Consider the following 57671-nt stretch of genomic DNA (forward strand, 5'->3'; position numbering starts at 1 on the left):
GTAACGTCTGTGATTTCAAAGTTTTCCTCCGAAAGAATGCGGATAAGGTCATCACGTGAACGGATAATGCCCTGCCCCACCAGGTTTCTTAGCGCTCTTTTTAAAATTGCGCAGGCTTCTTCGTTTTCTTTCTGACTGTCTCGGTTGTCTTCTGACATGCTCTTTCCTTATCTGACCGGACCGTTGTGCCCCCGGGCGACACGGTCCCTGGCCTGTGTCATGCGGCCGGCTGGCCGCGCCTGATGATTACGGTTTCGGATTACCCGCGGCGGTATTAATTGCCCTCTGCAGGGTATCTGCGCGGGTAAGTCCGGGGATGACGGTCACCCTGCCGGCACGGGCCCCGGCAGAAGGAAGTACCACCAGGGCAGGCGTCCCGCTGAAGCCCAGTTGCTGCGCCAGCGTCTGAATTCCGTCCAGCGTGCCCTGTACATCAGCCGCCTGCCCGGCGTCGAAATTCACGGCGGTTGCCGCCGCACGGATATCGTCATCCGTCAGCCGGCCCTCGTTATGGCCGGTGGCATACAGTGTGTTGTGATAGTGAAGCCAGGCCTCAGCCCCTTTCTGCAACCATAGCTGCAGCCCGGTTTTCGCTGCACGCCCGGATTCCGGCCAGCGCGTCTCAAATATCGGGAGTGCCTTGAACACAAAACGCACGTCCGGGTTGGCCGCCATGACTTTCTGGAGCACCGGAGCCAGTCGGGCACAGTAGATACACTGGTAATCGAAGAATTCGACGACCGTCACCTGCGCATCAGCGGGACCATACGACGGGGTGCCTTTATCATCCAGCAGTGCCCCCTGATGCTCAGCGACAGCCGCCGTCATGGCCTGCATCTGCCTTTCCTGCTGCTGTTCCTGCAGTTTCTGGCTGACGTTAACCAGTACCTCCGGATGGGCGACGAGGTAGTCTGCGGCCACTTCGCCAATTCTGGCCTCCTGCGCCGGTGTGAACACCGGCTGAGGGGTTGCTGCGCGTGCTGTCGGACCAGAAATGATGAATGTTGTAACTATTAGTGAGGCTAAAACTGTTCTGCTTGTGCTTTTCATTTGCATATGCCTGATTTCATTGTGGTAGAGGCTGGATTAACGTTCTTTCTGGATGGTACGGCTGAGGGTCTGTTCTTCGTATTCCGGCATCCGGCCACGTTCCTGCGTGTCTGTCTGCCGTGCTATATCCCGCTCATTACGGGCAAGTTCAGTCACCTGACGGGAGACACCGGAAACCTCAGCAACGCGTCCCGCATCGTGCTCCTTATCGGTACGTCGTATTCTTGCGAAATCACTGTCAGAGTTTCCCTCTCCGCCCGCAATCCTTCTGAGTGTATTCTGGTCCGGTTCAGGCTCACCCTGTTGCCCCTGCATATCGTTAAAAGAGGCTCTGACATTCAATTCCTCTTCGGCGGGGAAAACAATCCTGCCAGGTATCTGTTCCGCTGTTTCGCTGCCTGCTTTTGCTGCGCTGATGGCCAGATTTTCTTCTGCGTGACGACGCTCTGCTTCCTGTTCTTTTACCGTACTGATGTCCACCGGGGGGCTCTCTTCATTCCGTAAATTGTCCGTCCCGGGCAGGGCAATTTCGCTGTCTCTCTGGCTGATGATTTGCACTCTGCTTTCTTCGACCTCCCGACGCTCGCCACCACTGATTTTGAGCAACTGAGCCGCCACGGATTCATCCCCGGTCTGCCACACCACACCGTCCTGCGGATGAGTACGGACAGCGTCGAGCGCGGCGGCCAGTTCACCGACCACACGGGTGTGACCCGACCGGCTTCGCTGCAGCAGCGCCCCGCGCCCCCGCTCACTCATCACCATCCGGGTGTCACCCTGCGTCAGTCTCCCCTCCGGGCTGGCAACCAGTGAGACCAGTGCCAGACCGGCACCTTTACCGTTGTTGTCGTAAACAGGCAGGGCCAGTGCGGGCTCCGGGAAGCGTCGCGTCGCCGGGATAATTTTCGCCGTCAGCGACGTCTCCTGCATTCCCTGATGCCGCAGCCAGGCCCGCCCGATGGCGGTCTTACTGACGGGCTGCCCCATTGACCAGATGGCTTTCGCCTGTTTACGCTGCGTCTCCGGGGCCAGCGCATCATGGGCCGTTTTGATATCACGTTCCGGGGTTTTCACCGCCCGGACCCAGTCCGCTTTCCCGTCGGTATAAATCTGCACATGCTCCTTCACACGCGATGCGGAAATATAGAAGGCCCGACGAGTGGCCAGCATCTTACGCCCGGCGTCCGTACCCTCCAGTGAAATAACGTAATCCGTGCTCGCCCCCTGTGCGCCGTAGCCCGTCACCGCCCAGCCATAGTCGATATGCTGCTGAGCACGGACCGCCTTCGGGTTAATGATGATGCGGCCTTTTTCTGACGTCAGGCGGATATCCCCTGATTCGCTGACAGACTCCACGGTATAACGCTGGTTACCGGTCTGTCCCTGCTCGCGGTCCGTGAGCGTAAATTTCAGCAGGTCACCGGCCCGGACTTCCCTCTCCTCGCGCTGAAACAACTGTACATCGCCGGTGATAAGCTCCTTCGGTGAATACAGCCCGATATTGCCCTCTTCATCACGGACGGTGACCGTGCTGCCGTGCCGATCTACAGCCAGCACATCCTGATAGCGGTCGCCACGTTTCACCACCATTCCCGCCTGCCAGGCCTGCGTCTGGTTGAATTCATGGCGGGTGTAGGTGATTTTCTCCAGCACCGGCACCCTGACCGCCAGCCCCCCCAGCTCGCCCCGCGCGGTCAGCGTGTCATGAATGCCGGCATTCACCGCCCGGCGGTCAGCGTTCAGCTGCGTGATGATAAGGGTCCGCGCCCGCGCATCCACGGTCCGGCCTGTCCAGTCCGCCACAATATCGCCCACCGGCGTGGCCGTTTCCTGAAATGCACTGGCCGGGACCGGCACGCCAGCCTCACGTGCCACACGGTCAGCGGGCTGCGCTTCTATACGATTCAGGGCCGCATCGATACGGTTATCGATAATGTCATGCACCGCCCCCCGCAGGTGAACATCCTTCTGACGCACGATTTGCTTCATGATGGCCACATCCATCGGGCTGCGCTCCTGCATCAGCTTAAACGGTGCCCCGGAATCGACTGACTCAAACTGGTCAATATCCCCCATCGAGACTGCGCGGCCCTCCCCGGCAGCAATGGCCTGAAACAGGGCGGCCGTGTCCTGGTTACCCACCATCGAGGACTCATCGATGAGAAACACCTGGCCCCGGTAGTCAGGTTTTTCACCGCCTGCAAAAAGTTTCTGACGGCGTGCATTTCACCCCTTGGATGACGACCCGACGGTGCTACGACCAGCCCTGCGCGGGAGGACGCACAGGGTGATGGCCTCACCGGGGGAACAGGATGCACGCACCCGACACGTCGGAACGGCGTGGCGGCATTAAAGCGACGGCATCAGCCGGCGCGGTGGAGGCGACGCGACCGGCACGGTCGCTGTGAGCCGGGGGGTTGACCTTCGCCATCAGACCCTAGCGAAGCACGAACCCCGAAGGGATTCGGCGGAGACCGGCCGGTGCGCAGCAGCGGCCCTGGCGGAGTGGGGCTCGACGACTGGACCGCGCAGCGGGTCAGGAGCCGAAGGGGGCCATGTGTCCTGCCTGTTCGGTTACATCCCTCCATGAGCAGCTGCAGCGCGTCGCTGTGATCCGCACAACAACACGGCGCTTTGTATTTTGAATAAAGCAAATGTTAATGCTAACGTATGCATCCATTAGCATTTATTAAGGGACTAACTGATGAGAGATGCATCCACGACCGAACGCGCCCGATCCATTTTTTCCCGTAAATACACGTATACCAGAGAAGATCTGGCCTCTGATTACCAGGCTGAGCTTCTCAATTACAGCAATGAAAAATGGGAGTACCCCCAACGCGCTGCACGCCTTAGTGCTGCCGTAAAGCGCTACAAGTCCTTCAGAATGCTGTGTTTCATCTTTGAGATAGCCGATGAAACTGAACTTGATTTCACCCCCCTGATCGTAAAACGCCTGTGCAACCGTCTTTTCGGCAGATCCGGCAGCCAGGATATGATCGTGGATATCTTTGGACAAAAAGGTCGCCAGCACCGCAGTCGTGACAATTTGCCCTCAGTTATTGATGAAGTGGTTACCCGTTACCGCCTCGCAGCACATTCCTGCCAGTCTTCCATGCTGCATGACATTGAACAGGTCAAGAAGGACTACCAGGCCGGTATTAAAAAAGCCCGCCTGCAAACAGAATAACGCTTTCCTCTTTAATGCTAATGTACGCATCCATTAGCTTTACTTTATTTTTTAGTCCTACCGAAAAGGAAGAGAGCGACAAGCGCCGGAGGCGCTGCCGCCCTGCCCCGTTCCCCGGAGGGTAACTTTTCCTTTCGGGTTGTTCATGCGAGCGGTCGCCACCGGAAGGAAAAAGGGGCTACCGGCGAACCGGCAACCCCTTCATAAAGGCGCTTGTGGCTTGTCTAAACAATACCAGAATCCCTGAAAAGGCGGGGTTTCCCCCGCCTCCAGGTTGCTACTTACCGTTGGATTCGTAAGCCAGCACTGCAGCGACCTCCCTGTTTCCGTCCTTTAGCCGGAATTCGCATAAGCGATCCCGTGTAAGGCATGTGAATATTAAGAGCGTTAAACACACGATTAATACGCACCAGATAAGGGCGTTTCGCGGCAGTTTCATGGTTTACTCCTCCTTGCATTGAGCACGGTAAGAGGCCATACTGATGTGGTCTAGGCATACAGTGGGCCTCGTGGTTTGGTTAATGAAAATTAACTTTACTACGGGGCTTTCTTCTTTCTGCCACACAACATCCTTACTGCTAAAACATCATGAGGCAAAAAGCCTCAAGCGCCATCGCCATTATACCCCGGTGCCTGTTATCTGCCCAGGAATAACAGCCTGAAAACTGTATAAATCCTCACCTCTTTTCCGTGTCATTTTTCGACCGGCAGACCCGGCGCCTCCCTTATTTAAGCAGCCCGTTTTTCGCTAACGGCCGTCACTCCGGCGTTATACACCAGGCTAATCATGTTCTGTAACTGCTCCTGGTCATCCCGGGCCAGTCCTGCGTCCAGCCGGTACAGGATCTTCCCCATGGCGGCATGCCGGAACACGGTACCGCCTTGCTGCAAACTCCTGTCTGTCTTCCACACTGCATGACAATGAACTATTTAAGAAGGGCTATCAGGCCGGTAGCAAGATAGCCCGCAAGCAGACAGAATAATACTTAGGAATTCAATGCTATTGTACGCATCCATTAGCATTATTTTATATGATACTTGATTGCATGACCTGAAATGAAGAAAGTGGCAGGCACCGGAAGCACGGCCGACCTGCCCCATTCCCCGGAGGGGAACTTTTCCTTTCGGATTGTTCATGCGAGCGGTCATGACTGTAATGAAATAAGGGCTACCGGCGACCCCTTTATAAAAGAGCTTCAGGCATGTCACACCAATTCAGCTCCTGAAAAGGCAGAGTTTCGCCCTTCTCCAAATTACTACTTACTGAATTCGTAGGGAAGGACGGCAGCAACCCCCCGTTGTCCCTCCTTCAACCGGATCTCGCAGAACGATTTCCAGGTCAGGTTTGTGAATATCAATTGTATGAGTCACATTATCAGGACGCACCAAATAACGGTAATTCGCGTCTGTTTCATACCCTTCTTCAAGGGTACGTTTACGCTTGAGCATAGGACTCTCCAAGTGTGAGAATCCAACTTAATGGGTGCAATACAGTACTCTGAACGTTACATATCACCTATCTTATGCGCGATCTCGCGAAGCTGCTGAGCTAACACCTGCAGGTTTTTCCCCTTTTCCCCTTTGGGCCCGGTGGACTGACGCATCACCAATCGGGCGGGCAAAATCGACGACATGCGTAGGGCATTGTCTTCACCGCTGTTAAGAATACGGCGCACCGCCTCTTTGCCTTGCAGATCCAGATCGAGCGACACCGTGGTTAGCGCCGGGTAGAAAAACGAGCTTTCATAAGTGTCATCATAGCCAATTACCGACTTCTCGCCGGGGATAGAAATTTGATGCTGATGGAACGCGCTCAGTACGCCAAGTGCCATCTGGTCATTAGCTACCAGCACGGCAGAAAATTGAGCTGTTTCACGCAACATCTGCAGAGCACCGGCGTACCCGCTTTGCGCATCCCAGTTACCGCGAATGACTGAAGCTGGTTCCAGTCCATATCCCTTCAAGGTTTCGATCCAGCTTTTAAGCCTCAGCTGTGCCGACACGGAAGACTCAGGGCCCGCCAGCAGAGCAATATCCCGGTGTCCCAATTTGTAAAGATAATTGACGCTGGCGCGGGTGCCGTCCGCCGGGTTAAACGAAACGTTAAACACAGCACTATATGGGTCTACATCTAAGAACAGGCAGACAATATCATCGTTGTCTGTAGCGATTTTCTGCGCCAGTTCGGCCTCCAGCGGCACGTTAATGATCACTTTGCTGACCAGTTGTGATTTCAGTTCGTTGATGGAATCCTGAATACTATGATTGACGTTCTCATCAATCATTGAGATTAGCACCTGATATCCTTCCAGATTCGCGTAGCGTTTTACCGCCGCGGCAACCTGAGAGGGGGCGTGCAGGGCGAGCGAAATTGTCACCAGCCCCACGGTATGGCTCTGCTTTCCGACCAGTTGCTGAGCCAGCCGGTTTGGAACATACCGCAATAACTCTATGGATTTCTCCACCTTGTGGCGTGTGGCTTCGGATACATTGGCAGATTTATTCAGTACCCTGGACACGGTCTGATAGGAGACGCCCGCATGGCGTGCCACATCCTCTAACGTCGCGCTTTTCGACTTCATGGTCCGGTTCCTTATGTTGTTATGCGCTGATTGTAACAGGGGCGATGTAAAAAAACGCACACTGCGACCTTATCATGCGCTTAACACCGCAAAAAAGTATTACGATCACAATAGAAAACTTCGTGGCGCATATCATTAATCGTAACAAAATTGTCTATTTTATTTGTACTTAATCACACATTCACGATCATGCAATTGCCAGCCAACAGGTTTAGGCATTTTATTACCCCATATTTGTGAACGTATTACAAAACAATAAGAGGGTAACAATGAACACGACGATCCGCTCTGTATCTGTTGCGTTGGCTGCCGCGTTGGCGTCTCCTTCGCTGTTTGCAGCGTCTTCAGTACCGATTGATTTTCATGGATATCTTCGCTCCGGCGTGGGCGTCTCACGGGATGGAGGGATGGAGGAGTGGCAAAAAAATAAAATTGGCCGCTTGGGCAACGAAGCCGATACCTACGGCGAGCTCGAGCTGGGCTCCGAGGTGTACAAAAAGAACGACGTTAGCTTCTACCTCGACAGCATGGTGAGCATGGTCTCTGACGGTTCAAACGATAACGAAACCACGTTAGATGACGACGCTCAGTTTGGTCTGCGCCAGCTAAACCTGCAGATCAAAGGCCTGATCCCTGGCGATCCGAATGCGGTGATTTGGGGCGGGAAGCGTTACTACCAGCGCCATGACCTGCACATCATCGACACCAAATACTGGAACATTTCCGGCTCTGGTGCCGGTATTGAGAACTATACGCTCGGCCCGGGCGCCGTCTCCGTGGCCTGGATCCGAGGCGATGCCAACGATGTAGACTACCGCGTAGATGGCGATAGTGACGTGAATATCAACTATATCGACCTTCGCTATGCAGGCTGGAAACCGTGGGCGGGCGCATGGACAGAAGTGGGTATTGATTACGCCATGCCAAACCCCACCAATAAGCAGAAAGATTACGGCGGGCTGTATGAGGCCGACAACGGCGTGATGGTCACCGGCGAGATCAGCCAAGATATGTTTGGCGGCTATAACAAGCTGGTCCTGCAGTACGCTAACAAAGGTCTGGCACAGAACATGGTGTCACAGGGTGGCGGCTGGTATGACATGTGGAACTACGTGAACGATGCCACAGGCTACCGCGTGATCAATACCGGCCTGATTCCCATCACCGACAAGTTTTCCTTCAACCACGTGTTGACTTGGGGCTCTGCCGATGACACCACGCAGTACACCGACAAATCGCGACTCGTCTCGCTGGTCGGCCGCGCCCAGTATCAATTTACGGAATATGTTCGCCTGATTGGCGAAGTGGGCGGCTTCTACCAGGAAGATACCTATACCGACGGGTCGAAATACAAGCAGAGCGGCGAGAAGTACACCATTGCTCTGGGCCTGGCGGATGGCCCTGACTTTATGTCGCGTCCTGAGCTGCGCGTGTTTGCTTCTTACCTGAATGATTCTGAAAAAGGGCAATCCTTCGAAGATGGTACCGCCAATAACACTTGGAACTTTGGCGTGCAGGTCGAAGCCTGGTGGTAAGCTTTAGTTTTTAATATGCGTTAATCATTATTGTATCTCCAGCTATTTGCAGCATATATCTCTGCTCAGGGATAGCCATTATTTTGGCTATCCTTTTTTTATGCTTAATGATTAAAATGCTTTTCTAATAGCTGACGCAAGGTATCAGACTGCCTGCCAAATATCGCATGAACCTGCTGACCGATTATAATTACCCCTAGCGCCCCATCCTCCTGTAACGCCTGTGAATTAACCTTATTTAAATCTTTTACCGTGACGCGCAGACGGGTAATACAGGCTTCTACGTGCTCGATATTATCGTCCCCACCAAACGCGGGTATTAAACGCTGAGTAATATGACTGTCCATAATACGCCTCTCTGTTATGCAGATAAAAAAAACGCCTGCTCCAGGAGCAGGCTTTTTGCCATTTTACCGGGTGACGCTGCGCTTACGCTTTACGCTTGAGCACCCGACAGTCCCACGCCAGCAGCACGGTATCGCCCTCAGCGGCGGCATCCGTCATGCAGTCGGTATACCCCTGCGGCAGTGTGATAACCTGCTGCTGTGCGGTAAAGTTCTGCACAAACACCCAGGTGGTTTTACCGTCCGTGCGCGCTGCTGCAACAACACCCGGCGGGAAATCGCCTTCGATTGCCCGCGGAAGCGCCAGCTCGTCAATAATCCCGGCGAAGAAATCACGCTGGAAGGGCAGATCGTTGCGAGACGCTACGTGCCACGCTTTACCTTGTCCAAAGCGGTTCACCGTGACGGCGGGCCGACCAGCGTAAAAGTCGTCACGGTAGGTCGCCAGCACCTGAGCGGACTCGGCGTGGATCAGCTCGCACAGGTGACGAACCTGATACGGACCCTGCAGCCCTGACGCATTGCCCGCCAGCCCCTGGATCAGGTTACGTTCGCCGTCGTCCAGGCAGTCAATCTCCTCCGCCCATACTCCCACCAGCTTACGCAGCGGGCCCGGGAAACCGCCCAGATGGCAGAGGTCAGTTTCATTCACCACCCCGCTCCAGTAGGTTGTCACCAGATGCCCGCCCGCGGCCACAAAGGCTTCGGCACGTTCGGCAAAACCTTCGCGCACCATGTAGAGCATCGGCGCAATGACCAGCGCGTACTGGCTAAGATCGCCGTCGGCGTCAATGATATCCACCGCGATGCCCCGCTCCCAGAACGGACGATAGTGCTCGTTAACGGTTTTTTCGTACTCCATTCCCTTGTTGCGCGGCCCTTCGGCATCGTCCAGTGCCCAGCGGTTTTGCTGGTCGAAGATGATCGCCACGCGGGCTTCGGTGCGGCAGCCCGCGACATCCGGCAAACGCGCCAGCATCTCACCGAGACGCGTCACTTCGCGTCCGACGCGGGTATTAAGGTGCCCCACGTGATCGATAATCGCCCCGTGGAATTTCTCCACCGACCCGCGACTCTTGCGCCACTGGAAGTACTGCACCGCGTCCGCCCCGTGCGCCACCGCCTGCATCGAGGAGAGAATATGCATCCCCGGTTTTTTCAGCTTGCTGGTCGGCTGCCAGTTAGTGGTGCTCGGCGTGGACTCCATCAGTACAAAGGGTTTGCCGCCCTTCAGGCTGCGCATCATGTCGTGATACATGGCGGTATAGCAGGCAAGTTGCGTTTCGTCTTTCTCCTTATGCCACATCGGGTAGCTGTCCCAGGAGATAAAGTCGATCGCTTCGGCAAGCTGCCAGTAGTCGTAATCATAGAAATACTCCATGAAGTTGGTCGTCACCGGCAGTTCCGCATTTGCGACTTTCAGCGGGGCCACTTCATGCCGGCAGAAATCAGTAACCTGTGCAGTATTAAAGCGTCGCCAGTCCAAGTTCAGGCCGTGGATCGACACTTCACCCTGCGGTGACGGAGATTCAATCTGCGACCAATCTGTGTAGGTGTGACTCCAGAAGGTGCTCCACCATGCATGGTTCAGGGCATCTAGGGTTTTATAGCGCGCTTTCAGCCAGTCGCGGAAACGTTCCTGACACAGGTTACAGTGGCATTCCCCGCCGTACTCATTCGAAATATGCCAGCCCAGCACCGCCGGATGATGCGCATAACGCTCCGCCAGCATGCGGTTGATTTTTAATGTTTTCTCGTGGTAAACCGGAGACGACATGCAGTGATTATGACGCCCTCCATGCAGCGCTGACACGCGGTTGCGCCCCACGCGAAGCACTTCAGGGTATTTTTGCGACATCCATGCCGGGCGCGCACCACTTGGTGTAGCGAGAAATATATGGATCCCCGCCGCAAAGAGTTTTTCAATAATGCTGTCCAGCCAGGCGAAATCATATTCCCCTTCGCGTGGTTCAAGTTTGGCCCAGCTAAATATACCGACCGACATGACATTACATTTCGCCTGTTTCATCATGACGATATCATTTTCAATAATACCGGGGTAATTCTCCCATTGCTCCGGGTTATAGTCGGCACCATGCAATAACGCAGCGACCTTTGGGCTTAAAGGTGCAAATTTATTCATCATAAAAATCCTAAATGAAGATTAAAAACTATTTAAATACCGTTATTGACGGCAGCACTTTTCCTTTACAATCAAATAACGCCTGATTCTCGCGGGCATTCCCCTCTTTCCATTCATCATGGATATATTTCATTCCGGTTTTGGTCGCCCAAGTGGTACCCGGAACGGCAATCCAGGTAGGTTCCCAATAGAAGATGCCTTTACCGCGATGGTCAGGCACGTCGATAACGGACTGCATTAAATCGTGAATATAATCGTACTGGCCCTGAACGGTACCCGGATAGCCGCCTTCCTTCTCTTCTTTGGCCTGGAAACTATTTTCCGCGTTATCGCAATTCTCCAGCGTATAGCCATAGGCCGCTTCCACCACGATCACGTCTTTGTTATAGCGCTTGCTGATGTCATCCATATTGGCCTTAAGCGCACTAAGCGGGCCGTTCCAGTAGGTGTACATCGAAAGACCGATGATATCGAACGGGACGTCGCGTTTGGCGATTTCATCGAACCACCAGCGGAAGGTATCATTTTTGGTACCTTCCGCCAGGTGCAGCATGATTTTCACCTGTTCGCCGCTGGTCAGGTTCTCTTTCATCCCGCCAATCGCGGCATTGAGTAGCCCGGCTAAGCGATCAAACTCGCCGCCGCCCTGCCCCCAGCTTTTCCCTTCTGGCCAAAGCATGCCGCCGTTGATCTCGTTACCGATCTGCACCATGTCCGGCACCACGCCCTCTTTCTTAAAGTGGGCAATGGTGTCGCGAGTGTAGTCATGGATCGCCGTTTTGAGCTGCGTATAATCCATTTTCTCCCAGGCTTTCGGTTTGAATTGTTTACCCGGATCGGTCCAGAAATCGCTGTAATGGAAATCGAGCAGCAGCTTCATGCCCTGAGCTTTCACGCGCTTCGCCAGCGAAATCGTGTTTTCCAGGTCGTTATTGCCGCCGCCGTAGGTCTTACCTTCGGCATCCTGCGGATCAACCCACAAACGCAGGCGCACATAGTTCACGCCGTTCTCTTTCAGGATTTCAATCGCATCCTGCTGCTGACCGTTCTGGTTATAAAACTTAGCGCCATGTTGTTCTACCTCCAGCAGGGTCGAAATATCCGCCCCCTTAATAAAATCCGCAGGCATGGCGTTGAACGGACGCGTTTTCACCGCGTCCGCAGCAAAAGCACTTGCGGTAAGGCCACATGATAGGCAAACAGCAAGCAAAGCGGGTTTGAGTCTTTTCATGATTATCCTTTGGTACTCCCTGAGGTAAGACCGGAGACGAAGTATTTTTGCAACGCTAGGTAGAGGATCGCTACCGGCACGGCAATCAGCACCGCGCCTGCCGCATAGGTGGTGTAACTGGCACCCATTTTTTGTGCAACCAAGTTATAAAGCCCGATGGGTAAGGTGTATTTGTCCGGGGTGCGCAAAATAGTGCTGGAAAGGATGAAATCACCCAGTGGCCCGGTGAAAGAAAACAGCGCGACCACGGCCACAATCGGTTTGGAAAGCGGCATAATGATCTCGATGAAGATACGGAAGTTGCTGGCACCATCCATGCGCGCGGATTCATCCAGATCTTTTGGAATGGCGTCGAGATAGCCTTTCATCAGATAGGTATTCATCGGGATCATGCCGCCGACGTAGATCAGGACCAGCGCCAGATGGCTATTGATTAACCCCAGAAGCTGCGACAGTACGAAGATGGCAATCAGCGCCGAGAACTGCGGGATCATCTGCAGCAGCAGGAACAGCATCAGGCCGTTCTGACGCCCCTTAAAGCGAAAGCGCGAAAAGGCATAGGCGGTGAAGCTGACGCTGATTAAGGTTAGCACCATGGTCAGAAAGCTGATTTTCATCGAGTTCCAGTACCAGGTCATGTAGTTCACTTGGCCATTGAACAGATCGGCGTAATGCTGGACCGAAAAATTCTCCGGAATAATCGACGAGCTGAGCAGACTGTTACCGGCATTGAATGACGCCCCGACCGTCCACACCAGCGGGTAAATGATTATTGTCGACACCAGCACGATAACCAGCCATGAGAGCGAGAGGCGTACCCACTTCTCACGTTTAATACTTTGTGATTGAGCCATTTTTACGTCCCTTACGCCATATCGTCATTTTTGAAAGATTTGGTGGCGCGGAACTGCCACAGCGCCAGGCCGACGACAAAAATCGACAGCAGGATAGTGATGGTTGCCGCTATCGCGTATTGCGAAGAGGACATCGTGAGTTTGTAGATCCACGACACCAGAATGTCGGTCCCGCCCGCATTTGACCCGACAACCGCCGGCCCGCCGTTGTTAAACAGATAGATAATGTTGAAGTTATTGAAATTAAAGGTGTACTGGGTGATCAGAATCGGCGCAATCGAGTACAGCACCAGTGGCAGTGTAATGGTCCGCAGCTTGGTCGCGCTACTGGCACCGTCCATGGTAGCTGCTTCATACAGATCCTCCGGAATCGCCTGCAGCACGCCGGTCGTCATGGCGAACACAAACGGGAAGCCGAGCCATGTTTGCATCATAATCAGCGCCGTTTTGGTCCAGAAAGGGTCGGTCATCCAGGCTTTTGGCGCAATGCCGAAGAAGGCCAGAATCGCATTGTTTATCACCCCGAAAGAGTCGTTGAACATCCCGGCAAACACCAGAATGGTGACAAAACCCGGTACCGCCCATGGCAGAATAAAGATGATGCGGATCAGCTGCTTAAAGCGCAGATCTTTCTGGTTCACCAGGATTGCCAGTAGCACGCCCACGGAGCATTGCAGCGTGGTAGCGAGCAGAGTCCAGACCACCGTCCACTGCAGCACATCGAAGAAGGTGGAGCGCCAGATAGAGAGTGTGAAGATATTGATAAAGTTCTTAAAGCCAACCCAGTCCACCAGCTTAGCCGGCGGCGTGTGGTAGAGGTTATAGTTGGTAAAGGCAATGGCAAAGCCGAACAGGATCGGGAAAACCACCACAAACACCAGCAGGATAAAACCCGGGGTGATCATCAGATACGGGAAGCCGTCGCTCAGCAACATTTGGTACTGTTTGCGCACGCTATTAAGCGGCACGCCTTCATCGCGTTTACGGCCGTTAACCCACGCATCACGCATCGACAGATACCAGACCATTACGCCAAACGCAGCGATTAAGACGCTGATGATCCCTTCGGCCAGCAGGAAGATGGAGTTGTCACGCGGTACTTCTTCGCCCAGCGTCACCAGCCCCCATAGCCCTTCACGTAGAAAATCAGCAAATACGCCGATAAAGCTGGCAAGCAGTACCAGGAAGATAACCCCTTTCAGCCACTGGCGATGATAGAACTGACCGAAGCCGGGTACAACAGCCATCAGCAGGCCGGTCCAGGCGTGACGCCTGGCAGCACGCGGTTTGGCAAAATTTTCCGGGATGATACTCACAGACAACTCCTTTCAAAAAAACGGGAGCGTGTGCTCCCGTTCTGCGACGACAGAAAATTACTGGTTGCTGGCCTGCATGGCTTCGATCTGCATCTGAACCTGTTTTGCTGCGCTATCCAGCGCGGCTTTTGGATCTTGTTTACCGGTTAGGCTCAGCTCCAGCGCGGCGTTTGCCGGCCCCCAGACTTCACCCATTTCAGGAATACCCGGCATGGCTGTGGCGCGTGCGGCCTGCACCGCTACAGCACTGGCTTTCTCGTCATTCTTGATAACCGGATCGTCAATCATTGCCGTCAGCGGTGGGATCTCGCGCGTCGCGATATAGCGCGTTTTCACGTACTGAGGCTGATTGATAAATTCGATAAATTTCTGCGCCATCGCTTTGTCTTTGCTCCAGGTGGAGACAACATAGCCTTTAACCCCGAGGAAGGAGCTCATTGGCTTACCGTCCGGCAGCGTTGGCAACGGCGCAACGCCGTAGTTGATCCCTGCCGCTTCATACGGCTGGAACGCCCACGGGCCGTTGATTACGGCCGCTGCTTTTTTCTCGGTGAACAGGGAGTCGATGGCATTCAGGCCGTTGTCGCCGATGATCCCCGCCGGGAAGACACCGTCGGCATAGAATTTTTTCAGGTACGTGACGGCTTCGACTGCGCCCGGTTTGTTCAGACCCACGTCGCTGGCGTTATAGCCGCCTTTGTCGTTTTTACCAAAGATGTAGCCGCCCATCGGGGAGATCGCCCCCCAGCTGTAATAAATCTGGTCAAATTTGGCGAGCAGCCCGTACTGGTTTTTGCCGCGCTGCTGTTTGGAAAAGTCATACCAGTCCTGAAGCGAGCTCAGCGGCTTATCAACCAAATCCTTGTTGTAGATAAGCACCAACGTTTCGACCGCCTTTGGAACACCGTACAGGACATTATCCATTTTGAAGGCGTTGATTGAGGCCGGTGTGTACTGTTCTGCCTGTTTAGCCTCAATATTCAGGGGGGTCAGTAGCCCTTGCACGACCGCGCCGCCCAGTTGATCATTGGGGATAACCAACACATCAGGGCCAATCCCTGCTGGGCCGTCCAGACGCAGTTTTTCCAGTTGCTGTGCGTAAGGTGTCTCCTGCATGTTGACCTTAACGTCGTACTGTTTTTCAAAATCGGCGACCGCATCTTTAATACCGGACGACTTCCTTATGTCTTCCCAGACGTTAAGCTGCGTGGTGGCTTGGACATGCACCGCGAGCGTAAAGAGGATCAGAGCAGCGAGTACGTTCTTTTTCATTATCAACCTCATGTGAAGGTATAACAATATTAGGATTATTATTGCACCTGAAGAGCATCCATTTTTATCAGACAAGCTGTTGAAACTGACTCTGAACATCAGAAATAAAATGCCTTTGGTTTGTTATACGCTACCCTTCACATCATGATAACTCTACAAAAAACTATAGGTAGTGTGATCATCATAACATTAATGGAACATCTGTGTAGGGTGCATGAATACTGGAAGTTATAGTCAATGCAGACAAATTGCACCGTCCGGCCATGTTGAACAAAGTTGTTATACGTAAAACATAATTGGCGGTTTACTCGGGGAATACTAATGTCGAGCATACAATTGAGGAATGTCACCAAACGTTTTGGCGACACTGTAACCTTGCACAACGTGAGTCTTGAAATTGAAGACGGTGAGTTTGCCGTCTTTGTCGGCCCTTCCGGCTGCGGTAAATCGACCATGCTGCGCATGATTGCCGGTCTGGAGGAGATTAGCGACGGTGAAGTATTGATTGGTAATGAGGTGATGAATGACGTTGCCCCCTCACATCGCGGCGTGGCGATGGTCTTTCAGTCCTATGCCCTATATCCACACATGACCGTGGCAGAAAACATGGGCTACGGTTTAAAAGTAAACAAGGTACCGAAGGATCAAACCCGCCATCAGGTAGAGATGGTAGCCAAAACACTGCAGCTTTCCCATCTGTTAGACCGCAAGCCAAAGCAGCTTTCTGGCGGTCAGCGCCAGCGCGTGGCGATTGGCCGCGCTATCGTGCGCAACCCACGAGTCTTTATGTTCGATGAACCGCTCTCTAACCTGGATGCCGAGCTGCGCGTTGAGATGCGTCTGCACCTGGCCCGCCTGCACCAAGAACTGCAAACCACTATGGTGTATGTCACTCACGATCAGATTGAAGCGATGACCCTGGCCGATAAAATAGTGGTGATGAACTATGGTAAGGTGGAGCAGATGGGTGCCCCGATGGATCTCTACTACAAGCCGGTGAACAAGTTCGTGGCCGGGTTTATCGGCTCACCGAAAATGAACTTCCTGCCCGCCACGGTTGAAGCCTGGCAGCCAGGCGAACTGATCGTCAGACTGTCGCAGCAGAAAATCCTCACACTTGCTCTGACAACCACGCCGCTTGTCGTTGGCAGTCAAGTGACGCTGGGCATTCGCCCGGAACATTTAACCACCGACATCCGACATGGTACGCGGCTGGAGTTTAACTGTGAAGTGGTCGAGCGGCTGGGGAACAACACTTACCTGTTCGGCCAGTGCTACGGCCACGATAATGTGAAAATCTTGTTGCCTGGTGACGTGAAGTTCGCACCGTGGCAGAAAATCGATGTGGCTTTCGATGACCGCCGTTGCATGGTATTTGACGCTCAGGATGAGCGCGTTAGCGAGGATATTGAGGACGCGGTGCGGTCCGTGGCTTAGCGCTAGTAAAGAATATAAGAAAACGTATCCGTCAGCATTTATTTCCTGGCGGATGCCCCATCCCCCTCCTGATTTGAAAATAAATATAACGGGATCTTCACCAATAGGCTGCAACCCAGAACCTCATCTAGGTTCTGGGAATATTAAAACGGGCTGAAGTCAACGGATGGCATTCATCACTAGCAAAATAGCGCACTGCGGCTCGCCGCTCAGGCTCAGCCATTTCAGTTCCTTCCGAGACATGAATCGGGTCTGTCAGCGCCAGATAAGGAAAAAGGGGCTACCGGCGAACCGGCACCCCCTTCATAAAGGCGCTTGTAGTCTTTCCAGACGACACCAGAATCCCTGAAAAGGCGGGGTTTCCCCCGCCTCCAGGTTGCTACTTACTGGATTCGTAGGCAAGCACAGCAGCGACCTCCCGCTGCCCGTCCTTCAACCGGATTTCGCAGAGCGATTTCCGTGTCAGGTATGTGAATATCAACAGTGTGAGACACACTATGAGTACGCACCAGATAACGGTACTTCGCGGCTGTTTCATAGCCTTCTTCTCCTTGCGCAGAGCGCAGTAAGAGGCTATTCTGGATGTGTCTAGCATCAGGATGCCTCGTTGGTTAATTGAAAAATTACCTTCGGGGCTTTCTTCTTTCTGCCTCACAACAACCGTAACAAACCCACCGAACGTCATGAAGCAAAAAGCCTCAAGCGCCGTCGCCATTATACCCCGATGTCGATTATCTGCCCAGGAATAACAGGCTGAAAACTGTATAAATCCTCAACAATTTTCGGCGTCATTTTCCCACCGCAAGACCCAGCGCCTCCCTTATTTCAGCAGCCCGTTTTTCGCTACCGGCCGTCACTCCGGCGTTATACACCAGGCTAATCATGTCCTGTAACTGCTCCCAGTCATCCCGGCCCAGCCTTGCATCCAGCCGGTACAGGATCTTCCCGCTGGCAGCATGCCGGAACACGGTACCCGTTTCTTTTTTGTCGAACGTCCTGCTGATAATGCTCAATATCCCTCCCGGTTATCCCTGCCCTCAGACCATTCGCGGATCTGGTCTTCCAGCGCTTCCAGATGCTTATCCACGCTATCAACCAGCTGCTCACTTTCGGTCTCCAGCCAGCCGCTGAGTCCGTCCCATTCACAGGACATTTCTTTCAGCTTTTCTGACATGGTGCGTAACTTTTTGAGCTGGCTGCGGGCCACCTTCAGCTCAGTTTTACAGGGATTATTTCTCATGCCTCCCCCCGATGATGTCTGAGCTTGTTGGGTACCAGCCAGCGCTCGGCAGCACGGATATGCTCAGGCGTTTCCCGGACAATAAACGGGATTTCATACATCACTGAATACAGCGGCTCGCCGCTCAGGCGCAGCCACGCCAGTTCCTTCAGCGATGCGAACCGCGTATGCCAGCGCCAGAAAGCGCCCGCCAGCTCCCCCGCGTCAAACTCGTCGCTCCAGCGGGCATACCAGGTGCAGACGGTTTCCGGCGACTGAAAATTGAGGTCAGCCTCAGCCTGCGCGAGCAGGTTCTGGCGAAGCTGCCAGCGCTGCTCGTATTCGCGGGACTCACGGCGGATCTGGCGCGTGCTCCGGATGTTTGCCCTGTGCAGCCGTCTTCCCGCACGGGTATGCATAACTTCCGGGAATAACTCAGCCTGAACATCCAGCGTGAGCGGCAGCGGGCAGGACTCACCGCCCGTGGCGATCATGATTTCCAGCGCTTCCTCAACCTGTTTCAGGTTCGAATGGCGGTTCTTTGGCACCCAGTTCAGCCCCGGGATCTGGCGTGCCACCGTGGCATTCAGGCGACCGCTGCCCGTCAGCACGCGAAGGAAAGTGCGTACATACGGCATGGCAGGCAACCGGGTACCGCGTTCGCGGGATGACTCGACCAGACTGATGGCCTGAATCGCTGCCTGTCGGGCAGGTTTCAGGGAAACGAGCGCGTGCGAGGACGGGATCATGCTGTCACCTCCCCGCTCATCAGGTTCACCACGGTGCTGGCGGTGCAGTTGAAGCGGCGCAGACCTGCCATCTGTGCAATCAGCTGACTCACCCGGTCGGGCTGGAGCGTTTTGTTCTGGTAAAGCGTACGCACAACTTCACCGCCGGAAGAGAGCAGTACCAGAAGCCAGTACGGCGACACTTCGCCAGGACTGCATACACAGAGGTGCCAGTCATCACTGTTATCTGCACTGAAACGGCACTGTACCGGGAAAAAGCCGCCAAACTCGCTGCGGTATTCAGCGCAGACGCGCCAGCCCTGTGGGACTGCCAGCAGACCGGTCACGGCATCGCTGAGCGCACGGCGCGCGTCCTCGCCCTGCTGGCGGATATACTCCAGGTCGGAATCGGTCAGGTTATTAAGTCGGGTCAGATCATAATGCATTGTCATGTGTTTTCCCGCCGCCCGAAAGCGGCGGTCTCCGGTATCAGGCTGCGTGGTCAGTGGTTTCAGTAACGGTATCAGTGGCTTCATCGGCCTGTTCAGCTGGCGCGGAACGCACCATCCAGTCAGGCACCCAGCCCACGGCATTGAGATCTTTCGCTGCTGCCTGCGCCGCATCGCGGCGCCTGAGTTTCACAACCTCGCCAGCCCGGTCTGCCATCCCGGCATCTTCGTATGCCCTGCCAATCTGGGTGATTTTCAGCTTGCCGAAGTAGTTTTCTGCATCGGGTTGCCACCAGTTACGCAGGTCGAAGTCCAGCGCAGCCTCCAGTCCATCAAGCTCACTTTTTTCTGTACGGTTGTAGAGTCGTTCCTGAAGGCCATTGATCCCGTGCGCGGCGCAGAAGCCCAGCAGGGCGTTAACCTTTTCAGCGGACCATGTCAGCAGCCAGGCGAAATCCTGATCCCAGTTTTCCGGCAGTGTCGCCTGAAACGCTTCATGCTGTGCTTTCAGTGACATCAGGGCTTTACCTTCATCCCCGGTCGGAGCCAGAGTGGAAAGAAAATGCTGACTGGTGGTGACCGAAGCCTTAAGCGGCTGCTGACGGGGGCCGTAGCTGGAGCGCCGGAACATGTTCATGCACAGCGTCCATGTCAGCAGTGCCACCGACACATCCGGTCGTCCGGCAAGCTCGGCCTGAACCGCGAGCGTACGCTCGGCAGACATGGCCTTAACCAGCGTGGCGGGATAAGCGTCAGCGGGGATCTCCGGCATGGTGTATGTCACCACATTATTTTGCTTTTCCTGGCGGGTTTGTTCTTCCTGCTGGCGATCCTCCTCAGTCAGCCTGTGGATCCCCGGCTGAACCTGAAAGTTGCTGCCATCCCATGACACCCAGATACCGTGCGCGGCGCGAAACTCCGGCGTGGCCTCGCGGTACGTTGCTTCACAGTAAATATCATCAATTTTCTGCTGAATGGCGTACTCGTCATCGTAACTTTCAGTGGCGTCCATTTCTGCTTCCAGCGTACTGACCCGCTGTTCTTCTTCGTCGGTCAGTACAGGTGCTGGCATGGCGAAGCGGTACTGCTCCTTGTCTTCACCGTGACCACGCAGCTCCGTCATGCGGAACTCTGCCCAGCCCCAGCCCTGTTCCTGTTTTAAACGGGCTGCAAGTACGGTCAGTTTGCCATCAAGAAGCGATCTGACCAGCGTGGCATCGGCAAAGGTGCTGTCCTTATCGCTGAACAGATCGGCAGTCAGTTCACCGCCTGCGGCGGTGTAGGCATCCTCACCGACAAAAACGAACATCGGGTGGCTGAGGGGCATTTTGTCGTCCGTCGCCATTTTGCGCAGGGTCTGGGCGAGCGGGGTGCGCCCGTTCCACTGCGCCTTAGCATCCGCCCAGATCTGCATCTGTCGTTCATGGGAATCGGCAAGTGTCAGCGCCTCGCACTGTTCAAGCTCCAGGTCATCACGTGCCAGCGCATCCAGCAGGGTTGGGGCAAGGTTCGCCAGCTTCAGGCACCGCTGGACGTGGCGCGGGTGAAAGCCCATCAGCGCGCCGATCTGCGAAGGCGTTTTGCCTTCCTGCTGAAGCGTACGAAAACCGATAATCTGCTCGGCAGGATGCATGTTTTTGCGTCTGCCGTTCTCGATCATCGAGGCCGCCACTGCCAGCTCCACAGGCAGGACTTTTACCGGAACAAAGGGCGTGTCTGCATCAACCACACCGCGTAACACCAGAACGCCAGTTCCCCGGCGGCGACCTTCCCCGCCCACGATACCGATCGTGCCGTCAGGCTGATCCACACCGATAAGATTCTGGAGAATACCCACAGCTTCAATACTGTCGGCCATCTCTTCCACTTCCCTGTCGGTGTGCGCAATGATGCGCGTATTCAGGTCTGAGCGCGTCAGACGGGAGAAAGGGAAGATTTGCACAGGCGTGTCTGCGAGCAGTTGCACGAGCTTCTGCTCCGTGGTCTGCGCGGTTTTTGCAGCCGATTTTTTGCTGCGCGGTGTTTTTGCCGTAGAATTGGTGGCGACCATTATTTTTACCTCTTCGTTTAAGTGATGGTTTGCCGTGGCCGGATTGCCCTCCGGTCACGGCTCCCGGTTAATCAGTGATGCGTTTCGGGTGCGCAGCCAGTGCTGCAAAAGACGGATAGCTGTCGAGAACCTGCATCATGGCTTTCGCACTCTCGAGCATGGCGATATCTGCGGCTGACGCGCGGTTTTCGCAGACCGTGATCGTTGCCAGTACGCCGGATTTCATGTCAGAAAAACGCTCATACATACGGTTGCTGAAGAGGACGCGCTTGCCCTCTGCCATGACCTGCCAGTTGTTGCAGTCGTTAAAACGGGTGTCCACGTTGTCGAACTCCACCACATGGGTGTCGGTGGCCTGAATGCGCAGCAGCTTCACCATGTCGCGGCTCTCTCCAACTTTTTTACCCGTCAGGGCAGTTTTCAGGTTCTGCATTTTTTTCTCCTTCTCCTGGTTAAGGCCGGCTACCCGGCCCGATAATTACCGCGCGTACGGACTACTTCACGCCTGGACGACGGAACATATCGGCAAGAATGTTTCGACGGGCATAAGACGCCCCCGCCGCTTTCAAATCTTCCAGAACGTTCCATGCGTAGCTGACCTGCTTCCCGTGAACAGCGATAAGGCGGGCTGTCTGAGGCTCAGGAAAAGACAAAACCCATCTTCCGGTAGATTCCTGAGCGGCGGTGTTGACGTTGACGTTTCGTGTGTGCATCCTGGTTTTCTCCTGTGGTGATGGTTGTCCATCTCCCTGGTGAGTTCTCTCGCGGCAAAGGGCAAAGGAGCAACGGCGAAGGGCGGAAGGAAAGGGGCGGCGGCGGAAAGTTTTTGCCCGCAAAAAGTTTCTGACGGCGTGCATTTCACCCCTTGGATGACGACCCGACGGTGCTACGACCAGCCCTGCGCGGGAGGACGCACAGGGTGATGGCCTCACCGGGGGAACAGGATGCACGCACCCGACACGTCGGAACGGCGTGGCGGCATTAAAGCGACGGCATCAGCCGGCGCGGTGGAGGCGACGCGACCGGCACGGTCGCTGTGAGCCGGGGGGTTGACCTTCGCCATCAGACCCTAGCGAAGCACGAACCCCGAAGGGATTCGGCGGAGACCGGCCGGTGCGCAGCAGCGGCCCTGGCGGAGTGGGGCTCGACGACTGGACCGCGCAGCGGGTCAGGAGCCGAAGGGGGCCATGTGTAATATTCCGGAGAATTTGCTGATCGGGTTTCACAGCCCGTGCCTGCCCGTTAACCCGGGCAAACGGAACCAGCTGGCCACCGCACCCTGCAGATCAGCATACAACATGACTTCCGGCAGATACGGCCTGGTTTTTACCCTGGCATGGTTGTCCTGCATGAGTCTGATGCTATTCCGGACTCCGGGCGAAGGTGCAGCGCCGCAGGCGCTGTCACTGCAGCCCGTCAGCCCGAAGGGATGACAGGGTTTTCAGCGCGCGAACAGGCGGCGCCGCAGTTCAGCATTCCTGTCACATGGGCTACGTAACGACCGGACGCCACACCATTCGCGCTGGCAGGAACAGGCATAATACAGCTAAAGAAAAAGGCCGCTTGCGCGGCCTCTTTTTCAGTGAGGAAGATTGGGCCACTTGCCGCCATTTAGCAGTATTGCCCTGACAGAGGCTTCTGGCTTAGCGTGGCTGTATTCCCCCCAGTATTGTTTTTTGACAGACCCGTCCAGTACCTGAAGAAAGGCGTACACCTTCCCCTGGCTTTCGGTCAGAATACATTTACAGGCTTTATCCTGGCTGTCGTAGACGAGGCCGTTCACTTCCACTTTGATCTGCATGGCATTTATTCCTGTGTTTTTTTAAACAGTTTACCGCGCCGCTGCCAGATGTCACTCCTGTATAAAAAGACATGCAGCATTTTCGCGCATATGTGTCCGGGCGGCACGCCGCCCGCGGTAGATCAGTCCAGTGCACGCCACATAGTCGCGCTTTCCGGGTGGGCATCAATGAAGTTCATCAGCTGTTCATGACGGCGGCAGAAGTGCCGGCACAGCTCCTCCCGGTCGTGGTTGCTGTGGTGCCAGCTGCGGTGATTCAGCACCAGTGCCGTGAGGATGATCCCTGCCACTTCCCCGCTGACGGTCTGCTCAAACCAGTTTTCCGGGTTGCACAGGGTCATGCTTTCCACGTCCGGAGCCATAAACCCGCCCCCGTCCGGCAGGCGGTAAAAATGCCAGAATCCACCAACATATTCGGGGCAATAGCGGCTGGCATAGGCATAAACGGAGGCCTCGGACGTGATAAAGTCGCCGCCAAACACATCAGGTAAAAAGGTCAGTCTCTGGGCGCCTTCAAGACGGACGGCATCACAACGGGTCAGGGTCTGGTTCATACATCCTCCACGGTTAACATATTCTCGGTTCCGGCATCGCCGTGACGACACGACAGACCGGCGAAAAGCGGAGGACGCAGGGGCGACGCCGCAAGCCGCAGCGCAAAGCCTTCACGGGCTGAATGCCCGTGAAGGGTGCGAACGGGTGAGGACGGAGGCGAAGCGAACCCTTGTGGCCGATGCGGCCGGGCTACAGTGAAGTCACGGCGTATGCCGTCACCGCACGCAGCTGCAGGGGATTTTTTCGTCCCGACGTGGCCCGGCGGGCTGCGGCGGATAAAAGCGGAAGGCACTGACATCCTTTTTCGCAGTGGATGGCCATCGGTTGCCGGGGCATTACCCCGGCCCTCTTTCAGGCTGCCAGTACCTCCTGTAAAGCGTGGACGTTTTTAAGCGCCTCCCTGACGGATTCCGGCTCCTGCCGTCCGGCTTCCCAGGCCATTCCGATCCGGTTTTCCAGCTCACACTCATAGTTACGCAGAACACTGACCAGGAGTGCCGCCGGGACACTCACCTGTCTGTTTACCGTTTCCCGCTGACGGTTCAGGAGGTTGCTGATGGTCAGATTACTTACTCCCTTCTGGCGGTACTCCGTCATTTTCATCTCGCCGATCGCCTTCATCACGGCGCGGGTTTCCGCCTCATCCGGTTCAGGCCGGGCTTCACGGCAGGCCACGCTAACCCCCTCTTCCGTCCAGACCAGCAGGACCAGGGGTTCGTCAAAAGCGAACATGTTTTCAAGCTTCACACAGAGTTCTTCACGGGTTCCGTACATTGCCTTCTCTCTTTTTGGTTTAACAGGCCGGGCCATTACCCGGCGTGGTCAGTCAGTCCTGAAAGGTTTCGTCCAGCACCAGGGCTTCGCGGTACGCTTCCAGTAAAAGGGTGTTTATCCGGCGCAGGGTCTGCGCGGCCATACGTTCAGAGAGCGTGGCCGCGTCGTGCCGGTGCTGCGATTCAAGACGGTTCAGCAGCATCCGCACGTCACACATGGCGTTGCTGAGCGCGGCAACGTCCGCGCGCAGGGCTTCCAGTCCCGGATAGTTCATGCCGCCTCCGGATAATCGGGATAAAAGCCGGCATCATTGGCCGCCGGCATCCTTCTCGCCCGTTCAACCTGAGCCAGGCGACGAACGCTCGCGGCGTGATACTGCTCAAGCATCTCGATGCCGATATAGCGCCGGCTGGCTTCGGCGGCCGCCACGCAGGTGGAGCCGCTGCCGGCGAACGGGTCCAGAACAATGGCGCCCGGTCGGGTCAGGGATTCAATGAGCGGGCGCAGGCTCTGCACCGGTTTTTCAGTCGGGTGGTGGCGGTTGCCCGTATATTTCCAGGGGATCACGTCCGGGATGGAACGGTCCGGCGTCTGTGGCCTCCCCTTCGCCAGCAGGTAGGCGCTTTCATGGGCATAGCCCACAAATGTCGATTTGGAAGTATAGGATTTGGCAAAAACGATATGCCCGACAATCCGGAAGCCAGCCGTTTTCCAGGCATTCAGAAATAAATCAGCCCGGTTCCATGCGTAAAAACTCACCATCAGGCTGTCGTTTTTCAGCACGCGATACATCTCATGGCAGGCCGGTTGCAGCCATTCCGGCGTGTTGTCTCCGGCAAGCGTGCGGCCGGTGCGATCCTTAAAGCCGACCAGATACGGCGGATCGGTCAGAATAAAATCCACTGCTCGCGACGGAAAACGGGACATGACCTGCACGCAGTCACCCAGGATAAAACGGGACATGGCACTCTCCTCTCTGATATACGGCACCCTGTTGCGCCGTGCCGCCACAAAAACCCGGCGTAAAGCGGAGGGCGCAGGGGCGATGCCGCAAGCCGCAGCGCAAGCCCTTCACGGGCTGAATGCGCCGTGAAGGGTGCGAACGGGTGAGGACAGAGACGAAGTGAACCCTTGTGGCCGCAGCGGCCGGGTTAGCGTGAAGGCACGGCGTGGAGAACAGCCGCCTTTGAGGCGGCAGAAAGGTGGAGGGAACCGACTTCCTTCATTTGGTCACGGTCAGCTATGTGCCCAGGCTGTGTGAAAACTACTGATCACTTTTTGGTCTAAGTAGTGGTTTTATATGATCAACCATTCTTGATAAACCAATGCAGAAACTTACTTTATTTAATAAAATTAGAATCATACGATTAAATAAAGCGGGTGCAGGTATGACTCAACATATCAAAGGTCAAGGCAGACATCAGGTGACGTTGCTCCCTGAAGTGCTGGATGATTTTGTCACAGAAGACAACCCTGTCAGAGTTATTGACGTCTTTGTTGATGAACTACAGCTTGATACACTTGGCTTTGAGCGCGTTAATGCAAAGCAAACCGGGCGGCCTGGATATCATCCCGCAACCATGCTGAAGCTTTACATTTATGGATACCTGAACCGCATCCAGTCATCCCGCCGGTTAGAGAAAGAAGCCCATCGTAACGTTGAATTGATGTGGTTACTTGAACGATTAACACCTGATTTTAAAACCATTGCAGACTTCAGAAAAAACAATGGTAAAGGCATCAAAAATGCTTGCCGCACTTTCATTGATCTGTGTCGGCAGATGCAGATGTTCACCGATGTGGTGGTTGCCATTGATGGTAGTAAGTTCAAGGCGGTAAACAGCAAATCGAACAATTTCACGCCCCAGAAAACAAAAGGCCACATTGAAAGGGTTGAGCAAAGTATTGCTCTTTACCTGAATAAGCTCGATGAAGCTGACAAGGCTGCGGAGCCCGAAAAAAATGCATGTTTAACAACTGCGAAACTGGCATGGCTGCAAAAGCGTCTGAAAGAACTCAAGAAAATTCAGCAGGCCGTTGTGCAGCACCCTGATAAGCAGCTGTCACTGACAGATCCTGATTCCCGGTTAATGAAGATAAACAATGTTAACCGCCAGGTGAGCTATAACGTTCAGACTGCCTATTAGGCGACAATTACCCCGTCCGCATCGCGACAATTACTCTGGCCTGTTTGTAATCTGAGCGTCCTGTTTCTTCTTTCCAGGGAGAGGTTGTGACGCTGAATACCAGACAGGTCAGTTTTTACATGGCTCAACGTAATAAAGGTCTTACCCAGAAAGCCGCTGCGGCCACCACCGGCATCTCTGTTCGCTCCGGACGACGTATTGAAAAAGGGCAGTGGCAATCATCAGGTGAGCGACACTGGCGGACACGTCAGGATCCTCTGGAAGCGGTCTGGCTCAGTGATGTGCTTCCCTTACTCGCTTCCCGTCCGCAGATCTCGCCGACAACGGTTCTCGAATATCTGCAGGATAAATATCCGGGCCAGTATCCCGATAAGGTGCGCAGGACGCTACAGCGCCGTATCCGTACCTGGAAAGCCTGCCACGGTGGGGAACGGGAGATCATGTTCCGCCAGGAGCATCTGCCGGGAATGCGGGCGCTGTCAGATTTTACCCAGCTGAAAGGCACGGTTATCACCATTAACGGTTGCCCGCTGGAACACAAACTCTTCCACTTCCGCCTTGAATGGAGTCGCTGGAGCTGGATGCGGGTTGTCACCGGCGGCGAGAGCTTCACCGCTCTGGCCGAAGGGCTGCAGGAGGCGCTGGGTCAGTTGGGCGGTGTACCAGCAGAGCACCGTACAGACAGTCTGGCCGCAGCATGGAAAAACCTGAGCGAGGAAGACCACCGGGATCAGACAGCGCGCTATGCCGGGTTGTGTGAACACTACGGCATGACCCCCTCCCGCAATAACAGCGGACGGGGCCATGAGAATGGTTCAGTGGAGTCGGCTCACGGACACCTCAAGGAGCGTATACGGCAGGCCCTGCTGCTGCGCGGAAATAACGACTTCGGTTCCCTGAATGAGTATCGCCAGTTCGTTACACAGCAGGTGCTGCGCCATAACCAGCGCAATCAGGATCTAGTCCGTCAGGAGCTGGCACTTCTGAAGCCCCTTCCTCAGCGGCGGTGTGCTGACTACGAGGAGCTGTCCGTCCGGGTCAGCAGCAGTAGTACCATCAACGTCCGGCACGTTGTGTACAGCGTGCCATCCAGACTTATTGGACAGATGCTGAAGGTTCGTCTGTGGGATGACAGACTGAGTTGTTACGTTGGCAGCGATGAAGTCATGAGCTGTCAGCGGGTCCGGGCCCCGAAAGGTAAACGGCGGGCCCGCAGTATCAACTTCCGGCACGTGATCGGTAGTCTTGTCATGAAACCCGGGGCGTTCTACCACGCCACACTGCGTAACGACATCCTGCCGGATGATGAATGGCGGCAGCTATGGCAGCGGATGTGTTCACGTCTTGCTCCTCAGCTGGCGAGTCGCCTGATGGTTAATGCCCTGAAGCTGGCGGCAGAGCGGGAAGACATATCAGCGGTCGCGAAAGGGCTGAACCACCTGCTGCTGGAGCCAGGAGAGCCGGATCTGCAGAAGCTGCTCAACTGGCTGGGCGTGAAAGATAAACGGCCGCTGCCGGACGGGAAACTGGTTCAGCACAGCCTGCAGGGTTATGACAACCTGATGCGTAAAGGAGGCCTGCAGTGACCGATATCCATACGCTTGAAAGGTTGCTCAGGAGGTTACGTCTGACGCGCATAGCCACCGAGTGGCACAGCCAGGAGAAACGCGCGCTGGCCGAAGGGTGGACCCCTTCGCGTTATCTGCTGTCACTCTGCAGTGAAGAGGCGACGCACAGGGAAAGCGAACGGCTGCGGCGGTATATAAAAGATGCGCGGTTGCCGGTGGGGAAAACGCTGGCCGAATATGACTTCGGCCAGGTCCCGGAGCTGAATGCCGCACAGGTGCGTCAGCTGTGTGAAACGACGGACTGGGTGGACAGCGGGGAGAACGTCCTGCTGTTCGGTGCCAGCGGTCTGGGCAAGAGCCACCTTGCCGCAGCGATCGCGGACGGCGTAGTGAGCCAGGGCCACCGGGTCCGGTTCTACAGCGCCGGCGAGTTGCTGCAGGAACTGCGTAAAGCCCGGTCGTTGCTGAGGCTGAACGAGATGCTTCTGAAGCTGGATCGCTACCGGGTGATAGTGATAGACGACCTGGGCTATGTCAAACGGGATAACGCGGAAACGGGCGTGCTGTTCGAACTTATCGCGCACCGGTACGAAAGAGGAAGCCTGATCATCACAAGTAACCATCCGTTCAGCACGTGGGGCAGTATCTTCGTGGACGAAACAATGGCGGTGGCAGCGGCAGACAGGCTGATCCACCACGGGTATATCTTCGAAGTTACAGGAGAAAGTTACAGAAAGAAAACATCAAAAGCAGTCACCCAGCAGTCAGCTAAGAAATAACTCAAAGGCGGCCAGAGTAGTTGACGCGTACCGGCCAAGGTAGTTGACGTCTAATAGACTGCCGTTGATGCTAAATATCACCTGATTGTTGCGCATGAAGTAACGAATACACCAGACCGTGGTCAGCTAACAGCGGTGACCAAATTAGCGCAGGAAGCAGTTGGCAAAGCGGATATTACCGTACTGGCTGATAAAGGTTATTACAGCCGGGGAGATATTAAAGCAACGCAGGACTTAGGTGCCGTAGCCTTAGTACCAAAAGGCGATACCTCTGGCGCTGACCGTAAAGGTCTTTTCAATCGTTCATTGTTCAAATATGACCAGGAAAAAGATATTTATATTTGCCCGATGGGTGAAGAACTTCAGAACCGATTTACGATGGTTGAGGATGGTTTAGAACAGCAAATGTACTTTAACAATATTGCCTGTCGCGATTGCAGTCAGCGGTCAAGGTGCACCACATCAAAACGCGATCCGAGGCGTATAAGGCGCTGGGTTCATGAAGCAGAAATGGAAGACATGCAAGCCAGGCTTAATGCATCGCCACAAACAGCTGTCGTGCGAAAGCAAACGGTAGAGCATCCGTTCGGGACAATTAAGATGTGGATGGGAGCGACTCACTTCCTGACGCAACGGTTTAAAAACGTCAGCACAGAAATCAGTCTGCATGTACTGGCTTATAACCTGAAGAGGATGATGTCCATCTGGGGGGCCGAAGGATTGGCCATTAAGCTGCGAGAACGATGCAGCTAGCGGCAGTGGCCGCTTTAACTCCTAATAACTGGCCATTAGTACTCCATATCAAGCCACAAAGTCTCGTTTTGCCTCAACATACAAATCACTGCGAATACAGCCCATATCAGGAATATCTTGCATCCCTGCTGGTGTTAGTCCTCAGATACTGAAAAAACCGAGTTTTTACACAGCCTGTGCCAGAAGCGGACACTGCTAACAACAGTCTGAGTTGATCAACAGAGAGCAGGTCAGTATTTCTGCTCATCACTTTCGCAGACTAAACCGTATAAAATCATGAGGAAATAGAGGCTTAATCATTATCTTATCGTTAAAAATAAATAGGTTAGGTGATATGGCGATGACATCGTAGATATTATCGACAATGAGTTGTAGATGGGTTCTGAACACGGGCACATCGGCATCATCCGCTATGACAAATACAGTTTCATTGCCTAAGTCGCTCCCATTAAACATCTCATGAGTGAGTTCATAATCGCAGAAATCCATTTCTGACCATATGAGATTGCCGCTATGCCATGGATATTGATGAAAAATATCCATTACCATGCTCAAATCATCCCCTTCCACAACATCGAAATCTGCCTTGAGCAGCTCCTTACATTCCTCAAACAATGTCATGCCCACTCCCTTTGTAGCTGTTTATCTTTATCATAACCTCCCTGGAAGATTGTCTAAAAGAATTACTAACGTCCGCTCTTCGCTCTTAGCGGACATTAGCATAGGCTATTTACCATAACGCCGCATTATGCGCAGACATAATGTAGTAGCAAAGTTGTAATGTCCGCTCTGGACTAAGTTAAGATGTCCGGCGTGTATAATCAAGTAAGGATTACCATGACGGCTCTCGCAACGGAGTTTTTCACATTGGATGAAGTTAACCGACTCAAGATAATTCAGGACGTCATCGACCGGCGTCTGACAACACAGATGGCAGCTCAGCGGCTTGGTATCTCCGACCGTCAGTGCCGCCGTCTGCTTGCGCGTTATCGTGAAGATGGTCCGCTTGGCATGACCAGCCGCCGCCGTGGTAAATCCAGTAACAACCAGCTGCCTCAGGGACTGGCCGCATACGCGCTGAATATTATTCGCGAGCGCTATAACGATTTCGGTCCGACGCTGGCCTGTGAAAAACTGTCTGAGGTTCACGGCGTTCATCTTTCTAAAGAAACCATCCGTAAGCTGATGACTCAGGCCAGTCTGTGGGTCCCACGTAAGCAACGTGCGCCAAAAATTCAGCAGCCGCGATACCGCCGTGCCTGTGCCGGTGAACTCATACAAATCGACGGCTGCGACCATCACTGGTTTGAAAACCGGGGACCTAAGTGTACGGCACTGGTTTACGTCGATGACGCAACCAGTCGTTTAATGCAGCTTCGTTTCGTGAAATCTGAGTCTACTTTCACCTATTTTGAAGCAACCCGAGGCTATATTGAAAAACATGGCAAACCGCTGGCGCTGTACAGCGACAAAGCCAGCGTATTCAGGATCAACAATAAAAATGCAACCGGCGGCGACGGCGAAACCCAGTTTGGCCGTGCGATGCATGAGCTGAACATTCAGACCATTTGTGCAGAAACCAGTGCTGCCAAAGGCCGCGTTGAACGGGCACACCTGACGCTTCAGGACCGGCTGGTCAAGGAGCTCAGGCTCCAGGGCATAAGTACCAGGGAAGCTGCGAACGCATTTGCCGAGGAGTTCATGAACGATTACAACCGGCGTTTCGCAAAAGCGCCTCGCCAGGCGTTTGATGTTCATCGGGAACTGGATGTCGATGATGACCTTGATATGGTCTTTAACTGGCGTGAAGCTCGTAAAGTGTCGAAATCACTCACAGTGCAGTACGACAAAGTCCTTTATCTAATTGAAGATAGAGAATTCAGTCGTCGGGCGATTGGTAAATACATCGATGTCTGGCATTACCCTGACGGACATAAAGAGCTTCGGCTTAATGGCGTATCACTTCCCTACTCCACCTATGACAAGCTTTCTGAAATCGATCAGGGGGCCATTGTGGACAACAAACGTCTGGGGCGGGCCCTGGAAATGGCGCAGCTGGTCCAGGCCGAGCGGGATAATAACCGGTCGCAGTCCGTTCCATCCGGCGACGGTCCTTCACGCAGGCGTAAAGCCCCCACGACGAAGAAATCTCAGCGCTCCCTTGATCAGGACGATATGTTCAATGCTCTGGTGAAACTTCAGTCACGCTCTGAAGATATATTTGGGAAGAAACAAACGTAACCCAACATTATTTGCCAGGCATTAATGATGGACAAATTGCCTTTATCCGGATTATTTTGTTAATGCCTCTAATGATGCCTCACTTAGAAACTGGTTTAATAAATGCGTCGTAAAAATGTAAACGATTATCAAGCTTTTATCGCAGTAGCCCGAGCAAAAAGCTTCACAAAAGCGGCCGCTCAGTTAGGTGTCTCACAGTCGGCGCTGAGCTACACGGTGAGGACTCTAGAAGCTGACCTTGGTCTTCGTCTTCTTACCCGTACCACGCGTAGCGTTTCTGTGACTGAAGCTGGCGAGCGGCTACTTTCCCGTATAGGACCCCATTTTGACGAAATTGAAAGTGAGATAGCTGCGCTGAGCGGATTGCGAGAAAAACCAGCCGGTACTGTGCGTATTACTGCCGTTGAACATGCAGCCGATACAATTCTCTGGCCTAAACTCGCCCCGGTGATGCTTGAGTATCCCGATATCAACATTGAAATTATCAGCGAGTACGGACTTAAAGATATTGTCGCTGAACGTTATGATGCTGGCGTTCGGTTGGGCGAACAGGTCGATATGGATATGGTTTCCCTGCCTCTTGCCAAGGATTTCCGTTTTGCAGTGGTCGCAGCGCCCTCTTATTTCAAGCGAAAAAACCATCCGGTAACGCCTCGTGATTTAAAAGATCATAGCTGTATCAGATTACGCCTGCCCACTCATGGCGGATTCTATACCTGGGAGTTTCGTAAGGATGAGACGGAAATTAAGGTCCGTATTGATGGACGAGCGACTTTCAGCACAATAAATATGATGAGGCAGGCCGCTCTAGATGGGCTGGGACTTGCTTATCTGCCGCTAGATTCCGTGGAGAACTACCTTGAAAACGGGATGTTAGTCCAGGTGCTTACTGACTGGTGTCCACCGCGCCCTCCCTATCATCTTTACTATCCCAGCCGTCTACAACATTCTCCGGCATTTGCACTTGTGCTCGAAGCACTCCGTGCCCCATAACCTTTGAGCACTGTTTTTCCTGGTCCATATCGAACTCAGTTACTTATAACCCTATTAATAAAACCTCCTTCTAAGCCCATGCGAAATTAAGCATCTAATTTCTCAATACTAAAGAGATTAAGATGGCCGCTGAAACAATCCATGTTCTTTCAGCGGCCAGGGCCGCCATCATGTATATGAAGGAGTCTTGCAATGAGTAAAAAAACAGGTGGGTTAAGTCGCCGTAATTTTATCCTGACGAGTTCAGTGGCCTCAGCAGGATTACTGATGGCGGGTCATGCTTCAGCCCTGCTCTCACCTACCCCTCGTACATCTGGCACCACGACACACGTAGATGGCGTCACAGTCAGCAGCGTCCTGTTCCGGAACAATGAAATAATGATGTCCGGAAACGTCTACGTCCCTCCGGATTTCAGCGAAAACCGTCAATACGCTGCTATTGTCGTTGTCCACCCAGGTGGTGGCGTTAAGGAACAGACTGCTGGCCTTTATGCCCTAAAACTGGCTAAAGAAGGATTTGTCACTCTGGCGTTTGATGCCTCCCATCAGGGGGCCAGTGGCGGATTACCGCGCTTTATCGATGATCCCATGAAACGCGTTGTCGATTTCTATAGCGCAGTCGATTACCTGACGACTCTCCCTTATGTCGATAATAATCGCATTGGCGCATTAGGTGTTTGTGCAGGTAGTGGTATCACGGTTAAAGCGTCAATGACGGAACGTCGAATCAAAGCGCTGGCAACAGTCAGTGCCGTGGATGTCGGAGCGGCGACCCGTAAAGGCTGGGAGGGAACAACATCTGAATCTGAACTCATTTCGACTCTGGATGCTGTTGCTAAACAGCGTACAGCAGAAGCAGCGGGCGGCGCACCGGTTTATGTCAACTATGTACCCAAATTGGGTGATACCAGTGCACCAAAAGATCTTCAGGAAGCTGCGGACTACTATCTGACCGAACGCGGAAAATATCCGACTTCTACCAATCAAATGCTGATGACAAGTATCAGTACGCTGGCGTCTTTCACCGGATTTGAAGGGGCTGATGTCTATTTAACACAACCACTACTGATTGTAGCCGGTAGTAAAGCAGGATCGCTCTGGCACAGCCAGGAATTACACAACACTGCGGCCTCTGTCCAAAAAACGCTGCATATCATTCCGGGTGCAACACATATGGACCTCTATGATGGTCAGGGTGCAACGGTTGCAGCGAGTAAGCTGGCTCCTTTCTTCAAGAAAAATCTCGCATAGGTATGACTTTCCATGAAACAAACTCCACTACTTGAAAGATTTCCACTTGGAAAAGGTGTGACGCTGCGCAACCGTATTGTGATGGCCCCGATGACGACCTGGTCGGGTAATGATGACGGCACGGTATCTTATGAGGAAGAAGCATATTATCGTCGACGCGTTCAGGACATCGGGCTGGTCATTACTGGCTGTACACATGTTCAGGAAAACGGCATTGGGTTTACGGGAGAGTTTGCTGCGTATGACGACAAATTTATTCCCAGTTTAAAGCGCCTTGCTATTGCTGCTAAAAGCGGTGGAGCACCGGCAATCTTACAAATATTCCATGCAGGTGTGAAAACCAGCCCTAAACTGGTTTCGGATATTGTAGCTGCAAGCGCTATTCCCGGTGACGCCGGTCCTTTCGCACCTTCCGTGACCCCTCGCGAACTTACATGCACTGAAGTCGAAACGGTTATTCAGGCTTTCGGTGAAGCAACTCGCCGTGCCATAGAAGCCGGATTTGATGGTGTTGAGTTACATGGTGCTCATGGTTTTTTACTTCAGAACTTTTTCTCACCTCATTCCAACCGAAGAGAAGATCAATGGGGCGGCTCTCTTGAAAACCGTATGCGTTTCCCACTCAGCGTCATCGAGAGTGTGCGTAAAACGATTGCTGAGCATGCAACCCATCCCTTCCTGATGGGATACCGCATTTCACTGGATGAGCATTACGAAGATGGGTTGCGCATTGATGATTCGCTTCAGCTGGTTGACCGCCTGGTCGAGGAAGGTATTGATTATCTTCATGTATCACTCGGTAATGCACTTGAAGCCAGACCCGTTGATGCACCGAATGGCCCGAAAGTCATCGAAATCGTGCGCGATCATCTGACCGGACGTATACCTCTGATTGTTGCCGGACAGTTGCGAACACCAGAGCAAGCCGAGGATGCTGTTAAAGCAGGGGTATCTTTGACTGCTGTAGGTCAGGGTATGGTGATGAACCCAGACTGGGTTAAGTTTGCAGAGGGTAAAGCTGAAGGAAAAATTGCTCTCAATATTGCTGCATCTGACGCAGATCAACTAGCTATACCCCAGAAACTCTGGCGCGTAATTGAAGAAACGACTGGCTGGTTCAACATCCGTTAAATGTATCTACGCGTATTGGCTACAGAGCTGGGTTGAATAACTCACCACCGATGACTTTTATGGTGCAGCTGTAATTGATGCCGAAATAAGGAAGCAAAGTGACAAACAATATTAAAGATAAAGTAATTATAATAACTGGTGCTTCAAGCGGTATGGGTGAAGCGGCGGCTCGGCACCTGGCTACAAAGGGCGCCAAAGTCGTACTTGCAGCCCGCCGCTCAAGTCGTATTGATGCGCTTGCGAAAGAAATTAACGAGCAAGGTGGGACCGCGATGGCCATCGCAACAGATGTCACCCGCGAAGACGATGTTAAAAAGCTCGTTGATACTACCGTTAGCCAATGGGGACGTATTGATGTACTGATTAATAATGCCGGTGTGATGCCACTGTCACCGCTTGACCAGGTAAAGGTCAGCGAGTGGAATCAGATGATTGATGTTAATCTCCGTGGTGTTCTGCACGGCATTGCTGCTGCACTGCCTTACATGAAAGCCCAGAAATCGGGGCACATCATCAATACGGCATCCATTGCAGGCCACCTGGTTTTTCCCGCATCTGCCGTTTATTCTGCAACAAAATATGCGGTACGAGCACTCACTGAAGGGCTAAGAAAGGAGACCTGTGCTTATAACGTCCGTGCAACCATTATATCTCCAGGTGCCGTCTCGACAGAGTTACTTGAGCATATTAGCGATAAAGATATTCAGGCTGTAAACCAGGAGTATGTCGGTAAAGTCGGTGTTCCGCCGGAAACCTATGCCCGCATGGTAGCTTTTGCAATCAGTGAACCAGAAGATGTGGGGATTAACGAAATTATTTTCAGACCAACAGCCCAGGATCTATAGTTCTGAACAACAAAATGGGGAGAGTCTGCCTGTACACTCTCCCTCATTCAAAAAGATACCGTGCGTGCAGGAGAATGGACCGGCAGATTTTCAGTTACTTGACTTGACGGATCTACTCCTACCGAAAAATACAATTTCATATAAACAGACCTTAATGTTTACCGTACGGTATCAGGACTTCGATGCTCGGCGGCATGAAATCTTACGTTAAGACAATGTGACTGCTTAATATAGTCTTCGCCTCTTCGAGAATTTTATAAACCGTGGAGCGAGCAATATTAAGTTGCCGGGCGATATTTGTTGCAACAGTATCTTTCTGGTGGAGGGCCAGCACACATTTTCTATCAGTAGAGCGCCTACGGCCAAACCGTTTTCTTCACCAGAATGACACCACCTGTCATTTCCAAAGGACATTTGAACTTTGCCCTACCCCGGACATCTCTACTTAGCCTTGACACATAAAAAAGCCCGCAGGGCGGGCTTGATGCTATGGCATTGTTCTTGCGAGTCGAAACCAATACTGTGCCATCGTTTCGTCTTGCTCGACTCCCCACCCATGCTTATACATATCACCAAGAGATGCCTGAGCCCCTGCATGATCTTGCTCAGCAGCCCGAATAAACCAATGGAAAGCCTGCCTGTCACTTTGCTCAACGCCCATACCGAGATGATACATCCAGCCAAGTTTAAATTGCGCACTACTATAGCCTTGCTTCGCGGCACAGAGAAACCATTCAACTGCAAGCCCATCATTTCTTAAATCAGAGAAAGCATACAGCCTTCCTAGATGAAACTGAGCCTCTGCATGACCTTGCAGAGCGGCCTTCTGATACCATTCAGACGCTTTTTGGACATGTTTATATCCACCTAACCCCAAATGATATACCCACCCAAGATTAAACTGGGCATCATCATGGCCTTGCTCCGCTGCAAGCTGAAACCAGTATATAGCCAGCTTATAATCCTGATGAACACCCAGCCCGCATGAGAATATCTTCCCCAAATAAAATCTAGCCTGACTATCTCCAGCAGTAGCCTGTGGTAACCAATGCTCAACAGAGAATGATTCCATAAAGGTCACCCCTTAATAGTGATCTGAATGTCATCCTCATTGACGCCAAAATGAAGTGCTAGACCAGCCTTAGCTTCTTTCAGGCTTAAAGGTCTATCGCTGACATCAACTTCTTCATACTCATCGTATTCGTCACCACTAGTCTGTTTTATTCCAGATACAATATGACCAACAGGTTTAAAATCGAGAGTATCAAGATCTATCCCCATATCCTCAAGGTTTCGGTAAGAAACCGGATTCCGGTTTCCATCCCATTGGTCAGGGATATCAATCTCAGCATAAGAATCAATGTTGATTATCCAACGCTTCTTGGGATGGTCTGGAATCCTGCTAATCCCAGAAATACGGCCAATCATAAAAGCATGGTGATGCTTTGCCTCCTGGGTTCCCCAATCAATCTTCGAGTTCTGAACGCAAACAACATACGAACATTTTCCTGCATGGGTTGCATTGAGTCTCCAGGCTTTGCTACCACCTGTTTTTAAAATCTCAGTAATTCCACGAGCAGTAAGAACAGTAACACACTTAGTACCTGGCATTTGAACCACCTATAACATATTGAAAATCTAGTTTTAGATAATTTACGCTTTAATTAATATCAGTACATCACGTAGATATCAAGTAAAAACACAAATGCTAATCAATTTTCTACATCAAGTACTACTGAAAGTGCTATTTATAAAGAAGGTTTTGTCATGCTTAATGGATTCAGATGGGTTATGCCATACGGAGATAAAGGATGATCTACAGGCGTTCAGTCAGCACTTCGGAATCAAAGCGATAGCGATGCTCCATGTCGTTCAGCGCGTCCCGCAGGTCACTCATGTTGTTGGCCAGCTCCGCCACGTCTGCGCGGAGTTTTTCGTGTCCGGCATAGTTCATTACGCGGCCTCCGGATAAAAGACGTCGTTGGCGGCCGGACGCTGCATGGCGCGCTGCACGGCTGACAGGCGCTCAATTCCGGCTTTGTGGTACTGCTCCATCAGCTCAATGCCGATATAACGGCGCCCTGCCTGGACGGCGGCCACGCAGGTGGAGCCGGAACCGGCAAACGGATCGAGAACAATGGCGTTCGGGTGTGTGAAGCTCTCGATCAACGGTTGCAGGCTGGTAACAGGTTTTTCGGTCGGGTGGTGGCGGTTGCCGCTGTATTTCCAGCCCAGAACATCCGGTAACGGGTTCGGCGGCAGCGCCGGACGGCCTTTCGCCAGGATATAGGCGCATTCATGGCGATAGCCGACATAGGCCGATTTAGACGAGTAGGTTTTGGTGAAAACCAGATGCCCGACGACACTGAATCCGGCACTTTTCCATGCAGCCATGAAACGATCGACGCGGTTCCAGCCGTAAAAGCTGACCATCAGCGCGTCTTTTTTCAGGACGCGGTACATCTCATTGCAGGCGGGTTGCAGCCATTCGTCGGTTTTGTCACCGGCAATACTGCGCCCGGAACGGTCACGGAACCCTGGATCAAAATGGGCACCCCGTGGTTCCAGATGAAAAAAGAAAGTTTTCCTGTGAAAATATATTCTTTTTCAAGCAATTATGAGCTTTAGTAAGTTAAGTGGAATGCAACATTTTCTGTGTAAACTTTGAACAGGATTCCTGGTTACAAAGGAGAACACAATGCTCACCACTTTATTCTGTACTCCCGCCAGTTCACTGGCAGAACGATGGTTGGGGTTATTATCCGATCTCGGCAGGTCACCGGCGACAATTCATGCCTACCGCGCTGCACTTACTCACTTCTTTCACTTCTGCTGCCAGCGGAAATTAACACCTGAGCTGGCAACCTTTGAAGACATCGCTGCGTACATTCGCCCCCAGTTACCCGGTATGCCTCATCCTGCAGCCAGCGCAACGCTTCAGCTTCGCCTTTCTGCTATCCGTCTGTGGTTTGACTATCTGATTTACATGGAGGTGATTAGCCGGACCCCTTTACCCCGGGCAGGGACACCCGACATGCCTTCTGCAGGCCGCGGGGTGGTTCAGCGAATAACACGTCTGCCACGAATTCCGGATGACAGCCAGTGGTATCACCTCCTCAATTATGTCTCTGATGGAACGCTGCGCGATCGTCTGATGCTCGCGCTGGCCTATCATGGTGCCCTCAGGCGCAATGAGGTGACGAATGTAGCTATTGAAGATATCGATCCTGCCCACAGGCTTATACGGATCCGCGCCGAAAATACTAAAGGCAAACGCGAACGGATGGTTTGCTACGGTCCGGCAATTACCCCGATTCTGGCAGCGCATCTCAGAAACCTGAAGCAAACGGGTATTACTGGCGGAGCACTGTTCCGTTCGGTTTCAGACAGAAATTATGGTTCACCGCTTTCATACTGGAGCTGGAGTAAAACGGTTCGCGAGTGGGGAGATAAGACCGGCATGCCATATCTGACTACGCACACTTTTCGTCACCTGCGGCTGACACACCTTGCCCGGGCGGGATGGAAGCTGCATGAAATCGCAACCTATGCCGGTCATAGGGACCTGCGCACTACGCAGATATATATCCATCTTTCAGGTACAGATCTTGCGGCCAGAATGGCGATGACTGTTGCGGAGACTGACCGGAAAATCGCAGCCATCATGTTCGGCCCGGAGAGAGATAATGACAGACAAGAGTGAAAAAGAATTCATATGCGCCCCCTTTTGCCGTACAGATTATGACCTGCACGTCGGCTTCAGTTCTGAGCAAAAAGAAGCGCTAAGTACGCCCCATAAACGCTCCCGCAACTATGGCAGATCCGGCGCCCTCTCTTCCCTGATAACACCATTGCTGGATATCGCCAACAACAGTGGCACCAGCTGTAAACTTACCCGCACTGTCATTATGGCGATGCTGACTGAAATGCAGAATGCAGGGCAACCCTGCTGGAACTGGAAGAAGGACCGGTGGATCTCCCTGTTTGATAAGTATCATCGCGGTAAACCACTTATGATGGCATTTGCATATCATCTCGGTCCCTTCGCATCGCCGCTTCAGATCCCCCATGATGACACCCCGTCGCTTTACGCCAGCGCCATTTACGGCAGTGCAATGTTCCGTTACCAGCTGAACCGCCTGTCGGAAGCACTGATATCATTGGGTTATGCGCCCCGGCACCTGCGACATGCAATATCCTCCCCCCTAGGCCTGCTGATGCTACTCAATGATAATCCCCGGCTTGAAAACATGACCGAAAAACTGCTCTGGCAGGCTCAACAACACCACGATGAGCAGGTTTCAAGACACTTCGGGAAAATTTCCCATGGTCTTGCGGCCCTTGGCATTATTGCAAACCCTATACGCATGCGTAACTACACTGAATGGTATGAGAAGCCGGTCGAAAATATCAGTCCGGAATGGGCCGCATGGTGCAGACGCTGGCGTGAGACATCCGTACTGCGTCCCAGGACACGTGAAAATCAGTACAGCTTCATTCTTCGCTGCGGCCTGTGGCTGGCAAAGGAACATCCTGATGTGAAGGCTCCAACGGACTGGTCTATTGAGATATGTGCCAGTTTCATCGCCGCAGTGGGCCGAATGAAGGTGGGGGAACTGTCTCTGGGTACTGTTCGTGGGCGGCGACAATCCAGACGCTCCGGGGAACCAATGATGCCCCATTCACGTGCAAATTTTATCTATTCACTGCGGCGATTTATGAGCGACTTCGAACTCTGGGGATGGGGACGTCTGAAGTTCAGCCCTGCCCGCCACCTCTTCACACCGGACACACCACTTTTTCGCCGAGGCGTCAATCCGAGAGTAATAGATGATCCCGTCTGGCTCAAACTCATCTGGGCCAGCCTGAACCTGCGCCATGAGGACCTGCTCAGTGACATTCATTATCCTCTGTCTATGCTTCAGGCGATGGCAGTTATCTGGACCCATGCCGGTCTGCGGCAGAATGAGCTCCTGCGTCTGACTATGGAATGCGTCACGCCTCAGTCAGAAGAGATTATCAGGGAAGATGGCAGTATCGTTCCGGCCGGAACACTGTGTTACCTTAATGTTCCGGCCGGAAAAACGTCAAAAGCGTTTGTCAAACCCGTCTCTGTCGTTGTAAAAAAATACGTTGATATCTGGCTGAATGTCCGACCCGTAGAGCAGGCAAAACTGCATGATGATCGCACGGGTGAAAAAGTTCACTATCTCTTCCAGTATCGCGGTAAACCAGCGGGCAGCGATGTGATTAACCGCACAGTTATCCCTGTTCTCTGTGCCAGAGCCGGCCTGCCGGTTGAAGACAGCAAAGGCACAATAACCAGCCACCGCGGACGAGCTTCAGCCCTGACTGCACTTGCCAGCGTGCCACATGGCATGTCACTGTATGAACTGATGCAGTGGTCAGGTCATTCAACACCACAGTCGACTCTGCATTACATCCGGATCCGCCCTACCCAACTGGCGGCGTCATTCGTAAAGGCTGATAGTATCGCCCATATGATAAGTGTACTGGTCGATCATGACCCGGAAGCGGGTGATGCTGCCAACTTACTGATTTAGTGTATGATGGTGTTTTTGAGGTGCTCCAGTGGCTTCTGTTTCTATCAGCTGTCCCTCCTGTTCAGCTACTGACGGGGTGGTGCGTAACGGCAAAAGCACTGCCGGACATCAGCGCTATCTCTGCTCTCACTGCCGTAAAACATGGCAACTGCAGTTCACTTACACCGCTTCTCAACCCGGTACGCACCAGAAAATCATTGATATGGCCATGAATGGCGTTGGATGCCGGGCAACCGCCCGCATTATGGGCGTTGGCCTCAACACGATTTTCCGCCATTTAAAAAACTCAGGCCGCAGTCGGTAACCTCGCGCATACAGCCGGGCAGTGACGTCATCGTCTGCGCGGAAATGGACGAACAGTGGGGATACGTCGGGGCTAAATCGCGCCAGCGCTGGCTGTTTTACGCGTATGACAGGCTCCGGAAGACGGTTGTTGCGCACGTATTCGGTGAACGCACTATGGCGACGCTGGGGCGTCTTATGAGCCTGCTGTCACCCTTTGACGTGGTGATATGGATGACGGATGGCTGGCCGCTGTATGAATCCCGCCTGAAGGGAAAGCTGCACGTAATCAGCAAGCGATATACGCAGCGAATTGAGCGGCATAACCTGAATCTGAGGCAGCACCTGGCACGGCTGGGACGGAAGTCGCTGTCGTTCTCAAAATCGGTGGAGCTGCATGACAAAGTCATCGGGCATTATCTGAACATAAAACACTATCAATAAGTTGGAGTCATTACCTGTTCTTCGTTATCAACGCCCGGTCAGGCCGGGCTTATATATTCCTGTGGCTTTGTTGAATAAATCGAACTTTTGCTGAGTTGAAGGATCAGATCACGCATCTTCCCGACAACGCAGACCGTTCCGTGGCAAAGCAAAAGTTCAAAATCACCAACTGGCCCACCTACAACAAAGCCCTCATCAACCGTGGCTCCATAACTTTCTGGCTGGACGATGAAGCGATTCATGCCTGGTATGAGTCGGCAACGCCTTCATCACGGGGAAGACCTCTGCGCTATTCTGCTCTCGCCATCACCACCGTTCTGGTCATTAAACGCGTATTCGGGCTGACCCTGCGGGCTGCACAGGATTTTATTTTTACACTGATGAATGTTCCGTTGCGCAGCCCGGATTACACCAGTGTCAGTAAGCGGGCAAAGTCGGTTAATGTCAGTTTCAAAACGTTCACCCGGGGTGAAATCGCACATCTGGTGACTGATTCCACCGGGCTGAAGGTCTTTGGTGAAGGCGAATGGAAAGTCAAAAAACACGGCAAAGAACGCCGTCGTATCTGGCGAAAGTTGCATCTGGCAGTTGACAGCAAAACACATGAAATCATCTGCGCAGACCTGTCGCTGAGCAACGTAACGGACTCAGAAGCCTTCCCGGGTCTTATCCGGCAGACTCACAGAAAAATCAGGGTAGCAGCGGCAGACGGCGCTTACGACACCCGGCTCTGTCACGATGAACTGCGGCGTAAGAAAATCAGCGCGCTTATCCCTCCCCGAAAAGGCGCGGGTTACTGGCCCGGTGAATATGCAGACCGTAACCGTGCAGTGGCCAATCAGCGGCTGACCGGGAGTAATGCGCGGTGGAAATGGACAACAGATTATAACCGTCGCTCGATAGCTGAAACGGCGATGTACCGGGTAAAACAGCTGTTCGGAGGTTCACTGACGCTGCGTGACTACGATGGTCAGGTTGCAGAAGCTATGGCCTTGGTACGAGCGCTGAACAAAATGACGAAAGCAGGTATGCCTGAAAGCGTGCGTATTGCCTGAAAACACAACACGCTACGGGGAGACTTACCCGAAATCTGATTTATTCAACAAAGCCATATTGCAGGTGAAAATTCAAGCTTAACGTACAATAATTTTCGATATCCAAACTGACCCCCTGAATAAAATTCACTTCCCGGTCCGTCATCCAGTGTGCCTGACGCGCCAGGAATACGCCGCCGGCGATGAGATGCTCTGTTTCTCCCGGCCGGATGCCCGCCTCCCTTAATGTTCTGATGAACGGAGACTGAGGGCTGTTCGCTTTTATCACGCGGAAAAATAGCGCCAGCATGACCATCAGCGGGAGGATAAACCACAGAATGGTTGTATTCACGGGTGCTCTCCTTCGCCGGCGGATGTGGTGTTCCCGGACACGGTCCACAGCTCCGGGTGGTCAGCAGGGACGCTCAGGGAGAACCCGGCGGAGAACAGCCAGCCGTCCAGCGTGACCCGGTTTTCAGGTTCGTCAGGCGCACACAGCGTAATGCTTTGCGCTGTAACGTCTGTGATTTCAAAGTTTTCCTCCGAAAGAATGCGGATAAGGTCATCACGTGAACGGATAATGCCCTGCCCCACCAGGTTTCTTAGCGCTCTTTTTAAAATTGCGCAGGCTTCTTCGTTTTCTTTCTGACTGTCTCGGTTGTCTTCTGACATGCTCTTTCCTTATCTGACCGGACCGTTGTGCCCCCGGGCGACACGGTCCCTGGCCTGTGTCATGCGGCCGGCTGGCCGCGCCTGATGATTACGGTTTCGGATTACCCGCGGCGGTATTAATTGCCCTCTGCAGGGTATCTGCGCGGGTAAGTCCGGGGATGACGGTCACCCTGCCGGCACGGGCCCCGGCAGAAGGAAGTACCACCAGGGCAGGCGTCCCGCTGAAGCCCAGTTGCTGCGCCAGCGTCTGAATTCCGTCCAGCGTGCCCTGTACATCAGCCGCCTGCCCGGCGTCGAAATTCACGGCGGTTGCCGCCGCACGGATATCGTCATCCGTCAGCCGGCCCTCGTTATGGCCGGTGGCATACAGTGTGTTGTGATAGTGAAGCCAGGCCTCAGCCCCTTTCTGCAACCATAGCTGCAGCCCGGTTTTCGCTGCACGCCCGGATTCCGGCCAGCGCGTCTCAAATATCGGGAGTGCCTTGAACACAAAACGCACGTCCGGGTTGGCCGCCATGACTTTCTGGAGCACCGGAGCCAGTCGGGCACAGTAGATACACTGGTAATCGAAGAATTCGACGACCGTCACCTGCGCATCAGCGGGACCATACGACGGGGTGCCTTTATCATCCAGCAGTGCCCCCTGATGCTCAGCGACAGCCGCCGTCATGGCCTGCATCTGCCTTTCCTGCTGCTGTTCCTGCAGTTTCTGGCTGACGTTAACCAGTACCTCCGGATGGGCGACGAGGTAGTCTGCGGCCACTTCGCCAATTCTGGCCTCCTGCGCCGGTGTGAACACCGGCTGAGGGGTTGCTGCGCGTGCTGTCGGACCAGAAATGATGAATGTTGTAACTATTAGTGAGGCTAAAACTGTTCTGCTTGTGCTTTTCATTTGCATATGCCTGATTTCATTGTGGTAGAGGCTGGATTAACGTTCTTTCTGGATGGTACGGCTGAGGGTCTGTTCTTCGTGTTCCGGCATCCGGCCATGTTCTGGCTGCTCGACTGCCCGGATCATATTCCGTTCAGCATCGGCCAGGCTGGCAACAACATGCGATGCCCTCGACTGCTCTCCGGCTGATTTGTCGGGCGGGTCAACATCTCGTCGCACGCGATCTGCTGTTGACTGTTCACGTCCGCCAGAACGTTCATTTTCACGGATACTGGCGAGGACACCGGCATCCGGATCAGGAAGGCCGGGGTTTGTCGGGTTCAGTTCATCAGGTCGCAGTTTCACTGCCTCTTCCTGTTTCAGCTCCGGCAGCACAGTTTCAGGCTTTTGGGTTCTTTCGGCCTCTTCCTGGCGGACCTGTTCTGCCCGCAATACCTGGCTCTGTTGCTCAGCGGCATCTTTATCGTTAAACACAGTGACGACACGCTGCGGTTCATCCTGCTGAGCACCGCCACTGACCTTAAGCAGCCAGGAGGAAGGGGACTCGTCTCCGGTCTGCCACACCACACCGTCCTGCGGATGAGTACGGACAGCGTCGAGCGCGGCGGCCAGTTCACCGACCACACGGGTGTGACCCGACCGGCTTCGCTGCAGCAGCGCCCCGCGCCCCCGCTCACTCATCACCATCCGGGTGTCACCCTGCGTCAGTCTCCCCTCCGGGCTGGCAACCAGTGAGACCAGTGCCAGACCGGCACCTTTACCGTTGTTGTCGTAAACAGGCAGGGCCAGTGCGGGCTCCGGGAAGCGTCGCGTCGCCGGGATAATTTTCGCCGTCAGCGACGTCTCCTGCATTCCCTGATGCCGCAGCCAGGCCCGCCCGATGGCGGTCTTACTGACGGGCTGCCCCATTGACCAGATGGCTTTCGCCTGTTTACGCTGCGTCTCCGGGGCCAGCGCATCATGGGCCGTTTTGATATCACGTTCCGGGGTTTTCACCGCCCGGACCCAGTCCGCTTTCCCGTCGGTATAAATCTGCACATGCTCCTTCACACGCGATGCGGAAATATAGAAGGCCCGACGAGTGGCCAGCATCTTACGCCCGGCGTCCGTACCCTCCAGTGAAATAACGTAATCCGTGCTCGCCCCCTGTGCGCCGTAGCCCGTCACCGCCCAGCCATAGTCGATATGCTGCTGAGCACGGACCGCCTTCGGGTTAATGATGATGCGGCCTTTTTCTGACGTCAGGCGGATATCCCCTGATTCGCTGACAGACTCCACGGTATAACGCTGGTTACCGGTCTGTCCCTGCTCGCGGTCCGTGAGCGTAAATTTCAGCAGGTCACCGGCCCGGACTTCCCTCTCCTCGCGCTGAAACAACTGTACATCGCCGGTGATAAGCTCCTTCGGTGAATACAGCCCGATATTGCCCTCTTCATCACGGACGGTGACCGTGCTGCCGTGCCGATCTACAGCCAGCACATCCTGATAGCGGTCGCCACGTTTCACCACCATTCCCGCCTGCCAGGCCTGCGTCTGGTTGAATTCATGGCGGGTGTAGGTGATTTTCTCCAGCACCGGCACCCTGACCGCCAGCCCCCCCAGCTCGCCCCGCGCGGTCAGCGTGTCATGAATGCCGGCATTCACCGCCCGGCGGTCAGCGTTCAGCTGCGTGATGATAAGGGTCCGCGCCCGCGCATCCACGGTCCGGCCTGTCCAGTCCGCCACAATATCGCCCACCGGCGTGGCCGTTTCCTGAAATGCACTGGCCGGGACCGGCACGCCAGCCTCACGTGCCACACGGTCAGCGGGCTGCGCTTCTATACGATTCAGGGCCGCATCGATACGGTTATCGATAATGTCATGCACCGCCCCCCGCAGGTGAACATCCTTCTGACGCACGATTTGCTTCATGATGGCCACATCCATCGGGCTGCGCTCCTGCATCAGCTTAAACGGTGCCCCGGAATCGACTGACTCAAACTGGTCAATATCCCCCATCGAGACTGCGCGGCCCTCCCCGGCAGCAATGGCCTGAAACAGGGCGGCCGTGTCCTGGTTACCCACCATCGAGGACTCATCGATGAGAAACACCTGGCCCCGGTAGTCAGGTTTTTCACCGCCTGCAGTGGCCTGTTCATGCTCCACAATAAAGGATTTAATGGTCTGCGCCCGGACGCCAACGTCGCTCATCTCTTTCACCGCCTGATGTGTCGGGGCAAGTCCCGTCAGTTGCGGTCGTACATCTGACGGCAGCGTATCGAGCGCCGCGACCACCGCCTTCATCTGTGTGGTTTTCCCCACCCCGGCATAACCCTGAATCCCGATAAACTGATCCGTGGTACCGAGCACCAGGGTGGTGGACTGTTTCTGCCCCTCTGTCAGCCCGTTCAGCACCACATCGGGAACCTGATCCAGTAGCGGAAGCTGGGTGTTTTTACCCTCATCCACCGTGCGCAGAATGGCTTTTTCCATCTCCCACGTTGAGCGGGCAATCAACAGTGGCTCCCCCCGGACCGACACACGCAGCAGTTCCCCGGCCTTTACCATTGCGGCAATTTCATGCTCTGTCTGCTCAATGTCAGGATGGTATTTCCCTGCAGCCTCCGTGAGCGCCAGTTCGCTGAACGCCACGCTGCGCTGGTCATTCACCGCACGCCAGACGGCCAGGCTGGCATCGGTCCGCACGCCGTCGTGCAGGCTTCCGACCGCCTCACTCACATCCTCTTTTCCACTGAGGCTGCGCACCAGTTGCACGGGGGAGACGTTAGTCTTCATTCGCTGCAGGCGGGCTTCAGCCCGGTCCTGCACTTCGGCGGTAAACACCTCCGCGCGATGCCCGCTCTGTGCCAGTGAGTTCATGGTCTGCGATGAAATATCCCGGCTGTTGAGCGCTGCCAGGACCACGCCCCGGTCGTTATCACGCCCCCCCGGGGCGCTGACGTAGGCATGCGTGACATACAGGGGCCGGTCTTTCGGGAGAGTCAGTGTGTCGGTACCGCGCGTGACCTGGATACCCTTCTCGCTGATGCCAGTGACCCCGAGGCGGTCTTTTGCCTTAAGGCCATGCTCCCGGTCGCCGGCAACGGCCATCAGGCGCTCTCCACTGGCGACGTTCAGCGTCTCACGGTTAAAGAGTCGCCAGTCGGCGGTGACATCGCTGATTTTCATCCGGGTCAGGACGCCGTCACCGTCAATCAGGGACAGCATGCGCGTGTCTTCATGGACACGGTCGATAACAAATGAATGGCGTTCTTTCGCGTCGCTGCGGTTCTCGAGCACCATACCCGGACGGTACGAGCCGGGCATGCGGCGGGTTTTGTTGTCGAGCCACACCGGGGAACGGGCCTCGATGCTGATGCCGTTGCGCTCCAGTTGTCCGGCATTCTGCAGCGCATCCCGTATCAGGCCCGTGAGGTGGGCCTGCTCACGTTTACCAACCACCACGGCGGTGACGTTTTCATCCCCGCCGCTCAGGTCTGCGAACCGGGTGGCCAGCGCCTCATAGCGGTCACGTTTGTTGGCAATACTCACCACGTCAGCCTCCAGCCCCGGTGCCGGTTCGGTGCGGCGGGAGCGCGTCACGCCGGCAGACTCCAGCACCGACATGGCGTTGCCATTCGCCTGACGACCGGCGCTGTCGAGAAAGACCAGCTGCGCATCCTGCGCCCGGGCCTCGCCCAGCAGAACCAGCGTTTCCTTCAGCCCCAGACGTTCCGCCCCTTCAATAATCAGCGTGCTCTGCGGTTTCAGCTGGAATTCGCCGCTCAGCACATGCTGCCGGCTGATGATCCGCTCCCGGAGGTCATCGGATTTGGCCAGCGAAATGGCGCGTTCGGCAGAACTGGCCAGCACCCGGACGTCGCGACCGATGGCCGTGGAGATACCGGTCAGCTGTGTGGTCAGATCCCGGATACCGGCCACGCCGGACGGGGCATTCATCAGGACCAGCGGGTCCGTCTCCACGACCGACAGCGCCGGCGGCGCATACTGCTGTGGTCGGGTAAAGCTGACAACCTGCGTGGATTTCAGATGGTCCTGGCTCAGCGCCTGAATGGAGAGTTCGTCCAGCAGGTGGATGCGGGAAGTGAACACGCCTTTCTCGCTGTCCAGCGGCACAAGCATACCGTCCTTCAGGGACGAGTCGATGGCCTGGCGAATGACATTCATGTCCGGCAACTGTTCACTCAATTCGGCGGTCGTCAGCATCAGTTCCCCGAAGGTGAAGCGGGTCCGGCTGTCGCTCAGCTGCGAGATGGCCATTTTCACGGCGTCCTTCACTTCCGGCGCCAATTCCGGCACCTGTCTGGACGGCATGGCTTTTGACCGCTGAACGGGCGGGACGTCCGGCGACGCCTGTACCGGGCTACTGTGAGCCTGCTGCGCATCAGGCTGCCGGGACAGGGAGCCTGTAGGTTCCTGGCTGTGTTCAGCAGGAACACCGGTTTTCTCTCCCCCTTTAGCAGAAAGTTCAGGTGCACCGACAGGCGTTGCTCTGCCCGGTTCTTCCGGCGCTGACGGCTCCGGCTCCCGGCGTCCGTCCCGCATCGTATCCTCGCGCGGTACCACGCTTTTCTGATAGGCCTTTAAATCGTAGCCTTTATCCTTCATCTGACCGAGCCACCGTTCCATCAGGCGCAGGCGGGACGGATCAACCTTCGCCCGGCGGGTGTCTTTTGCCGCCACATCGCGGCTGCGCAATGTGGCTTCTGCGCCGATAGCCCCCTGAATCTCCCGGCCGCGCGATGAAAACTCTTCCCGGACCGCTTCCGGCACGCCCTTTATCTCCCACATGCCATGCTTGCCCACTTCCTCCACCTCATGGCCCAGCGCCTCCACGCGCTCACGCAGTGCGCTGCGGTAGATTTTGCCGAGCGTGACCTGCATTTTCATCACCGTTTCGATAAAACCGGCATTGTGGATGTAGTCGGTGGCCAGCGCTTTCCACTTTCCGTCCTGCTCTGTCATATTGGCCACCAGAAGGTGGGTGTGCAGCTGGGGATCAAGGTTTCGCGAGGTGTCGTGGGTGAAGGCCGCGGCCACCATTTTACCGGTGTGCACGATGGAGGTGACGCCGTCTTTCGTATCCCGGGCCGAAATCAGTTTCTCCACATACCCTGCCGCAATACGGACAGCATGGTTATGGGCTTCCAGCATTGCCTTATCCCCTCCGATAAGTGCCAGGATGGAGACACTTTTGGGGGCCGAGAAGGTCAGGTCATGACCGGGACGATGAACATGGTTGCCATTAATCTCTTTACCGAGACGTGACCCGTCCGGCAGACGGCCTTCCAGCACTGCCGTCAGGTCAGCGCCCCGGACCTGTCCGTCCAGACCCAGCGCATCCGCGCCTTCGCCCATCCAGAGGCTCTGCAGGTTGCCGAGAAAATAATAGTTATCGGAATTGCTGTAATAGCCGGCAGCATCCGCTGCCGACGCAATGGGGGCCACTGACATCATAGTTCAGGCTCTCTGTCGTAGTAATGGTGATCTTTCTCGTCGTACCCCGGGTCGTCTGCATCGCGATGACGGAGAATGTTTTCTTCGTCCCGGGCCAGCAGGCGGTTCGTCCGGTGTTCCTCATCCGGCCTGTCCGGTGACACCGGTTTTCCGGCCGTCGTCACGGTCAGTTCCCCGTCTGGCCGGACGGTCACCTGCATATCCAGGTTCATGGACTCACCGCCTGTTTCGCTGGCAGTACTGCCCTCTTCAGCACCGTTGCTTTCCTGATTCAGACGTCGCTGTAACATCCCGAGCGCATTCGACTGGGAAATATCAGATGGCTCATCTGTCTGCATACGGGTTCTGATTTTTTGCAGCGCTGAATGCGCTGGCATTCTTTCCTGTCTGGATGCAGGTAAAGCGCCCGGGGCTGGTACGGGAATATCTGCATGATTCTTTTCTGCTGAGTAAGAGGGCTTCACTGCACTTTTGCTAACAACTGGCGGGGTGATGACCGGTGACGTCTGGCGATCTGACTCCGGAGCCTGGACAGGTTCAGGCAGTATGGTCTTTTTCACCTCCACGACCACGGGCTGCGGAGCCGTCCCCGCTGTGGCAGTGGCAGCTGCTGCGCCAGAGCCTGCGCCTTCCAGCACCTCGTCCCCGGTCGGGAAGGTCAGCCCTGCAGCAGAGGCTGCACGCTCATTTTCCTGAATCACCTTCTCGAGTTCCGGGCTCAGCACATCGCGGATATTCCGCGCCATCAGGCCGGGGTGATGCTTCTTCACCTTCCGGTATTTCAGCTTCAGGCGGACAACCGGGTATTCACCGGGCAGACGAACATAAAAGCTCAGGTTCGGCAGACGCATGACCTGGTCATAATCGACAATCGGATCGTTAACCTCGTCCTTGCCCAGCGACACCCCGTCACGAACCTGGTCCAGACCGTAACTGTTTTGTTCGCGGATTTTTCGTTTACGCTGATGCCCCAGTTCATCCTCAACCACTTTGGCCATCTCCGCACTCGGGGAACGGCCATACATGCGGGTGTTCATCAGGTCAAAGATACTTCTGGCCAGTTCCCGACCATAAACGTGGATCATCTGCGCCGTGTTCTGCATGCCCAGCACAAAACAGCCGCCGAATTTACGGGCTTCGGCAATCGTTTCAGCCAGCTCGGGGATACGCTGCAGACTGGGAATTTCGTCACAGATAAACCACACCCGCCGGTCACTGTTCTCCCCCATACTTTGCAGATACAGGGTGGACAGCGATAACCAGAGGGATATCAGGGGACGGACGCTTTTACGGTGCCGGGCCTGCGTCGAAATAAACAGCCAGCTGTTGTCATAGCGCTCCTGGGTCATCCATTCCCGGATGGTAAACGGAGGCTTCGTCCCGTCATCCAGTCCCTGCAGGTAGCGCAGTGCTTTGGCGTAGTTGGTCACCACGGAGCGGATCGAGATGGCCGTTTTCTCAATTTTCTCTTCGACCAGGTTAGCCGACGGGGTGTTGGCCAGATAATCACGCAGACTTTTCATGCTGAGTGACAGCAACGTTTTGAGGAACTTCTCAATGCTGCGGTCCGGGTCGGCAGACATTCGTATGGCGAGGTCAGCAAAAATAGTGCGCGAACTGGACACCCAGAAGGGGTCAGACTCCCCTTCCACGGGGATCAGACTCGCTGACAGGTTGTCATAATCCACCGCGTCCACACATTCCCCCCACATATGCCAGTTAGCACAACGTTCATCGTGGGCATTGAGAATGAAATCGGTGTCGGGGTTATAGTGTGTCTCGGTAAACGTACAGCCTGAGTCATAGATAATGGCGCGGTCACCGCGTTTCCGGATGAAGTCCAGCAGCCAGCGGATCAGTGTCGATTTACCCACACCGATGGTGCCGTGAATCAGGAAGTTCATCACCTCGGCCATTCTGACCATATGCAGTTCGCCCACGCGCAAGTCGGACAGTTCGCCGTTCTTACGCAGCAGCCTGTTCACCTCGGCAGGTTTTTCTGTCAGCTGCATACCCGAAATGTACTGGTCTTCGCTCTCCCTCCGCCCGATGCCGGCAATGTACCAGGCGATGGCCACGAACACACTCAGGCTGAACGTACCACTGGCCAGCACTGCCCACTGCAGTTCACTGAACACCTGATCGCCCATTGCTTTCATATACGCATCGGCGTAAATCTGCGGCAGCGTCATTTTCAGAACCATGTGCGTCTGTGTGGGGGCATACCAGTAATGGACGTCATAGATTTTCGGCGTGCCCGTTGCCGGCATGAGGTCGATAAAACTGCTGTTAATGCTGGCAAACCACCACAATGAACCGTTATCAAAGGTCTCCTGGGGTATACGCCAGAAGAAGATGGCCGAGGCCAGTACCGCAAACAGGATAAAGATCCAGAACCCTATCCAGTTGTTAACCTGAAAGAACATGCGCCACCGGTAGGCAGTCATCTGCCCACCCTGTGTGAGATTTTTACCAGCGAAGCTCATAATTTTTTGTCCGGCAGTCATCGCATCACCGGTGAGGTGATGACGTGGTCTGTGATAAAAGGGGGGAAACAGGCTGTCGCCGTCGCAGCGACAGGGAACCGGAGAAGAAATATCCGGGTTATTCGATCAGGCTCAGTTCATACTCCGCCTGCAGACATCCGGCCTGCCAGTCTTTTTCATTGACCAGCATGGCCAGAAACCGGACCGATGCGGCCACATCAACATAACCCACGGTATGGCGTTCACAGGCTTCCATGCCCCGGAAAGTGAACACATAGCCTGCCCAGTAGGCTACGGTCGCCATGCGGTGATATTCGGGGAGTGAACCAAAGACGCTCAGAAACGCCTTTGCTCTGACCAGCTCGCTTTCCAGCTGAATGAGCGACCAGAGTTCCTCTGAACAGCCTTCATTCACACAGGGTTTCATTGTGTTATTCCTCATCTGTCAGGCAGATAACCGGGTTCTCAGAGATTTAAGGGCACCGGAAGTAAGACAACGCAGCGCGTATAAGACTGCATCCCCGGCTTTAAGAAGAAATCCGCAGAACCAGGTGCAGAATAAACCACCAGTAAGGCAGAGCAGGAAAGTAGTCAGTGGGAGGAGAACATCCCATTGAGGAAACCCACTGTATTTCAACGCATTCAGGTATGAGAAGAACATTGAGTGTGACAACTGATACTTAATAATGTCAGGGGCGTACATTTCCAGGAGCAGGATTGTCGAGACAATTGTGATTAAGACGTAAGACAGAACGGACAAGGCAGTGCGGGAGTTGTATGAGTTCATGATGATTGACCTTTGGTTGTTAATAATTCAGCGCTCGCCGCAAACATGACTGCACCTGTGCAGTCATGTGAGGAAGCGAAGTATCACAGGGATAACCACGGGCACTTACGCTCAGGAGCATAAATGCGCTATATTTATGCGCATACATGATGCGCAAAGGATTTAACAATGAATACGACTATGCGGTCGCGCAAAAGAAGCACCAACATTTCGCTGGATGCCGCCCTGGTGGACGAAGCGAAGATGCTTAACATCAATCTTTCCGCTGCCCTTAACTCTGCGCTTGAACACGTGGTCCGTGCTGAACGTCAGGCCAGATGGCGACAGGAGAATAAAGCGGCTATTGATGCCATGAATCAGTTCACCGCTGAACATAGTATTCCCCGCAGCAGTGCAGGACTGAGCGTGTTTAAATGAATCAGGGAACAGTATTCAGAAAGCTGGATAATCCGGAATACCCGTATTTCCTCATCGCTCAGTCCGATCAACTTATCGATCTCAACACCCGGGTCATTATTCCTTTTGCCCGGTGGCGTCAGTCATTACCCGGGATGAGCAAAATTAATCCCGTTGTTAACATCGATGGTGAGCGATACATTCTGATGACACAGCTGATTCAGACGGTTTATCTTCATGAGCTGGATGAGGAGGATATTCACAGTTACCGCCCTGAGATGAGAGACCTCATCGTCAGCGCGGTAGATTTCCTGACAACGGGAAGTTGAAAGGGGTTACATAATGCCGGCGATGGATTTGGCCAGCTGCGCTTCCAGAACGGGTTTTGCCTCTTCAAATTTGAGGTTAACCTTGTTGGCGTTGGATACCACGCGGGTCTGATATTTTGCCCTGTTTCCCTCTTCTGTGCTGGTCTGCACCTTAACACCGGAGGTTCCCTGCTTCAGGGCAGCAATATTATCCGTCGTAACTTTGGCTTTGCTGCGTTCGGAGATTTGCAGATCAGTCACCATTGTATAGTTAACATCTTCCACCATCGCATCCGCGGCCATACCAATCAGGCCGGTGGCCAGTCCGACACCCAGGGTCGCACCTGCTGAGCTGGAATTGTAGGCAGTGATGCCGGCTCCCAAAGCAGCGCCCATTGCCGCACCTTCATAACCGGTTTTCAGGAATCCCTGGGCTTCACGCAGGTCCATCTTTTCAGCTTTCAGCACATTCGCCTGAATCCAGAAATAAGCACCATCAGGTGAACTGGTGACACGATACCCTTTTGCTGCCAGTTCACTGGTAATTTGAGACTGAAGGCCGGACATGTCTTTGTCAGAGGTATTGCGGATCTGGAGGTAAACCGTTTTCTCAGATGAAGGTTCCAGCCAGATGGTTTCGCTCATCTGCGTTTTAACTTCGAGATTACGCTTTTTCACCGCTGTGGACATGGCGCCACAACCAGACAGTGCCAGGGTGGAGGCAATTAAAGTTACAACGGCATATTGTTTTAATTTCATGTATTTTCCTTTGCATAAAAAAATGTCCTGCTAACGGCGGAGCGCTAACAGGACTGTTATCGGCAGATTAGATGAATATTTTAGGTTTTAAATAATTGGAGTTCGTAACTAAATGTGGAAAAGGGAGTCAATCGCTCCCATTACTCTTAGTAACCACGACTAGGGTCATACGTATTTGAAGGTTCGTTGAAGTTTGTTCCCCATGAGTTCCCATGTATATCCAAACCTGAGATACCTCCGGTCATTGGCATTCCGGAAGAAGGGTTTATAACAGTATCTTGTTTAAAATCAGCGTTGCTTAAATCACTATTAATAGGCTGAACTAATGAATCCGAATCATGACCTAAAAATTGACCCGATGAGATCTCAACCAATGTGAGTTCCTTGCCAAGGATACCAGTTTTATACCCTGACGAACCTGAGTCTTTGAGTTTATAAGTTCCATTATCACGAACTTCGTAGGTGTTGCCTGCATTTTTAATCAGCCCCCAGTTCTTCCTACCAACTGTAAGGATAGCAACTGAGAGCCCCATGACTACAGATATCGACAGATATAAATAAGCTGATTTTTCCCAGAAGAAGTAGAGGCATGACAATTGTAGGAAAATTGAGAATAATGCGCGTCTAACTACTGAGGCTAGTGCTCCCTTATATACACCTTTATCATCAATTTTTTTAAGAAGATAGTACAGTGGTAAGGATATTAATACACCCAATGCATACATACCTGCCAATGCGGCCCAATCTTCGCTGTAATAACCATTATGATATGGAATCACATCATGAATGACTGGTAATACCGCATATATACTGAACACTGGGATGTAAGAGATTCTACACAGATTTGCTCTTAACATTTATCCTCCTAATCGGCCTTTTTCCTCAATTCCAGCAACTGCTCTTCTAGCTTTCTTTTTTCAGCACTATCTATAACTGGCATCTGCTGGTCAATCTCAGCTTCTTTCCGTTGAATTTTAAAATTACTAGATGTACTTAAATGCTCTCCTTTCAGGATATCACTGGATGCCTGAACAGTGGATTGTTTTTTATCAATTTCGCCCGCAGATTTATTCATATTTTGTTCAATTTCAGATCGTTGTCCCGCAACCTGCCGCTGTAGTTCATTCTGCGGGCCAAAACCCTGGCCGGACAGACTGTGTAATCTCATCTCATTCTCTCTGTAAACGTTCTGCATATCATTTCCGGTAACATTCTCCCCTCTGATAACAGTGCCCCCCCGCGAAGGAATGTCACCTGACGAGCCATTTTCACTGGCATGACCCTGAGCCTGATACGGGGCTTCTGTTACATCTGACCCCAAACCAGAATACGGGGCTGAAGTACCAGAAAAGCCGCGATTATTGCCCTCTTCCCGGTCATAATGTTGTTCAGGTTGCCCGGTATAATTCCGGGGTGAAATTCGCGAGCCAGACTGTTCATACTCCTGACTGCTCTGAATTTCTGACGGATACACCCGATCGCGCTGCACATCATAGCCGCCCCCCGGGCTTTCATGACCCTGTCCTGCGGTCTGCGTGTTAGCCGGAGAGTACTGTCCGCCTGCAGTCACCTGGCCTCCGGAATCACCGTTACTCATCGATGGCGTGTGAACGATATGGGCTCCACTGAAGGCAGGATGCTCTGCCCCGCTTTGAAGGTCAGACCGCCCCTGATGGTAATCCCCCATAATTTCAGGTTTGAGACGTTCATTAACGAACTCCATCGCTGCTTCGCGCGCACTTGGGGCACTGGTCAGAATGCCCTGAGCCTTATCACCGTACTTATTCGCAGCCCAGTCCACAAACTCCTGGGTGTAGTTAGTATCGAGACTGGCACTCTGGTTTTGCGCCAGCGTCGCCATCCGGCTGAATTCGTTGCTGTTGGTGGAGCTGGTTGTGTACTGATGATACTGGCTTTGCGCATCATTCAGCGTGGCAGCAAACTGCTGAACATTACTGGTCGCCGCATTCTGCGCATGGCTTGAACCGTCCGTCACACGGCTACTGGTAACCATGTCCATCCCCTGCCTGAAATCGTTAACAGTCTGGCTGTTCTGGTCATGCCGCATATCCTGAGAATGCGACCCCGAGTCCTGAATACCGCGAGAACTCCCTGTTGAATGACGGGTATCAGCGGACAGATTCCCTTCGGCACCCCACTTGGCGACACCAAGATTCACTCCGCCACCAAGAGTTGTTTTTACACCTGCAGACAGGGAACCCTGGTTACTGATATCCATCAGCTTGTTATAGGCCTCCTGAGTGGAAATGTTATTTGCTTTCGCGTAGCTTTCCGCTGCCGACATCATCATGCTGGCACCACGCGTGGCGTTAGCCACCTGGCTGTTCTCAC

56 protein-coding genes and 9 pseudogenes (2 of these 65 cut by a window edge) are annotated in these 57671 nt (G+C 53.8%); 21 read left to right on the plus strand and 44 right to left on the minus strand.

What is annotated here, in order from left to right; genetic code table 11:
* The 3 genes from IB214_RS24435 to IB214_RS24445 form a co-directional block, all read right to left on the minus strand.
* Nucleotides 1–158, minus strand: the 5' portion of a protein-coding gene (locus IB214_RS24435) for a hypothetical protein (RefSeq protein ID WP_137366872.1). 166 nt of this gene lie to the left of the window's left edge; only the first 158 of its 324 coding nucleotides appear in the window; it begins with the start codon at nt 156–158; the stop codon falls past the left edge of the window.
* Nucleotides 159–246: 88 nt separating this feature from the next.
* Nucleotides 247–1050: a DsbA family protein gene (locus IB214_RS24440; RefSeq protein WP_348939702.1), complete on the minus strand. Its 804-nt coding sequence runs from the start codon at nt 1048–1050 to the stop codon at nt 247–249.
* A 36-nt stretch (nt 1051–1086) separates the two neighbouring features.
* On the minus strand, nt 1087–3219 hold the full coding sequence (locus IB214_RS24445) for a conjugative transfer relaxase/helicase TraI domain-containing protein (RefSeq protein ID WP_348939716.1): 2133 nt from the start codon (nt 3217–3219) through the stop codon (nt 1087–1089).
* Between the two features lie 535 nt (nt 3220–3754).
* Here IB214_RS24445 and IB214_RS24450 point away from each other — a divergent pair.
* Nucleotides 3755–4240, plus strand: coding sequence for a cytoplasmic protein (locus IB214_RS24450; RefSeq protein WP_104652332.1), 486 nt, complete (start codon nt 3755–3757; stop codon nt 4238–4240).
* Between the two features lie 277 nt (nt 4241–4517).
* Here IB214_RS24450 and IB214_RS24455 read toward each other — a convergent pair whose 3' ends face one another.
* From IB214_RS24455 to IB214_RS24480, 6 genes and pseudogenes are all read right to left on the minus strand, one after another.
* Nucleotides 4518–4640, minus strand: coding sequence for a Hok/Gef family protein (locus IB214_RS24455; RefSeq protein WP_225988692.1), 123 nt, complete (start codon nt 4638–4640; stop codon nt 4518–4520).
* A pseudogene (locus IB214_RS24460) lies at nt 4588–4737 on the minus strand (DUF5431 family protein); the annotation flags it as partial. The gene IB214_RS24455 and the pseudogene IB214_RS24460, both read right to left, overlap by 53 nt.
* A gap of 232 nt (nt 4738–4969) precedes the next feature.
* Entirely contained in the window at nt 4970–5113 is a 144-nt protein-coding gene (locus tag IB214_RS24465) for a hypothetical protein (RefSeq protein WP_164496629.1), read from the minus strand.
* 383 nt (nt 5114–5496) lie between these two features.
* The gene (locus tag IB214_RS24470; protein ID WP_223240416.1) at nt 5497–5598 is read right to left on the minus strand and encodes a Hok/Gef family protein; all 102 of its coding nucleotides are present in this window, start codon (nt 5596–5598) and stop codon (nt 5497–5499) included.
* A pseudogene (locus IB214_RS24475) lies at nt 5564–5689 on the minus strand (DUF5431 family protein); the annotation flags it as partial. The pseudogene IB214_RS24475 and the gene IB214_RS24470, both read right to left, overlap by 35 nt.
* A gap of 56 nt (nt 5690–5745) precedes the next feature.
* On the minus strand, nt 5746–6822 hold the full coding sequence (locus IB214_RS24480; RefSeq protein WP_096926336.1) for a LacI family DNA-binding transcriptional regulator: 1077 nt from the start codon (nt 6820–6822) through the stop codon (nt 5746–5748).
* Nucleotides 6823–7091: 269 nt separating this feature from the next.
* On the opposite strand from IB214_RS24480, the gene IB214_RS24485 reads away from it, so the two are divergent.
* Nucleotides 7092–8357, plus strand: coding sequence for a maltoporin (locus IB214_RS24485; RefSeq protein ID WP_096926337.1), 1266 nt, complete (start codon nt 7092–7094; stop codon nt 8355–8357).
* A 104-nt stretch (nt 8358–8461) separates the two neighbouring features.
* Here IB214_RS24485 and IB214_RS24490 read toward each other — a convergent pair whose 3' ends face one another.
* The 6 genes from IB214_RS24490 to IB214_RS24515 form a co-directional block, all read right to left on the minus strand.
* Nucleotides 8462–8704 (minus strand): glucose PTS transporter subunit EIIB, encoded by a 243-nt coding sequence (locus IB214_RS24490; RefSeq protein ID WP_096926338.1) that lies wholly within the window; start codon nt 8702–8704, stop codon nt 8462–8464.
* A gap of 82 nt (nt 8705–8786) precedes the next feature.
* Nucleotides 8787–10844, minus strand: coding sequence for a beta-galactosidase (locus tag IB214_RS24495; protein ID WP_117344020.1), 2058 nt, complete (start codon nt 10842–10844; stop codon nt 8787–8789).
* Nucleotides 10845–10872: 28 nt separating this feature from the next.
* Nucleotides 10873–12075, minus strand: coding sequence for an arabinogalactan endo-beta-1,4-galactanase (locus IB214_RS24500; RefSeq protein WP_096926340.1), 1203 nt, complete (start codon nt 12073–12075; stop codon nt 10873–10875).
* 2 nt (nt 12076–12077) lie between these two features.
* A complete protein-coding gene (locus tag IB214_RS24505; RefSeq protein WP_042715482.1) occupies nt 12078–12929 on the minus strand; it encodes a sugar ABC transporter permease in 852 nt (283 codons plus the stop codon).
* An 11-nt stretch (nt 12930–12940) separates the two neighbouring features.
* Entirely contained in the window at nt 12941–14245 is a 1305-nt protein-coding gene (locus tag IB214_RS24510; RefSeq protein ID WP_096926341.1) for a sugar ABC transporter permease, read from the minus strand.
* Nucleotides 14246–14302: 57 nt separating this feature from the next.
* A complete protein-coding gene (locus tag IB214_RS24515; RefSeq protein ID WP_096926342.1) occupies nt 14303–15517 on the minus strand; it encodes an extracellular solute-binding protein in 1215 nt (404 codons plus the stop codon).
* Nucleotides 15518–15838: 321 nt separating this feature from the next.
* On the opposite strand from IB214_RS24515, the gene IB214_RS24520 reads away from it, so the two are divergent.
* On the plus strand, nt 15839–16954 hold the full coding sequence (locus tag IB214_RS24520; RefSeq protein ID WP_104652335.1) for an ABC transporter ATP-binding protein: 1116 nt from the start codon (nt 15839–15841) through the stop codon (nt 16952–16954).
* 379 nt (nt 16955–17333) lie between these two features.
* On the opposite strand, the gene IB214_RS24525 is transcribed toward IB214_RS24520, so the two are convergent.
* The 9 genes and pseudogenes from IB214_RS24525 to IB214_RS24565 form a co-directional block, all read right to left on the minus strand.
* The gene (locus IB214_RS24525) at nt 17334–17453 is read right to left on the minus strand and encodes a type I toxin-antitoxin system Hok family toxin (RefSeq protein ID WP_225760212.1); all 120 of its coding nucleotides are present in this window, start codon (nt 17451–17453) and stop codon (nt 17334–17336) included.
* A pseudogene (locus tag IB214_RS24530) lies at nt 17401–17538 on the minus strand (DUF5431 family protein); the annotation flags it as partial. The gene IB214_RS24525 and the pseudogene IB214_RS24530, both read right to left, overlap by 53 nt.
* A gap of 204 nt (nt 17539–17742) precedes the next feature.
* On the minus strand, nt 17743–17967 hold the full coding sequence (locus IB214_RS24535) for a hypothetical protein (RefSeq protein WP_176483461.1): 225 nt from the start codon (nt 17965–17967) through the stop codon (nt 17743–17745).
* A complete protein-coding gene (locus IB214_RS24540; protein ID WP_096926344.1) occupies nt 17964–18194 on the minus strand; it encodes a hypothetical protein in 231 nt (76 codons plus the stop codon). Before IB214_RS24540 ends, IB214_RS24535 begins: the two co-directional genes overlap by 4 nt.
* Nucleotides 18191–18922, minus strand: coding sequence for a plasmid SOS inhibition protein A (locus IB214_RS24545; RefSeq protein WP_096926345.1), 732 nt, complete (start codon nt 18920–18922; stop codon nt 18191–18193). The genes IB214_RS24540 and IB214_RS24545 overlap by 4 nt, the downstream gene beginning before the upstream one ends.
* Complete coding sequence (gene psiB / locus IB214_RS24550; RefSeq protein ID WP_096926346.1) at nt 18919–19353, minus strand: conjugation system SOS inhibitor PsiB; 435 nt, start codon at nt 19351–19353, stop codon at nt 18919–18921. The genes IB214_RS24545 and psiB overlap by 4 nt, the downstream gene beginning before the upstream one ends.
* Nucleotides 19354–19390: 37 nt before the next feature.
* Nucleotides 19391–21400, minus strand: coding sequence for a ParB/RepB/Spo0J family partition protein (locus IB214_RS24555; RefSeq protein WP_117344019.1), 2010 nt, complete (start codon nt 21398–21400; stop codon nt 19391–19393).
* A 67-nt stretch (nt 21401–21467) separates the two neighbouring features.
* A complete protein-coding gene (locus IB214_RS24560) occupies nt 21468–21833 on the minus strand; it encodes a hypothetical protein (RefSeq protein WP_117344017.1) in 366 nt (121 codons plus the stop codon).
* A 61-nt stretch (nt 21834–21894) separates the two neighbouring features.
* Nucleotides 21895–22113 (minus strand): hypothetical protein, encoded by a 219-nt coding sequence (locus IB214_RS24565; protein ID WP_117344021.1) that lies wholly within the window; start codon nt 22111–22113, stop codon nt 21895–21897.
* Nucleotides 22114–22698: 585 nt separating this feature from the next.
* Between IB214_RS24565 and IB214_RS24570 the strand changes: the two genes are divergently transcribed.
* The gene (locus tag IB214_RS24570) at nt 22699–22833 is read left to right on the plus strand and encodes a hypothetical protein (protein ID WP_255508641.1); all 135 of its coding nucleotides are present in this window, start codon (nt 22699–22701) and stop codon (nt 22831–22833) included.
* A 146-nt stretch (nt 22834–22979) separates the two neighbouring features.
* Here IB214_RS24570 and IB214_RS24575 read toward each other — a convergent pair whose 3' ends face one another.
* From IB214_RS24575 to IB214_RS24595, 5 genes are all read right to left on the minus strand, one after another.
* On the minus strand, nt 22980–23201 hold the full coding sequence (locus IB214_RS24575) for a hypothetical protein (protein ID WP_223240417.1): 222 nt from the start codon (nt 23199–23201) through the stop codon (nt 22980–22982).
* Nucleotides 23202–23323: 122 nt separating this feature from the next.
* Nucleotides 23324–23755 (minus strand): antirestriction protein, encoded by a 432-nt coding sequence (locus IB214_RS24580; protein ID WP_117344014.1) that lies wholly within the window; start codon nt 23753–23755, stop codon nt 23324–23326.
* A 352-nt stretch (nt 23756–24107) separates the two neighbouring features.
* A complete protein-coding gene (locus tag IB214_RS24585) occupies nt 24108–24530 on the minus strand; it encodes a DUF1380 family protein (protein WP_117344011.1) in 423 nt (140 codons plus the stop codon).
* Between the two features lie 52 nt (nt 24531–24582).
* Complete coding sequence (locus IB214_RS24590) at nt 24583–24804, minus strand: hypothetical protein (RefSeq protein WP_117344010.1); 222 nt, start codon at nt 24802–24804, stop codon at nt 24583–24585.
* Complete coding sequence (locus IB214_RS24595) at nt 24801–25493, minus strand: DNA methylase (RefSeq protein WP_117344009.1); 693 nt, start codon at nt 25491–25493, stop codon at nt 24801–24803. The genes IB214_RS24590 and IB214_RS24595 overlap by 4 nt, the downstream gene beginning before the upstream one ends.
* Between IB214_RS24595 and IB214_RS24600 the strand changes: the two genes are divergently transcribed.
* From IB214_RS24600 to IB214_RS24620, 5 genes and pseudogenes are all read left to right on the plus strand, one after another.
* A complete protein-coding gene (locus IB214_RS24600; protein WP_255508642.1) occupies nt 25492–25623 on the plus strand; it encodes a hypothetical protein in 132 nt (43 codons plus the stop codon). The two genes, IB214_RS24595 and IB214_RS24600, sit on opposite strands and share 2 nt — an antisense overlap.
* A 295-nt stretch (nt 25624–25918) precedes the next feature.
* Nucleotides 25919–26665 (plus strand): annotated as a pseudogene (locus IB214_RS24605) (transposase); the annotation flags it as partial.
* 98 nt (nt 26666–26763) lie between these two features.
* Nucleotides 26764–28263, plus strand: coding sequence for an IS21-like element ISPlge2 family transposase (locus IB214_RS24610; RefSeq protein WP_071444479.1), 1500 nt, complete (start codon nt 26764–26766; stop codon nt 28261–28263).
* Complete coding sequence (gene istB, locus IB214_RS24615) at nt 28260–29024, plus strand: IS21-like element helper ATPase IstB (protein ID WP_071444478.1); 765 nt, start codon at nt 28260–28262, stop codon at nt 29022–29024. The genes IB214_RS24610 and istB overlap by 4 nt, the downstream gene beginning before the upstream one ends.
* A gap of 57 nt (nt 29025–29081) precedes the next feature.
* Nucleotides 29082–29777, plus strand: a pseudogene (locus tag IB214_RS24620) (transposase); the annotation flags it as partial.
* 246 nt (nt 29778–30023) lie between these two features.
* On the opposite strand, the gene IB214_RS24625 reads toward IB214_RS24620, so the two are convergent.
* On the minus strand, nt 30024–30398 hold the full coding sequence (locus tag IB214_RS24625; RefSeq protein ID WP_117344007.1) for a hypothetical protein: 375 nt from the start codon (nt 30396–30398) through the stop codon (nt 30024–30026).
* Nucleotides 30399–30614: 216 nt separating this feature from the next.
* On the opposite strand from IB214_RS24625, the gene IB214_RS24630 reads away from it, so the two are divergent.
* From IB214_RS24630 to IB214_RS24650, 5 genes are all read left to right on the plus strand, one after another.
* Complete coding sequence (locus IB214_RS24630) at nt 30615–32018, plus strand: ISNCY family transposase (protein ID WP_117344041.1); 1404 nt, start codon at nt 30615–30617, stop codon at nt 32016–32018.
* 102 nt (nt 32019–32120) lie between these two features.
* Entirely contained in the window at nt 32121–33011 is an 891-nt protein-coding gene (locus IB214_RS24635) for a LysR family transcriptional regulator (RefSeq protein ID WP_348939695.1), read from the plus strand.
* Between the two features lie 192 nt (nt 33012–33203).
* Complete coding sequence (locus IB214_RS24640) at nt 33204–34262, plus strand: alpha/beta hydrolase (protein ID WP_072105596.1); 1059 nt, start codon at nt 33204–33206, stop codon at nt 34260–34262.
* Between the two features lie 12 nt (nt 34263–34274).
* The gene (locus IB214_RS24645) at nt 34275–35393 is read left to right on the plus strand and encodes an NADH-dependent flavin oxidoreductase (RefSeq protein ID WP_117344044.1); all 1119 of its coding nucleotides are present in this window, start codon (nt 34275–34277) and stop codon (nt 35391–35393) included.
* Nucleotides 35394–35491: 98 nt separating this feature from the next.
* Entirely contained in the window at nt 35492–36238 is a 747-nt protein-coding gene (locus tag IB214_RS24650; protein ID WP_117344046.1) for an SDR family oxidoreductase, read from the plus strand.
* 202 nt (nt 36239–36440) lie between these two features.
* On the opposite strand, the pseudogene IB214_RS24655 reads toward IB214_RS24650, so the two are convergent.
* The 5 genes and pseudogenes from IB214_RS24655 to IB214_RS24675 all read right to left on the minus strand — a co-directional run.
* Nucleotides 36441–36608, minus strand: a pseudogene (locus IB214_RS24655) (helix-turn-helix domain-containing protein); the annotation flags it as partial.
* 117 nt (nt 36609–36725) lie between these two features.
* Complete coding sequence (locus IB214_RS24660) at nt 36726–37310, minus strand: tetratricopeptide repeat protein (protein ID WP_117344033.1); 585 nt, start codon at nt 37308–37310, stop codon at nt 36726–36728.
* 5 nt (nt 37311–37315) lie between these two features.
* The gene (locus IB214_RS24665; RefSeq protein ID WP_015059152.1) at nt 37316–37849 is read right to left on the minus strand and encodes a hypothetical protein; all 534 of its coding nucleotides are present in this window, start codon (nt 37847–37849) and stop codon (nt 37316–37318) included.
* Nucleotides 37850–38057: 208 nt separating this feature from the next.
* Nucleotides 38058–38192 (minus strand): annotated as a pseudogene (locus tag IB214_RS24670) (hypothetical protein); the annotation flags it as partial.
* A pseudogene (locus tag IB214_RS24675) lies at nt 38192–38776 on the minus strand (DNA methyltransferase); the annotation flags it as partial. The pseudogenes IB214_RS24670 and IB214_RS24675, both read right to left, overlap by 1 nt.
* On the opposite strand from IB214_RS24675, the pseudogene IB214_RS24680 reads away from it, so the two are divergent.
* From IB214_RS24680 to IB214_RS24700, 5 genes and pseudogenes are all read left to right on the plus strand, one after another.
* A pseudogene (locus IB214_RS24680) lies at nt 38771–38863 on the plus strand (hypothetical protein); the annotation flags it as partial. The pseudogenes IB214_RS24675 and IB214_RS24680 overlap by 6 nt on opposite strands.
* 73 nt (nt 38864–38936) lie before the next feature.
* The gene (locus IB214_RS24685; protein ID WP_045912034.1) at nt 38937–39941 is read left to right on the plus strand and encodes a tyrosine-type recombinase/integrase; all 1005 of its coding nucleotides are present in this window, start codon (nt 38937–38939) and stop codon (nt 39939–39941) included.
* The gene (locus IB214_RS24690) at nt 39925–41802 is read left to right on the plus strand and encodes a tyrosine-type recombinase/integrase (RefSeq protein ID WP_117344036.1); all 1878 of its coding nucleotides are present in this window, start codon (nt 39925–39927) and stop codon (nt 41800–41802) included. The genes IB214_RS24685 and IB214_RS24690 overlap by 17 nt, the downstream gene beginning before the upstream one ends.
* Before the next feature lie 28 nt (nt 41803–41830).
* Nucleotides 41831–42528, plus strand: a protein-coding gene (locus tag IB214_RS24695; protein WP_095033700.1) for an IS1-like element IS1B family transposase whose coding sequence is annotated in 2 segments (ribosomal slippage) — nt 41831–42080 and nt 42080–42528 — 699 coding nt in all. Because the reading frame shifts where the segments join, the coding sequence is not laid out codon by codon here.
* A 95-nt stretch (nt 42529–42623) separates the two neighbouring features.
* Nucleotides 42624–43583 (plus strand): IS5 family transposase, encoded by a 960-nt coding sequence (locus tag IB214_RS24700; RefSeq protein ID WP_161959051.1) that lies wholly within the window; start codon nt 42624–42626, stop codon nt 43581–43583.
* Between the two features lie 40 nt (nt 43584–43623).
* On the opposite strand, the gene IB214_RS24705 is transcribed toward IB214_RS24700, so the two are convergent.
* The 6 genes from IB214_RS24705 to IB214_RS24730 form a co-directional block, all read right to left on the minus strand.
* Nucleotides 43624–43914, minus strand: a complete 291-nt coding sequence (locus IB214_RS24705; RefSeq protein ID WP_348939699.1) for a hypothetical protein — start codon at nt 43912–43914, stop codon at nt 43624–43626.
* On the minus strand, nt 43911–44234 hold the full coding sequence (locus IB214_RS24710) for a hypothetical protein (RefSeq protein ID WP_348939701.1): 324 nt from the start codon (nt 44232–44234) through the stop codon (nt 43911–43913). Before IB214_RS24710 ends, IB214_RS24705 begins: the two co-directional genes overlap by 4 nt.
* 88 nt (nt 44235–44322) lie before the next feature.
* Nucleotides 44323–45126, minus strand: a complete 804-nt coding sequence (locus tag IB214_RS24715) for a DsbA family protein (protein WP_348939702.1) — start codon at nt 45124–45126, stop codon at nt 44323–44325.
* A gap of 36 nt (nt 45127–45162) precedes the next feature.
* On the minus strand, nt 45163–50583 hold the full coding sequence (gene traI, locus IB214_RS24720; RefSeq protein ID WP_348939704.1) for a conjugative transfer relaxase/helicase TraI: 5421 nt from the start codon (nt 50581–50583) through the stop codon (nt 45163–45165).
* Nucleotides 50580–53069, minus strand: coding sequence for a type IV conjugative transfer system coupling protein TraD (traD, locus tag IB214_RS24725; RefSeq protein ID WP_117343963.1), 2490 nt, complete (start codon nt 53067–53069; stop codon nt 50580–50582). The genes traI and traD overlap by 4 nt, the downstream gene beginning before the upstream one ends.
* Before the next feature lie 118 nt (nt 53070–53187).
* Nucleotides 53188–53496, minus strand: a complete 309-nt coding sequence (locus IB214_RS24730; protein ID WP_117343960.1) for a hypothetical protein — start codon at nt 53494–53496, stop codon at nt 53188–53190.
* Nucleotides 53497–54024: 528 nt separating this feature from the next.
* Between IB214_RS24730 and IB214_RS24735 the strand changes: the two genes are divergently transcribed.
* Together IB214_RS24735 and IB214_RS24740 are read left to right on the plus strand one after the other, a co-directional pair.
* Complete coding sequence (locus IB214_RS24735) at nt 54025–54273, plus strand: type II toxin-antitoxin system CcdA family antitoxin (protein WP_008324889.1); 249 nt, start codon at nt 54025–54027, stop codon at nt 54271–54273.
* On the plus strand, nt 54270–54581 hold the full coding sequence (locus tag IB214_RS24740) for a CcdB family protein (protein WP_117343959.1): 312 nt from the start codon (nt 54270–54272) through the stop codon (nt 54579–54581). Before IB214_RS24735 ends, IB214_RS24740 begins: the two co-directional genes overlap by 4 nt.
* Nucleotides 54582–54587: 6 nt before the next feature.
* On the opposite strand, the gene traT is transcribed toward IB214_RS24740, so the two are convergent.
* From traT to traG, 3 genes are all read right to left on the minus strand, one after another.
* Entirely contained in the window at nt 54588–55319 is a 732-nt protein-coding gene (gene traT, locus IB214_RS24745) for a conjugal transfer complement resistance protein TraT (protein ID WP_008324891.1), read from the minus strand.
* Between the two features lie 146 nt (nt 55320–55465).
* Nucleotides 55466–56176: a hypothetical protein gene (locus IB214_RS24750; RefSeq protein WP_117343958.1), complete on the minus strand. Its 711-nt coding sequence runs from the start codon at nt 56174–56176 to the stop codon at nt 55466–55468.
* An 8-nt stretch (nt 56177–56184) separates the two neighbouring features.
* Nucleotides 56185–57671, minus strand: the 3' end of a protein-coding gene (gene traG, locus IB214_RS24755) for a conjugal transfer mating-pair stabilization protein TraG (protein WP_117343962.1). Its footprint extends 1747 nt past the window's final position; only the last 1487 of its 3234 coding nucleotides appear in the window; its start codon lies off the right edge, out of view; the stop codon is at nt 56185–56187.

Origin of the sequence: Citrobacter sp. C1 (assembly GCF_014596895.2) — a bacterium.
Lineage (GTDB): Bacteria > Pseudomonadota > Gammaproteobacteria > Enterobacterales > Enterobacteriaceae > Citrobacter > Citrobacter gillenii.

Bases quoted from the DNA above. Each gene is read 5' to 3' on its own strand.
- IB214_RS24440 (WP_348939702.1), bottom strand. From the start codon at position 1,050: ATGAAAAGCACAAGCAGAACAGTTTTAGCCTCACTAATAGTTACAACA.
- IB214_RS24450 (WP_104652332.1), top strand. From the start codon at position 3,755: ATGAGAGATGCATCCACGACCGAACGCGCCCGATCCATTTTTTCCCGT.
- IB214_RS24480 (WP_096926336.1), bottom strand. From the start codon at position 6,822: ATGAAGTCGAAAAGCGCGACGTTAGAGGATGTGGCACGCCATGCGGGC.
- IB214_RS24485 (WP_096926337.1), top strand. From the start codon at position 7,092: ATGAACACGACGATCCGCTCTGTATCTGTTGCGTTGGCTGCCGCGTTG.
- IB214_RS24490 (WP_096926338.1), bottom strand. From the start codon at position 8,704: ATGGACAGTCATATTACTCAGCGTTTAATACCCGCGTTTGGTGGGGAC.
- IB214_RS24495 (WP_117344020.1), bottom strand. From the start codon at position 10,844: ATGAATAAATTTGCACCTTTAAGCCCAAAGGTCGCTGCGTTATTGCAT.
- IB214_RS24500 (WP_096926340.1), bottom strand. From the start codon at position 12,075: ATGAAAAGACTCAAACCCGCTTTGCTTGCTGTTTGCCTATCATGTGGC.
- IB214_RS24505 (WP_042715482.1), bottom strand. From the start codon at position 12,929: ATGGCTCAATCACAAAGTATTAAACGTGAGAAGTGGGTACGCCTCTCG.
- IB214_RS24515 (WP_096926342.1), bottom strand. From the start codon at position 15,517: ATGAAAAAGAACGTACTCGCTGCTCTGATCCTCTTTACGCTCGCGGTG.
- IB214_RS24520 (WP_104652335.1), top strand. From the start codon at position 15,839: ATGTCGAGCATACAATTGAGGAATGTCACCAAACGTTTTGGCGACACT.
- IB214_RS24540 (WP_096926344.1), bottom strand. From the start codon at position 18,194: ATGAGAAATAATCCCTGTAAAACTGAGCTGAAGGTGGCCCGCAGCCAG.
- IB214_RS24545 (WP_096926345.1), bottom strand. From the start codon at position 18,922: ATGATCCCGTCCTCGCACGCGCTCGTTTCCCTGAAACCTGCCCGACAG.
- psiB (WP_096926346.1), bottom strand. From the start codon at position 19,353: ATGACAATGCATTATGATCTGACCCGACTTAATAACCTGACCGATTCC.
- IB214_RS24555 (WP_117344019.1), bottom strand. From the start codon at position 21,400: ATGGTCGCCACCAATTCTACGGCAAAAACACCGCGCAGCAAAAAATCG.
- IB214_RS24560 (WP_117344017.1), bottom strand. From the start codon at position 21,833: ATGCAGAACCTGAAAACTGCCCTGACGGGTAAAAAAGTTGGAGAGAGC.
- IB214_RS24565 (WP_117344021.1), bottom strand. From the start codon at position 22,113: ATGCACACACGAAACGTCAACGTCAACACCGCCGCTCAGGAATCTACC.
- IB214_RS24570 (WP_255508641.1), top strand. From the start codon at position 22,699: ATGACTTCCGGCAGATACGGCCTGGTTTTTACCCTGGCATGGTTGTCC.
- IB214_RS24575 (WP_223240417.1), bottom strand. From the start codon at position 23,201: ATGCAGATCAAAGTGGAAGTGAACGGCCTCGTCTACGACAGCCAGGAT.
- IB214_RS24580 (WP_117344014.1), bottom strand. From the start codon at position 23,755: ATGAACCAGACCCTGACCCGTTGTGATGCCGTCCGTCTTGAAGGCGCC.
- IB214_RS24585 (WP_117344011.1), bottom strand. From the start codon at position 24,530: ATGTACGGAACCCGTGAAGAACTCTGTGTGAAGCTTGAAAACATGTTC.
- IB214_RS24590 (WP_117344010.1), bottom strand. From the start codon at position 24,804: ATGAACTATCCGGGACTGGAAGCCCTGCGCGCGGACGTTGCCGCGCTC.
- IB214_RS24600 (WP_255508642.1), top strand. From the start codon at position 25,492: ATGGCACTCTCCTCTCTGATATACGGCACCCTGTTGCGCCGTGCCGCC.
- IB214_RS24595 (WP_117344009.1), bottom strand. From the start codon at position 25,493: ATGTCCCGTTTTATCCTGGGTGACTGCGTGCAGGTCATGTCCCGTTTT.
- IB214_RS24625 (WP_117344007.1), bottom strand. From the start codon at position 30,398: ATGACATTGTTTGAGGAATGTAAGGAGCTGCTCAAGGCAGATTTCGAT.
- IB214_RS24630 (WP_117344041.1), top strand. From the start codon at position 30,615: ATGACGGCTCTCGCAACGGAGTTTTTCACATTGGATGAAGTTAACCGA.
- IB214_RS24635 (WP_348939695.1), top strand. From the start codon at position 32,121: ATGCGTCGTAAAAATGTAAACGATTATCAAGCTTTTATCGCAGTAGCC.
- IB214_RS24640 (WP_072105596.1), top strand. From the start codon at position 33,204: ATGAGTAAAAAAACAGGTGGGTTAAGTCGCCGTAATTTTATCCTGACG.
- IB214_RS24645 (WP_117344044.1), top strand. From the start codon at position 34,275: ATGAAACAAACTCCACTACTTGAAAGATTTCCACTTGGAAAAGGTGTG.
- IB214_RS24660 (WP_117344033.1), bottom strand. From the start codon at position 37,310: ATGGAATCATTCTCTGTTGAGCATTGGTTACCACAGGCTACTGCTGGA.
- IB214_RS24665 (WP_015059152.1), bottom strand. From the start codon at position 37,849: ATGCCAGGTACTAAGTGTGTTACTGTTCTTACTGCTCGTGGAATTACT.
- IB214_RS24685 (WP_045912034.1), top strand. From the start codon at position 38,937: ATGCTCACCACTTTATTCTGTACTCCCGCCAGTTCACTGGCAGAACGA.
- IB214_RS24690 (WP_117344036.1), top strand. From the start codon at position 39,925: ATGACAGACAAGAGTGAAAAAGAATTCATATGCGCCCCCTTTTGCCGT.
- IB214_RS24710 (WP_348939701.1), bottom strand. From the start codon at position 44,234: ATGTCAGAAGACAACCGAGACAGTCAGAAAGAAAACGAAGAAGCCTGC.
- IB214_RS24715 (WP_348939702.1), bottom strand. From the start codon at position 45,126: ATGAAAAGCACAAGCAGAACAGTTTTAGCCTCACTAATAGTTACAACA.
- traI (WP_348939704.1), bottom strand. From the start codon at position 50,583: ATGATGTCAGTGGCCCCCATTGCGTCGGCAGCGGATGCTGCCGGCTAT.
- traD (WP_117343963.1), bottom strand. From the start codon at position 53,069: ATGAGCTTCGCTGGTAAAAATCTCACACAGGGTGGGCAGATGACTGCC.
- IB214_RS24730 (WP_117343960.1), bottom strand. From the start codon at position 53,496: ATGAAACCCTGTGTGAATGAAGGCTGTTCAGAGGAACTCTGGTCGCTC.
- IB214_RS24735 (WP_008324889.1), top strand. From the start codon at position 54,025: ATGAATACGACTATGCGGTCGCGCAAAAGAAGCACCAACATTTCGCTG.
- IB214_RS24740 (WP_117343959.1), top strand. From the start codon at position 54,270: ATGAATCAGGGAACAGTATTCAGAAAGCTGGATAATCCGGAATACCCG.
- traT (WP_008324891.1), bottom strand. From the start codon at position 55,319: ATGAAATTAAAACAATATGCCGTTGTAACTTTAATTGCCTCCACCCTG.
- IB214_RS24750 (WP_117343958.1), bottom strand. From the start codon at position 56,176: ATGTTAAGAGCAAATCTGTGTAGAATCTCTTACATCCCAGTGTTCAGT.